The sequence below is a fragment of the Chitinophaga sp. Cy-1792 genome, assembly GCF_011752935.1.
Classification (GTDB): domain Bacteria; phylum Bacteroidota; class Bacteroidia; order Chitinophagales; family Chitinophagaceae; genus Chitinophaga.
Genome location: NZ_VWWO01000001.1, coordinates 2,018,502 through 2,076,172, shown reverse-complemented (window position 1 = coordinate 2,076,172; position 57,671 = coordinate 2,018,502). Strand labels below are relative to the sequence as shown.

Genomic DNA, 57,671 nt, shown 5'->3' with positions numbered 1-57,671 from the left:
GCGCAAAGTACTCACCCTTCCTTCTTTGTGCTAATTTTAGTGTTCTTTTTTTGGGGCTTCTTAGCTGCTTCAAACAGTATATTTATCCCGTTCTGTAAAACACACTTTAACCTTACCCAGCTTGAATCTCAGCTGATCGACTTCTCATTCTACAGTGCCTACTTTATCGGTTCGCTGATCCTGTACCTGGCATCTGCAGCGAGAAAGGTAGACATCCTGAACAAGATCGGATATAAAAAGGGTATTATTTACGGTTTATTAATTTCCGTACTCGGATCAGCTATCATGATCCCCTGTGTCAACAAGGAAAAAATTGTTCCTATCACCGAAACAGTGAAGGATATCAGTAATTTCCAGCCTGAACAGCAATTACAGACCACCGACCGCGAAGTGAAAATCCGCCGCGAAAAAGAAGCGGACACTTACTCGCTCATTATCAGCAACAACGAGGCAGCAGGAAAATATACTTCCAATGCTAACCTCGCCGCTGCGGTTCCCGGTGGATTCCAACCTGCTGAAGAAGGTTTCGTTGGTAAATTCAAAAAGGATAGCCTGGAAAAAGTATTGTCCGTATTAGGTACAGACTTCTCCCAGACCGTTACCTTCGGTTACTTCGCACTGATCCTTATGGCCCTCTTTATTGTGGCATTAGGGTTCTCCTTACAGCAGACAGCTGCCAATCCTTTTGCCATCCTCCTCGGAGATCCTGCGAAAGGTTCGCACCGCCTCAACCTGGCCGGTGGTATCAACTCTTTCGGTACTACGATCGGGCCAATCATCGTGAGCATGCTGCTCTTCGGTGGTACTAAAGGCGAGGGCGCAGGCGGCACTGATATCAGCAAGATCAACGCGCTGTATATCATGCTGATCGTTCTCTTCCTCGTAGCTGCTGCCATTTTCGCATTTGTGAAAATGCCTGAAAACAAAGACGACGGCGAAGTCTTCGAAACATCTCCTAAAGCAACCAAAGCTATCATCGGTATCTCCCTGATGTTCGTACTGATCCTCCTCGGCCTCTGGCTGAAAGTGGAACTGCCACTGTTCATCACCGGTATCGTAGGTATCATCGGTATCCTCTTTGTTGCACAGCTGTCTTCCCAGAAAAATCCTGAAGGATGGGGCGCTATGAAATATCCACAGCTCACGCTGGGTATGCTGGCGATCTTTATCTATGTAGGGGTGGAGGTAACCATCGCTTCCAACCTGGGCGCTCTCCTGAAACATCCCGGCTTCCTGACCGCAAACGGCCTCGCTGAATCTCAGCTCGATCCTTATGTATCGCTCTTCTGGGGTTCTATGATGATCGGCCGCTGGACAGGTGCTATCAGCGTTTTCAACGTATCTAAAAATACCCGCAAGATCCTGTGTGTTGTTGTTCCTTTCGTAGCTTACGGTGTTGTACTGGGCGCTAACGTACTTAAAGGCAACGAAATATCTCAGCTCTATCCATATGCGATCTGTATCCTGATCCAGATTATCGGTTTCTTTGCCGGCCAGGACAAACCTGCCAAAACACTGATGATCTTCGGTTTACTGGGTGTAGGCGCAGTATTGATTGGTCTCTTTACCACCGGTCCATTAGCTACTTTCTCACTGATCAGCGGCGGTCTGTTCTGCTCTGTAATGTGGCCTAGCATCTTCGCACTGTCTATCGGCGGTCTCGGAAAATACACCGGACAAGGTTCTGCGTTCCTGATCATGATGATCCTGGGTGGTTCACTGATTCCTCCTGTACAAGGCGGTCTGGCAGACGTTCCTGCTATCGGCATCCATATGTCATACGTTATTCCGGGTCTGTGCTTCGCATACCTCGCATTCTTCGCATTCAGAGTTAAAAACATATTAAAATCTCAAGGAATTGATTATGAGTCAGCAACTAGCGGTGGGCATTGATATTGGGGGGACTAATACAGTATTTGGCATCGTAGATCGCCGCGGCAACATCCTGAGTGATGGCAAGATGTCAACCAAAAGCCATGATAACGTAGAGGATTTTTTAACAGAACTCCACGGCCACCTGAGCATATTAATTGAACAGGCTGGCGGCATTGAAAATATAAGAGGTATTGGCGTTGGTGCACCTAACGGTAACTACTACACGGGTAATATCGAATATGCGCCAAATCTCAGATGGCGCGGCATCATACCTTTGGCAAACCTGCTGGAACAGCGCTTCGGCCTTCCTACAGTATTGACAAATGATGCTAACGCAGCAGCCATAGGTGAAATGACCTATGGTGCTGCCAGAGGAATGAAAGATTTTATCATGATCACCCTGGGCACCGGCGTAGGCAGCGGTATCGTTGCAAACGGACAGCTGATCTACGGTCATGATGGTTTCGCAGGTGAACTGGGCCACTGTATCGTACAGCCTGGCGGCCGCCTCCATCCAGGTACCGGCATGCGTGGTTCCCTCGAATCATACGCTTCCGCCACCGGCGTTTGCAATACCGCTAAAGAATTCCTGACCACCCGTCCGGATGCCGAAAGCGTACTGCGTCAGTACCCGCTGGAAGAAATCACCTCCAAAGTGATTTATGAAGCTGCCATGAAAAATGATAATCTCGCGAAAGAAGTCTATGAATACACCGGTAAAATCCTCGGTGAAGCACTGGCCAACTTCGTTATGTTCTCCAGCCCGGAAGCCATTATCCTCTTCGGTGGCCTCACCAAAGCCGGAGAAATGCTCATGAAACCTGTGCGCATCCACATGGAAAATAATGTGCTCCCGATATTCCAGAATAAAGTTAAATTGCTGTTCTCGGAATTAAAGGAAAGCGATGCCGCAATCCTGGGTGCCAGCGCCCTGGCATGGGAAATGAAAGATTAAAAATTCATTTAATGAAAGATAGAAGAAATTTCCTGAAAACAGCGGCCCTCAGCGCCGCTGTTTTCTCTTTAGACAGTGTAACAAGTGCAGCAAATGCACAAGCGAAAAAAGGTGCCGTAAAAGGTAAACCTATTGTTGTTTCTACCTGGGACTTTGGCCGTGCCGCCAACAGCGCCGCATGGGAAATCCTTAAAAAAGGCGGCCGCGCCCTCGATGCAGTAGAAGCTGGCGTACGTGTGCCCGAAGCGGATCCCAATAACCACACCGTAGGTTATTCCGGCTACCCCGACAGAGACGGACGTGTTACCCTCGACGCCTGTATCATGGACGAACTGGGCAACTGCGGCTCCGTAGCAGCACTCGAACACATTACACATGCCATCTCTGTAGCACGTATGGTAATGGAAAAAACACCACACGTAATGCTGGTAGGCGATGGCGCTCTCCAGTTTGCACTCGCCAACGGCTTCGAGAAAGAAAACCTCCTCACGCCGGAAGCTGAAAAAGCATGGAAAGAATGGCTGAAAAAATCTGAATACAAACCAGTCATCAACATCGAAAATAAATCGTACAACAGCTCCGGCGCTACCGCATTCAACCCGCTCATGCTGCCAGGAAATGTGTACAATCATGATACCATCGGTATGGTGGCCATGGACGCTGAAGGAAACCTCTCCGGCGCCTGCACTACCAGCGGTATGGCTTTCAAACTGCATGGCCGCGTAGGTGATTCTCCTATCATCGGCGCCGGACTCTATGTAGACAACGAAATCGGCGCTGCTACCAGCACCGGCGTTGGTGAAGAAGTCATCAAAATAGTGGGTAGCCACCTCGTGGTAGAACTCATGCGCCAGGGTTATCCGCCTGAAGCAGCTTGTAAAGAGGCCGTTACTCGTATCGTGAAACGCAGCCCTTCCAAAGCAAAAGAAATTCAGGTTGGCTTCCTCGCCCTCAACAAAAAAGGCGAACATGGTGCTTACTGCCTGCAGCAAGGCTTTAGCTATGCTGCACTCAGCAATAAAGAAGAGAATGTGCTGATCAACGGCAAATCATACTTCAAATAAACCCTCCGGTTTCCGTGTCCGCCTTCGGCGGACACGGAAACCGGCAAAAACAAACAAAAGGAAACTCGTTATGCTTACCCTTGAAATCTGCGCCGGCTCAGTAGCCTCCTGCATCGCAGCAGAACAAGGCGGTGCCCACCGCATTGAACTATGTGACAACCTCCTGGAAGGTGGCACCACCCCAAGTTACGGAACCATCGCTCTCGCACGCGAAAAAGTAAATATAGACATCTACCCTATCATACGCCCACGTGGTGGCGACTTCCTCTACTCCGACCTCGAATTCGAAACCATGAAACGCGATGTTGTCATGGCCAAACAACTCGGCTGCAACGGCGTAGTAATCGGTATCCTCACCGCAGACGGCAGAGTAGATAAACAACGCTGTAAATTACTGGTAGACCTGGCATGGCCCATGGGCGTTACCTTCCACCGCGCATTCGACATGACCGACAACCCATTCGAAGCACTGGAAGATATCATCGCCATCGGTTGCGAACGTATCCTCACCTCCGGCTGCAGAAACACGGCGGTAGAAGGTGCCTCCCTACTCAAAGACCTCGTCATCCGTGCAAACGACAGAATCGCTATCATGGCTGGTTCCGGCGTACGCAGCACCAACATCGCCGACCTGGTTAAAACCACTGACGTCACCGAATTTCATACCTCCGCAAAAGCGTATATCGATAGCAAAATGCAGTTCCGCAACCCTAATGTCAGCATGGGCGGCATACCTGGTGTTCCGGAATATGGCATCTCAGAAACACAGGAAAAAGAAGTTCGATTAATACGCGAAACTGCTGAAAAAGCATTGACAGATAAGCATTAATACTGTATTTTCGCTATTTGCCATTTAGGGCTTGCTAGTATTCAGTTAACTTAAAAGTGAACAACCATGAAAAAACTCATCCTTGCAGCAGCCATGCTGCTGGGCGGACTCTATTCCCACGCCCAGATCAAAGGTGTAAAACACGTTATTCTTATCGGTATGGACGGCTTCGGTGCCTACTCCTTCCCTAAAGCCGATAACCCGAACATGAAACAAATGATGAAAGATGGCGCCTGGACACTCGAAGCCAGAAGTGTGCTGCCTTCTTCCAGTGCAGTGAACTGGGCATCTATGGTCATGGGCGCCGGTCCTGAATTACACGGCTATACCGAATGGGACAGCCGCACACCGGAACTCCCTTCACGTACCCTCGATAAGTATGGTATGTTCCCATCTATCTATACTTTATTAAGAGAACAAAAACCAAAATCCGAAATAGGTGTCATCTACAGCTGGCAAGGCATCGGTTACCTGTTCCCTAAGGCAGCAGTAAACCACCAGGTTCCTACCCACGACAACGATACATTAGCCACCACGGAGGCTGTTAGCTATATTAAAGAAAAGAAACCTGACTTTCTGTTCGTACATTTCGATCAGCCGGATGGCGTTGGACATGGTATCGGCCACAATACACCGGAATACTATGACCAGGTGAAGAAAAACGATGAACTCCTCGGACAGATCCTCCAGGCAGTGAAAGATGCCGGCATGTGGGACAACACCATCATCCTGCTCACCGCAGATCATGGCGGTATCAAGAAAGGCCATGGCGGCAAAACCATGGAAGAAATGCAGATTCCATGGATTATCCGCGGCCCTGGCGTGAAAGCCAATACACAGCTGAAATCCAGCGTAATGACCTACGATACCGCTGCTACCCTCGCCTGGATATTTGGCCTGAAAACACCACAGGTATGGATCGGACGCCCTGTTACTGAAGCATTTAAATAATCGCTGCACATGAAGAAATTAGTACTCCTGGCAGCAGGCGCACTGCTCGCAGCTGCCGCCAATGCCCAACAGCTAAAGGTTTTGACCTACAATACCCACCACTGCGGTAATATGAAGAATGTGGTAGACCTGCAAGGTATCGCCAATGTTATCAAAGCAGAAAACCCGGACTTCGTTGCACTACAGGAATTAGATAGTGTTACCAGCCGCACCGGCAAAGTTTTCCAGCTCAAAGAACTGGCGAAACTCAGTGGTATGCCCTATTACTATTTCGGCAGATCAATGGCATACGATGGCGGCGCCTATGGCACCGGTATCCTCTCCAAACATCCGATAACAGCCAGTGAAACATTACAGATTCCCGTAGCTACGGGTATTGAGCCAAGAGCTACCAGTATCATCACTGCTCAGCTGCCTTCAAAAAAGAAAATCGTTTTCGCCTCCACCCACCTGGATGTAGAAGATGATCCGGCATACAGGATTAAAGAAGCGGAACTCCTTCACAATTATTTTAAACAGACGAAATACCCTGCCATACTGGCCGGCGATTTTAATGCTACTCCGGAAACAAAAGAAATTACTATCTTGAAAACGCTGTTTTCGGATGTTGCCGCCAACGCAGGAGCCACGTTTCCTTCCGATAACCCGGATACTAAACTGGATTATATCTTTCTCAGACCTATCGGTCAGTACAAAGGTATCAGTGCCAACGTGATAGACGAGAAGATCGCATCGGACCACCGACCTGTAAGTGCTGTTATTAAAACAGTGAAGTAGTTTTTGCCAACGAAATCAAACCAAGACCACAATATGATGATTAAAAAATTGACCAATTGGGGCCTTTTACTGGCTGTATTGGGACTGTTCAGCTGCTCCAACAGCGGTAAAACAGGTACTCCAAAAGGCCAGGTGAGTATCATTCCTATGCCGGTGAGTGTAAAAGAAAGACAGGATTCTTTCCTGCTCGATAAACACACCGTAATCTTCGCCCGCAACGAAGAAGGTAAACAAATTGCTGTACTCTTCAATAGCTGGCTGAAAGAGCTCACCGGCTATGAACTTGAGCTTACAGACAAAATTCCTGGTGACAATGGAATTATCATTGAAACAGCGAAGGATACTTTACAGCCAGAAGGGTATATCCTGGGAGTAAGTAATAAAGGAATCATTATTTCCGGTAGCCCTGCAGGTGCATTCTATGGCATGCAGTCGCTGATTCAGTTATTGCCTACAGAAAAAGGCAGCAGCCTGATCATCCCTGGTGTAGATATTCAAGACAATCCACGCTTCGCCTATCGCGGCCAGCACCTGGATGTATGCCGTCACTTCTTCTCTGTCGATTTTCTGAAGAAGTTTCTCGACCTGATGGCGATGCATAAATACAATACCTTCCACTGGCATCTCACAGATGACCAGGGCTGGCGTATTGAAATTAAAAAATATCCACGCCTCCAGGAAGTGGCTTCCAAACGTAAGGAAACCATGGCCGGCCATTACGAGGAACCGGGAAAATACGATGGTAAACCTTACGGTGGCTTCTATACACAGGAACAGGTAAAAGAAATCGTGAAATATGCTGCCGACAGACATATCACCGTTATTCCTGAAATTGAAATGCCAGGCCACGCACTCGCGGCACTGGCGGCATATCCTAACCTGGGCTGCACCGGCGGACCTTACGAAGTAGGTACCCGCTGGGGCGTACTGGATGATGTGTTCTGCGCAGGTAACGATAGCGTATACACGTTCCTGGAAGGCGTACTCGATGAAGTATTACCGCTCTTCCCAAGCAAATACATCCACATCGGTGGCGACGAATGCCCGAAAGTACGCTGGCAGAAATGTCCTAAATGCCAGGCACGTATGAAACAGGAAGGCCTGAAAGATGAACATGCTTTACAGAGCTACTTCATCCAGCGCATGGAAAAATACCTCAACGGCAAAGGACGCCAGATCATCGGATGGGACGAAATCCTCGAAGGTGGCCTCGCTCCTAACGCTACAGTAATGAGCTGGAGAGGTATCGAAGGTGGTATCGCCGCTGCGAAACAACACCACGATGTTATCATGACGCCTGGCGATTTCTGCTACTTCGATAAATATCAGTCTAAAGGTAAAAATGAACCACTGGCAATCGGTGGTTATCTCCCTGTAAGCAAAGTATATGGCTATGAGCCTGTTCCTAAAGAACTTACTGCTGACGAAGCTAAATACATCAAAGGTGCACAGGCAAACCTCTGGACAGAATACATCGGTGATTCCGATTATGCGGAATATATGGAATACCCTCGTGCTGCTGCCCTGGCAGAAGTACTCTGGAGCCAGCCGGCACAACGTAACTACGATAATTTCGTGGAAAGACTGAAAGTACATGTGAAGCGCCTCGACCTGAAAAAGGTGAACTATGCAAAACATGTTTTTGAGGTATCCGGTACACCGGAAGATAATAAGAAAGGCGGCGTTGAAGTAAAACTCGATGCTAAACTGGATGGCGGTAAAATTTTCTATACTACCGACAGTTCTGCTCCTACTCCGCAGTCGCAAGCCTATACCGCACCGGTACAGGTACTGAAAACCGGCGTGGTACGCGCACAGGTTTTCCAGGATGGTAAACCTTTCGGTAATGAATACAACCAGCCTTTCCTGTTCCACAAGGCACTGGGTAAAAAAGTAAGCATTACGCCTGATCCGGAGCCTAATTACAACCCAGGCAGCAGCTTTGCGCTGGTAAACGGCATCCAGGGTATCGGCACTTACAATGATGGCCAGTGGTTTGGATTTAAGAAAGACTTTACCGCTACTGTTGACCTGGACAGCGTACAGGAAGTTAAAATGCTCGGCACCAATGTACTCAGCATCAAAACTAACTGGATCTATGCACCTAAAGTACTGACTTTCAGTGCTTCTGAAGATGGCAAAACCTTTAAGGAAGTATATAAGCAAACTGCCTTTTCACAAAATGGCATCAACCAGGTGAGAACCGTGATTACGCCGGTACGTGCACGTTATATAAAGATGACGGCACAGCACTTCGGTATGATCCCGGCAGGTGCAGAAGGAGCGGGTAATCCTGCGTGGTTGTTTGTAGATGAGATGATTGTAAATTGATTTTAACAGCTTCCAATAGCTGATAAATAAAGAAAACCGTCTCTACCAGGTAGAGGCGGTTTTTTTGTTTGTTGACTCCTACACCAATTTATTATGAAAAAAAAGCATTCCCGGGTAAAAAAGCTGTTGTCAGCTGCAATAACACCGCAGTTAACGGCTGTTATAAGACATTCACCTGTTCTTAAATCACTGCTATTGGCTCATTTAGGGGTAAATCAGTAGGAAGAAGCCGTAATTACTGCCTACTATCGTTGTATCATTCCCGATATACTTCTATCAAAGCTATCTGGTATATTAACGGATAACTATATAAAATGGTTCTAATCTCTTAAAAAGAAATTTCTATTAAATAAGTGCTAAATAACTATACACATTAGCAGTATTTTTTTTAATTTTCCGGCTCGTTTTTAAACCGCATCTAATCAAAAACGCAAACAATGACGATTAATCATCAGGAAATCGAACTGATCGACAGCTTTGAACAAATTGCTGTGGAAATACATTCCTCTGCCAGGGAAGGTTCGAAAGCAATTGCTCAGGAGATCGCAGCTTTAATTCGCGAGCGCCAGGCTGCCAATCAGAAATGTGTATTAGGACTGGCCACAGGCTCCACTCCTAAATACCTCTATGCCGAACTTGTTCGCCTGCACAAGGAAGAAGGGCTGAGCTTCAAGAATGTTATTACGTTTAACCTGGATGAATACTACCCTATTGAGCCGGATGCTCTCCAGAGCTACAACCGCTTTATGAAAGAACATCTGTTTAATCATGTAGACATTGCCGAGGGTAATTATCATGTACCGGATGGAACTATTCCTAAAGACCAAATCAAGAAATACTGCGAGGAATACGATAAGATGATCGAAGCTGCCGGTGGTATTGATATTCAGATCCTGGGTATCGGTAACAACGGTCACATTGGTTTCAATGAGCCAGGTTCTCATATCAATTCCCATACTCGTCTGATCACATTGGATAACAGCACCCGTCTGGCCAATGCCTACGAGTTCCCTAATATGAGCCAGGTGCCACGCCTTGCCATCACCATGGGTATCGGTACTATCATGAAAGCTAAACGCGTGCTCCTCATGGCATGGGGTTCACACAAAGCTAAAATCGTTTGCCGCTCTGTAGAAGGTCAAAGCACTGACTCTGTTCCTGCTTCCCTCCTCCAACAGCATGCTAACTGCAAATTCGTTATCGATGAACAGGCAGCTACCGAACTTACCCGCTTCAAAGAACCATGGCTCACCGGCGACTGCGAATGGACTCCTGGTCTGATCCGCAAAGCTGTTACCGGCCTGGCACTCAAACTGAACAAGCCAATCCTCATGCTCACCGATAAAGACTACAACGAAAATGGTCTCAACGACCTCGTTGTGCAATACGGTTCTGCATATGAGCTGAATATCCTGGAATTCAACGCGATCCGTGATACCATCACCGGATGGCCAGGTGGTAAACCAGGCACCCAGCTGCCTAACCATCCTGAACGCTCCCAGCCTGAGAAAAAACGCGTGCTGATCTTCTCTCCGCACCCTGACGACGATATCATCTCTATGGGTGGTACCTTCATCCGCCTGCACGAGCAAGGTCACGATGTACACGTAGCTTACCAAACTTCCGGTAACATCGCTGTAACCGACGAATTTGTACTGCGCTTCATCGACTTCGCCGTAGGTTTCGAAAATATGTTCGATATCGACGGTAGCAAGAGCTCCGCTATCATGGCTGCTGCAAAAGCATTCATCAACAGCAAGAAACCTAGCCAGAAAGATACACCTGAGATCCGCTCCATCAAAGGACTGATCCGCCGTTGTGAGGCTAAAGCTACCTGCCGTTACGTAGGTATCGCTGAAGGTAATGAACACTTCATGAACCTGCCTTTCTATGAAACCGGCCTGGTAGAAAAGAAACCAATGGGTCCTGAAGATGTGAAACTGACCGTAGACCTCCTGCGCGAAATCAAACCACATCAGATCTATTGCGCTGGTGACCTCGCCGATCCACATGGTACACATAAAGTTTGCCTGGACATCATCTTCGCTGCCCTGGAAGAAGTTAAAAACGAAGACTGGGCGAAAGATTGCTGGGTATGGATGTATAAAGGTGCATGGCAGGAATGGGATATCCATGAAATCGAAATGGCTGTTCCTATGTCCCCTGACCAGGTTTACCAGAAACGTCTGGGTATCTTCATCCACCAGAGCCAGAAGGATGTCGTTCCTTTCCAGGGAACAGACTCCCGTGAGTTCTGGGAACGTGCGGAAGACCGTAACGCCAATACCGCTGGTTTATATGACAAACTGGGTCTGCAACAATACGCAGCCATGGAAGCTTTTGCACGCTACCACTTCATGTAATCAGCATAGAAAATATACAATAAGAAATCCTGCCCGTATAGGCAGGATTTCTTTTATACCTTATACCGCTGGTATAATTTAGCGTTGTTATTCCGATTATTCCGTTAAATTACGTCAGAAAACAGAATGATCATTCATGGAAAATGATATCCTTATTGACTTCAGGTTTACTAAGGCAAAACCCGGCTTCGGCGACCTGTTCCTGATAACAGGTGAAGCACACCCTAAATTCTCGCCTCGTAACACTGCTTTTGAAAAGCTGGCCCCTCTTGGCTTCGAACAACTCGACGACTTTTTTGGTATCCTCAATACTGAAGAAGGCGGAGATGATGTGATCGTATGGCTTTTCCCTATGCAAAACGGCGAGGAAGTATTCCACAACAGCGGCCCTTTCGATGCTATACGCCTGTCTTACAGCGCACTGCGTAATACACCGGAAAGCATCGCCACCCTGGAAGAATGCTTTAATACAATCAATGCTAGTCTGGATACCGAAATATTATTCGACGGTAATACCGTTAAATCTTTCGATGCCATCAAAAAGAAAGCAGATGAAATCGTGGCCCACTGGCGCGAAAACAATGTAGAACCCGGATCTGATGCCAGTCTGCTCATCGATGAAGATGATGAGGATTGGGAAGATGAAGACTGGGAAGATCAGGATTGGGTAGATGAAGATGAAGAAGAGAAAAAATAGTTGTGTTGTTTATAAGAATTAAAAATCAATCCCGTCTCTACTCAGTAGAGACGGGATTGATTTTTTAAGAGATATTCATTATCTTACATTACCTGTACTAATCCTGACGCCAACATCTATGACTAAACGTAATTCCAGAGGCTATGCCGGCCTTGCCTTAGCTGCCGTTTTTATCCTGATACTGATGGTATCCGGTATCCCTGGCTCCCACTCCGCAGCAAAAGAGAAATGCACCCAGCGTTCCGCCGTGGTAGCTGAAGTCAAAAATGGTACTCCCGGAATAGTCATACATCTCGCGCACGATCCCAAAATCTACTTCATCTCCCGTAAAAACGAACGCGGACTCACAGCAGCCATCCTCGAAAAACAACTGGAAGGCCACAACGTAAATATGCTCGTTGCTGATAACTGGTCGCCACTGGACCCATTCTCCAGTATGCTTGAAATAGAAGAAATTAAGATGAACGAAGCCATCATCTATAGCAACAAATAATCCCCTCGTTACAGCCATACAAGGTATTCCTCCGGCAGCATACTGCCGAACCATCCTTTTTTGTATCTTAGTCTCTGTATTTGTGAGACTTATGAAGAAAATCATTCCGTTCATCCTTGTTGTATCCGTGATAGTTGCCTGTACGGATAAACGTAAATCCCCAAAAGGGCAGGCCCAACTTGTCGACAGTATTACCACTCCTGTTACCAAACAGGCTAAACCCATTCTGGGCGAGCGTATCAACGGGTCGGCTACTGTGCGCCAGGCGCCAAACGGACAAACCATTGCTTCGCTCCTCGATTATGTACCCATCCGCTGCGCTGCCATCCGCCAGGGCTGGTACCCTGTTAATATCGATATAGACATTACTGCAACAGAGTACAATAACCCGACCTTTAAGAAAGGCCGGAAAATAGCTGTAGACGGTGTTCCCGCGGGAGAGCTGCTTCGAACAGTCAAACTCCCTGTTTCCACCAACGGCGAAAAAATGTGGGCTACCATCGAAGGGGTGGTGGAACAGAAAAGTATCCGCAACGGCACCATCATTGAAGTGGCGGCAGTTAACTTCCTCAAACAACATAAAGATTATAGTCTTGCCAGCCTCCAACCCTTTATCCACAACTTCAAACTGGATGAAGACAGCGCTATCAAGCCCTATGCACTCTTTTACAATTATGAAAGCGGTATCGACGACCCCAGTCCTATGTACCGCCTTGCTTTAATATGCCAGGGCAAACAGCTGATAGGTATCCTGCACTCACGGCCACTGACCTACGAAGGAACCACTCCACGCCGTCTCCAGAGAGGCTTTGCAGTTAATTTCCTGCCAGGTATTGATAATTATCTCAAAGAAGATTTCTGCAAAAAATTCAATACTTATATTGTAAGCGTTGATTAAGGTCATAACTTTTTGTTATAACCGATTACTATTAACCATTTGACTTCAGCCGCTGCTGTCCTGAACTTTGCATCATTATCAACGTTCAGAATATGCAACAACAGAAGACCATTACCCAGGCCACCAGACAAAAAAAATTACATAAGCCGCTTTTCATAACAGCCGCTGCCATCACCCTGCTTCCCTTTATCAGCACGCCGGTAGCGCTGCTGCTGGGTATAGGACTGGCCCAAACCATCGGCAATCCCTATCAGCAGCTGACCAGGAAACTCACGCACTGGCTGCTTCAGCTCTCCGTAATTGGCCTCGGCTTTGGCATGAATGCCCACAATGCCCTGAAAGCCGGCAGGGAAGGCTTTCTGCTTACCATCGCTTCTATCAGCACCACCCTGCTTTTAGGATGGCTGCTCAGTAAGATATTCCGCATAGATAAACATACTTCCCACCTGATCTCCAGCGGCACCGCCATCTGTGGAGGCAGCGCCATAGCGGCTATTGCGCCGGTAGTAAAAGCCAACGAAAAACAACTCAGCGTAGCCCTGGGAATTATCTTCCTGCTCAACAGCGTAGCCCTGTTCCTCTTCCCTGTTTTAGGGCATATGCTGCACCTCAGCCAGACCCAGTTCGGACTCTGGAGCGCCATCGCCATACACGATACCAGCTCTGTAGTTGGCGCCGCCAGCAAATATGGCGACGAAGCCCTGCAAGTGGCCACCACCGTGAAACTGAGTCGCGCCCTCTGGATCATCCCTGTGGCATTGATCACCTCCCTGCTGTTCAGAACCAAAGGAGCCACCATCAAGATACCATGGTTCATCGGGCTGTTTGTAGTGGCCATGCTTATGAACACCTTCCTTCCCATTCAGCAGATCAGCCCCATACTAACGGGAAGCGCCAAAACGGGATTATCCCTGACACTCTTCCTCATAGGAGCCAACCTCACCAGGGAAATGCTTCGGGGCATCGGCTGGAAGCCATTATTACAAGGGGTGCTGCTCTGGGCCTTCATCAGCATCAGCGCCTTAATGGTGATCCTGCAACTGCATTAATATTGCAGGAAATGTGCCCGCATTTATTTACATTTGATATACTAGGAATAACTGATACTCATCATTATTCATATCGTTCTGAAAAACTATTACTGGCCCTTATAACCATTTCAACTTATGAGCTGGAAATACGGCGGTCGCGCTGCTACGTTCATTGCTTTCTTCAGAGCAATCGAAAGTACTGCACCTGCCACCAGAAGGTTATTACATGATCCATTTGCAGCAGCGTTTCTCCGCCCATGGCAACAAACGGTGGTATCCTGCTGCAATGCCGGATTCTTCAGAAACATGGTAAAAAATCTGCTCCAGCTCCGTTGGGCCGGCGGTTATACCTCTGTGGTAACCCGCACCAGGCGCATCGATGACATCATCAAAGATGCCGTATCCAACAACGGTATCAACCAGATTATCACCCTGAATGCACGCTTCGACACCAGGGCACACCGCCTCCGGACCAGCATACCAGTGAATTATGTAGAAATAGACCATCCTGAAATGCAGCAACTCAAGCAAAGCAAACTCTATGACGTAATAGACATGCCCGTGAGCTTTGTAGATTATATCGCGCTGGATATGGAAAAAGAATCGCTATCGGAAGTACTGGTCAATCATCTGCAAAAAGAACATTATAAAACCCTCTTCCTCTGGGAAGGCATCACCTCTACACTCAACCCCGCTATCATCAATGACTTCTTCAGGTATGTAGCCAGGTACCCCGCAGGCACACAAATCATTTTCTCCTATATCCAGTCATCCGCATTGAAAAATTCGACAGATACAGCCATGCTCAAAGGCTACAACGATGTAGCACGGTTTCTCAAAAATGCCGGCGAAGACTGGAACTTCAGCGCCAATAGCGATACCTGGAAAAATATCTTCCAAAACCGTAATATGTTGATTCACTACGACGGTAATGCCAATGAATTCAGGCACCTCTACTTCAAACGCCAACGCTCCGGCATGAAAGGTTTTGAGTTCTGTCGTATCATCCACGCCGAATTACACTAACTTATCAGAAATTACAAATCATAATATGGAAACTGGGTCGGTTTAAAATATCTTTGCAGCACATCACCATCCCGACAGACCCATATGCATATTCATTACTTTCAGCATGTACCCTTTGAAGGATTAGGTTGTATCGCAGACTGGATAAATACCCACCAGCACCGGCTTACAGCGACCCGGTGGTTCGAACCGGACGCCGATACCAGTGAGGCAGCCAACGCCGATATGATCATCATCATGGGCGGCCCTATGGGCGTATATGAAGTAGCTGCCTACCCATGGCTCACAGAAGAAATAAATATCGTTAAATCAGCTGTAGCCAAAGGAAAGAAAGTATTGGGTATTTGCCTGGGCTCACAGGTACTGGCAGCCGCACTCGATGCTAACGTATACCCACATACGCAGCAGGAAATAGGATGGTTCCCGATAGATTTTACCTTCCAGGACAAGGCAGCCCAGCTGCTGGGTGTACTGCCACAGCATATGATCGTATTTCACTGGCATGGCGATACTTTCGACATTCCTGCCGGCGCCACACGCTTTGCCGCCTCTGCGGCCTGCAGTAACCAGGCTTACATCTTCAACAATGCAATAGGTTTGCAGTTCCACCTGGAACTTACGCCAGACTCACTGCAGGATATGCTGAAGAATGGCATCGGCGAAATTGCCGCCGGTGGCGCTTTCATCCAACATCAGGATACCATCCTGCAACACCAGGAACTCCTCACAGATACGAATAATACACTCATCAGACTGCTGGATTATCTGGCAGCTAAATAAAAATATATTATGGCCGCAGCTTATGACGTTTTGATAATCGGTGGTGGACCAATCGGCATCGCCTGTGCGCTCACCGCGCAGCGGGCAGGACTATCCTACCTGGTCATTGAAAAAGGTTGTCTGACCAACTCCCTTTACAATTACCCATTGTATATGACGTTTTTCAGCACCTCTGAAAGACTGGAAGTAGGTAATATTCCGTTCGTATCCATCAGCCCCAAACCCAACAGGCCGGAGGCTTTGGAATACTACCGCAGGGTTGCTGTCAGCAATCACCTGCACGTAAATCTCTTTGAAGAAGTATCAGAAGTAATACCTAACGGTAAAGAATATACGATACTCACCAATAAGCGCCAGTACCAGGCCCGCCACGTCATTATAGCCACCGGCTTCTATGATATCCCGAACCTGCTGAACATACCGGGAGAGGATCTTCCTAAACTAACACACTATTATAAAGATCCCCACTTCTACGCGACCCGTAATGTCATTGTTATCGGCGCCAACAACTCTGCCGTAGATGCCGCACTGGAAACCTACCGCAAAGGCGCAAACGTAACCATGATCATCCGTGAAAACGAAATAGGTAAACGCGTAAAATACTGGGTGAAACCGGATATAGAAAACCGTATCAAGGAAGGCAGCATTACCGCGCATTTCCATTCCTCGCTGGTGGCGGTAAGAGAAGAAGAAGCAGACATCCGGACACCGGAAGGCATCCTAACCATACCGAACGACTTTGTCATTGCCATGACAGGCTACCAGCCTAACTTTACGCTGTTGCAGAAAGCCGGCATCAAGTTATCTGAAGATAACAAACGTTATCCTGCATATAATCCACTGACGATGGAAACCAATATGGAAGGGATTTATCTGGCGGGTGTTGTTTGTGGAGGTATGGATACGCATGTCTGGTTTATTGAGAACTCAAGGGAACATGCGGATAAAATTATTCACCATATTAAGGCGAAAATGTAGTTTTTTGCTTCTTTTAAGCAGCGCCTATGGCGCTGCTTAAAAGAAGGCCCCTTTTGATTTCCGTGCCGAAGGCGCGGAAATCAAAAGGCTAAATAATATTAACTTCTCTCTCTAATACAACATTAAATTTCTCCTTCACACTCTCAATTACTTTCTGCGACAGCTCATAAATAGCATTCCCGCTGGCATTACCATAATTCACCAGCACCAGCGATTGTTTCGCATGAACCCCGGCATCCCCGTCCCTGTAACCTTTCCAGCCACATTGCTCTATCAGCCAGCCAGCAGCCAGCTTAAAGTTACCATCTGCCAACGGATAAGCCACCAGGTTAGGATAAGTGCCTTTCAAGGCTTCATAATGCACCAGGTCAACAGCAGGATTTTTAAAGAAACTGCCGGCATTACCAATTTCCGCCGGATTAGGCAGCTTACTGGTACGGATATTAATGACCGCCTGGCTAATAGCCTGTATAGATAAATCTTTTACACCCATATGTTCCAGCTCGGCCTCTATAGCGCCATAGCTGGTATTGAAATGGGGCTGCTTACTCAATCGGTAGGTTACGTTCAGGATCGCAAACTGATCTTTATACTGACGCTTGAATACACTCTCCCTGTAACCAAAATCACAGGCGGCATTATCAAACTTTACAACTGTCTTATCATGTAAATGAAATGCTTCCAGCTCCTGGAAAGTATCTTTGATTTCTACGCCATAGGCACCGATGTTCTGCATCGGACTGGCACCTACATTACCAGGTATCAGCGACAGATTTTCCAGTCCGGCCAGGTTATGCTGAATACAGTATTGAACGAACCCATTCCAGTTTTCGCCGGCGCCGGCTTTCACATATACGTAATCGTTATCTTCCCCGATAATCTCAATTCCCTTAATTTCATTTTTCAGCATAGCGCCATCGAAATCCCTGGTAAACAGTACATTACTGCCTCCACCAAGGATCATACGGCGTTCCTGCACCCTGGGATCTTCCAGCAATGCAGCAAGCTCCTGCTGGTTCGAAAAAGTAGAGAAATAGCGTGCAGTGGCAGAAAGGCCGAAAGTATTATATGACTTTAACAGAACATTATCAGATATCAGCATAACTAAGCATTCAAAAACTTAACTTTATAAGAGTATGAAGAAAATCATCAGGTGGTAGCCTGCCGCGTGCAGCCCACTATACAGAAAGAATTGGTGATACCTGTTTGATATTTCTTCTAACTATCAAAGATATAGGTTATCAATGGATTTACTAACAGTACATTCTATCCATGGAAAAAACAGCTATAGTAATTGGAGCAACAGGCCTTACAGGCACGCACCTGGTTTCTGCGCTTTTACATGATGGTTACTACACACATGTGAAGGTGCTGGTCAGGAAACACTGGTTCAACCCAAGACCGGGGCTGGAAAGCATTATCGTCAATTATGAAGATACCGGCAGCCTGCAATCATTACTGAAAGGCGATACCCTGTTCTGTTGCATTGGCACTACCATCAAAAAGGCCGGCAGCAAGGAAAATTTCAGGAAAGTAGATTTTGATATTCCGGTAAGATGTGCCACCATCGCACACCAGAACGGTGTAGAACAGTTCCTGGTAATGTCTTCGATTGGTGCAAACCTCTATTCCCGTAACTTCTACCTACGTACAAAAGGACAGCTGGAAGCTGCCATAGAAGCCATTAAATTCAAAGGCACCTATATCTTCCGCCCTTCTTTCCTGATAGGCCAGCGAAAAGAATTCCGGCTGGGAGAATGGATCAGCAAATACCTTATCCAGTTATTTTATTTTCTACTGCAAGGAAAATGGAAGAAGTACAGGGGGATCAAAGCCGCTACCGTGGCCAACGCCATGCTTAAAGTAGCCAAAAAGAACGAACCCGGTACCTATGTAATCGAATCTGATGCCATCCAGGAAATCGGAGAATCTCCGATCGCTGTTTGAGCAACACTACGTATCTTTAAATTCTTATGCAACGACTTATATTCTTCCTCACATTTTCCTGCCTGCTGACTTTATCCCGACCCGGTAAAGCGCAGGACGGCAGCTTTGCCGAAGGCTGGACGAAAGACGCCAGGAAACATACCGTCCCCACCGGACAAATGTATAACGTCCCATATTTCCTGTTACTCACCAGGGAAATTGTAAATTTTAATATCGATAGCAGGGATAAGGCAGATGGATATTCTTATTACCAGACCTTATACAAAAGCCTCCAGATTCAGCAGGACCTTGACCCGGACAAATTCGACAACCTCGAAATAAAATTAAAATCCTACGAGGAACCCCGTAGCATGCATATCCGCAAAATCAGCGCTGATGGCACCGCTACAGACCTCGAACGATCTGTACGCCTCAACCGTAACAGGGACGGCTCTTCTGAAATAAAAGTCACCGGACTCGCACTACGCAAAGGCGATGAGCTGGAATATGAACTGATCAGCAAAGTTCGTGGCGCCTATGCCGGCATCATGACCATTCAGTCCGATATCCCCTGCGCTGCTGCTGAATTCAGACTGATGACGCCTAAAACCATGGAATTCCTGGTGAAAAGCAATGCTGCCGATGTTTCCCCTACAGAAAGCCTGGAAGGAAACAGCCGCCTGTATGCCGCCACTGTTCATAATATCCCCCCTATCGTGGTGAATGACCTGTACAATGTGCAGTCCTTCCTTACCCGTATAGAATTCGGACTATTCAGCATCACTGAAAACGGCAAAACCAGCAAACTTACCTGGGACGACTTCGGAAAACAAACTTACGTGCCTTACGTAGCGCTCAGCAAAAACGAAGCTAAACAGGTAGAAAAGGAACTGGGCAGCCTGCCTTTCCTGAAAAACAGAATGCCGGTACAACAAACTATCTACATGGTAGAGCAGTATGTGAAGTCAAACTATGAGGTCTACCAATACCCTGGCGAGTTTGACCAGCCCGGCGATCTGGCAGTTGCCATCCGCGCCAAAAGGACCGATAAAGTCGGGATCATCCGCCTGCTGAATGCATTCTACTATTACCTCAACATACCAACACAGCTGCTGTTTACCTCTGCAAGAGATAATGTGCCGCTGAGCAGGGATTACATCAATCCTGACCTCGCTGAAAATACGCTGATCTACTTCCCGAATCAGGGACAGGCGATGGCCCCTACCGACTTCAGTTCCCGCTACCCTTGTTATCCGACACCATGGATTAACCAGCTGGCAGTACGTTGCAGGGATACCCTCGTAGGCCAGGAAAGCCAGGTACTCACCGATATGATGAATACCCCGATACCGCCTTATACATTCTCGAATATCAGTCTCGACGCCACCCTCACCGACTTCAACAACCCTACCTGGGATATTACGCAGTCGCTGGGAGGATATGCCGGCCTGAACGTGAAAAACGTATTCACCCGCACCGCAAAAAATCACGACGATAACGAAAGGAATAAAGTATTGAATGCCATCATTCCAATCTCACCCGAAGAAAGGAAAGTGGTGAAGTTTGAAGCATCCAATGAAGTGTTTACGGCACAACCGATGGACCAGCCTGCCGTGCTGAAATCCACTATCAATACGCCTAAGCTGATCGTTTCACAAAACAATACCAAAGAATTACGCCTTGGTGAAATGCTGGCAGGTGCCATTGTATTAAGTCCAAACCTGCCACCAGCAGGGTTCCCGGTACAACTGGCATTCCCGTTCTATTACGAAAGCCGCATCCACCTGGACTTACCGGCAGGATATAAAATAAAAAACAAAGCCGATTTTAATGTAAACATCAACTCAAAAGATGAGAAACTAGGCCTGAAAATGAGGATAGTACAGGAAGATAGCAAAGTGCATATCTACCTGATAGAATGGTTCAAAGACGTGGACTTCTACAACCAGGATAAAGAAACATTCCAGCAGGTCATCCAGCGGGTAAACATACTCCGCCAGCAGGTACTTACACTGGAAAAGTAATTCAATAGCGTATGACGCAAAAAAGAAATCCCGCAAACCGTATGGTTCGCGGGATTTCTTTTTTTATACAGCTTTATTCATATCGTAAAGGACGGTAGCCCGTTTCCATTTCCTCAATATCCTCTGCCCGACGTTTTAAATATTTTCTGATATACCACGCTGCCACAGCAACCAGGATACAACCCACAACAATAGGCCCCTTAGATGCAGCATCTTTTTCGATATTGTCAATATCAGCTTGCGGATTAAAAGTATGTACAGCAGGATCTGACTTTGAATAATATAACGGCATCGTTACTGTTTGCGGTTCTTCTTTCACCGTCTTCTTCTCATGATAGGTAGCATCTCCTATCTTATAGGAATACGAAATTTCATAGTCGGTAGACTTTACAACACCTTTTTTCTTTAAGATCGTTTGCTTGTACATGGGATCGAGAAGGGCCGTGGTGATGGTCGAATCCTTTATCATTGCCTGATAAACCGGAATTCTCTTTTTATCCAGTTGAAAGGCAACGTATAATGAGAAAAAAAAGATGGCAGCAACAAATAACAATACTATTCTGATGATACTCCCAATGTGCATGGGTGGGCGCTGTGGGTTTGTGTTAACTACAGTCATAGGTTTATAATTATTATTACACCAAGATAATAATTATAAAATATATAATAGTTTATATATACTAGATAAGTTGATTGACAATCATTTACACACAATCCACGTCTGGCACGATCACCACTGATCTGAATCTTTTTTCCGCCAGCAGCTGGATAAAGTATTCTCTCAGCAGGTATTTCGTTTGTGCGATCGCTTTAGCATCTCTGGGTAGTTTGATCAGCATTTCCTGCAGATAGTTATTTCTGACGCGGGCCACAGGAGGTGCGGCAGGTCCTACCATTTGCGGGCCTATATGCGGTTGCAGCCAGCTGGCCAGGATATGGCCGGCTTGTTCCACCGTTTGCTGATTTTTATGCTTTAAGGTGAGTTTCAATAAGCGATAAAACGGCGGATAGTGGAAGAACTGCCGTTCTGCGATTTCCGCCTCGTACATAGCTTTATAATCATGTGCCAGCACATAGTGCAGCACCGGATGCCGGGTATTGCTGGCCTGTACCAGTACTTTTCCCTGTCCATGCTTTCTTCCCGCACGGCCACTCACCTGCTCCATCAGCTGGAAAGCCCTTTCATTCACACGGAAATCGGGGTAACTTAGCAGACTGTCGGCACTGAGGATGCCTACCAGGTTTACATTTTCAAAGTCAAGCCCTTTCACAACCATCTGTGTACCCACCAGGATATCGATATCCCTGTCTTCCAGCAGCTTGATCATCTTGTTATGGCTATCTTTATTTCGTACTGCATCCACGTCCATACGGGCAATTCTTGCCTCCGGAAATATCTGCTGTAAATCGTCTTCTATCTTCTCTGTACCGAAGCTTTTAGGAATGAGCGACTGGCTGCCACAGGCAGCGCAGGTATATACATAGGGATACCTCGTACCACAATAGTGACAGGTTAGTTTATCCTGGTTACGGTGATAGGTCAGGGATACATCACATTGCTTGCAATGCGGTATCCAGCCACAGGTAGTACACATCAGGAAAGGCGCATAACCGCGGCGGTTCTGGAACAGGATTACCTGCTTCTGTGCAGCCAGACTTTCGGTAATGGCCACTTTCAATGCCTGGGAGAAATTGCCGTCCATGGTTTTTTCGGCCATTTCCTTTTTGATGTCCACAATATCGATAGCAGGCATTTCCAGGCCTCCATAGCGCTCGGAAAGCGTTACCAGCCCATATTTGCCCTGTTGGGCATTATAGTAAGATTCGAGTGATGGCGTTGCAGAGCCCAGCAGCACTTTAGCTTTGAACAATGCCGCATAATAAATCGCCGCATCCCTTGCATGGTAACGGGGAGCCGGATCCTGCTGCTTGTAGGAGCCGTCATGTTCTTCATCCAGGATCACCAGGCCAAGGTCGCGGAAAGGCAGCAACAGGCTGGAACGCGCGCCCAGTACAATACGCAGGTCACCGTTCTTTACCTTATTCCAGATTTCCACCCGTTCATTGTTATTGAACTTGGAATGATAGATACCGATCTGTTCACCAAAATGTTTCTGCAAACGGCGGATGATCTGTGCAGTCAGCGCGATTTCCGGGAGCAGGTACAATACCTGTTTTCCCGCTGCCAGCGCTTCTTCCATCAGCTTTACATATACCTGCGTTTTACCGCTGGAAGTAACTCCGTGCAACAGCGTTACCTGTTTGGATTTGAAATGTTCCTGTACGGCAGCAAAGGCCAGTTCCTGTGCAGGACTCAGGTCAAAATCCAGCTGAATATCAGACTTATGGTGTTTGATACGATCAACGGCGCGTTTCTCCAGGAGGAGAATACCCTTATCCGTCAGGCCTTTCAGCTGGGCGGTGGTAGCACCCGACTTCTTCAGCAGCTCGGGTTGTGTCACCTGGCCGGCTGTTTTGATAAGATGCAGATAAGCCAGCAGTAACTCCATCTGTTTGGGTGCACGTCCTAAATCATTGAACAGTGCCGCCAGTTTTTCTTCCTCGTGATAATCAGGATGAAGTAAGACGAAGTTTTCTGTTTTCTCTTTATATACTTCTTTTAATTCTTCATAAACCAGGCATACTTTTTTCTCGATCAGTTTTTTGATAACAGAATAAACTTCTGACTTGTCGAGAATCAGCTGCACCTCGTCAATACGAAGCTCCTTGCGGATTTGCAGGGCTTCGGCAATGAGATATTCATCATCGTCCAGCTGCGTATAGTCGTCGCCGAAAGCATCGTTATGCAGGAGCAACGTTTCGCTGGAGAGTTTAAGATGTGCCGGGAGTGCGGCATTCAGTACTTCGCCCTCACTGCACATGTAATAACTGGCTATCCACGACCAGAAGGTTATCTGTGTCGGGTATACGACCGGTTCCTTGTCCAGCAGGTCCAGTAAGGGTTTGGTTTTATAGTCGGCAGGTGCATTGTCATGTATTGCCTTCACTATACCGGCATACTTTTTCTGTTTACCCAGCTGAACAGCCACACGACTGCCCACCTGGATAGTGCCGAGCATATTGTCCGGAACAGAATAGGTGTAATTTTTTGGTAAGGCGAGTGGTAATATTACATCTGCATACTTCATGCGGTAGCTTGCAATGTTGGGTATTGGCGGCGTTTACGCAGCTCTGCGTCCATTATTTCGTAAACACGCTGTTTAAGGGTGTTGATATCGTCGAGGGTGAGGCCTTCCACCGGAACATTCGGGAGAAATACCACGCGGCATTTTCCTGGATTCAGTCCCATGAGGCCACCAGACGGAAAGCGGTCGCCGGCATCCACATATAATACCGGTTTAAGCGGGATCTGCATTTCAATGGCCATACGGAAAGCACCGTTATGGAAAGCACGCAGTGGCTCCTTTGTATCGTTGGTAGTACCTTCCGGAAACATCAGCACGGAGATACCGGCTTTCAGCATGGTCATCATTTCACGCACACTTTTGGCGCGTGCAGGTGCATTGGAACGGTCTACCGCTACGACAGAATTCTTATAAATGAACCCAAAAAACGGGATTTTAGACATTTCCACCTTTCCCAAAGGACGGAAAGGGAGTCGCATTACCTTTACTGCAATGGCTGCATCGAGGTAGCTGCGGTGGTTTACCACAAAAATACAAGGTTCATCATCCTGCTCACATGTATACTCCCTTGTAACAGGCATGCCTACCAGCGGAAACCAGGTATGTGCCCAGAAACGAAGGAAATAGAAGATGATATTTCCGCCCCGTTGCTTGCCCAGCAAAGACGCCAGGAAAATTGGCGGCAATATCAGAAACATGATTCCCAGAAAAAGGATAGCGGCGTATACTACATAGATAACACGCAACAATTTCATTAATAATTTCATAAACGCCCCTTGAAAGTGGTTTAATTAAGCTGGAAAACTACGACTATTATTACTAATAACGAATTCCGTTTTAGAATAATATACCTATTCACAATGACAGGTCCAATCCTTGTCCAGGTCAATACAGGTAATCACGCGGGCGTTTTCCTCATCGCAGGGAGCAAACACTATCCGGAGGTGCTGTCCGTCATGCGAATACCCCTCCAATGCAAAGGTTGGGCACGGATGATCATTGGGGTTTGATTTTTCCAGGTTGATGTTACCGTCATGAAGAATCTCTTCCACTTCCGCCTCCGTCACATGACGACAATCCATGCGACATTTGGCATGTTTCGTATATTCAAGGTGTGCGCGTCTATTCAGTAATTTTCCGGTATATGCCGCAGAAGGCCTGGGAGGATGAGTAACCACTGCCCCCGGTTTGGCAGCCGTTGGCTCACTTCTCCACCATTTCTGATGCCAGCCGGCCATGAGAAGTAGTGCTAATAACCCGACAGGAAGATATTTTTGTGCAGCTTTCATAAAATCTAATGGGGGCGTAAATTAGTCAAAATTACTGACCTGTCTATGACATAAAAAGTTGCTACCTTTGCCGTCCTTTATGGAACAAGTAAAAACAGTAGCATTTCATACACTAGGCTGCAAGCTGAACTTTTCAGAAACCTCCTCTATCAGCAGGTTACTGGAACAGGATGGCTTTGTAAAAACAGATTTTGACGGTACAGCAGATGTATACGTCATCAACACCTGTTCAGTTACAGATAATGCAGATAAAGAGTGTCGCCAGCTGGTACGTCGTATCCAGCGCCGCGCACCGGAGAGCATGGTTGTTATCACTGGTTGCTACGCCCAGTTAAAACCTGCCGAAATTGCCGCAATTGAAGGCGTAGACCTCGTACTCGGGGCTGCTGAGAAATTCAATATCGCCGAACACCTGAAAACACTCACCAAAGGCGACAGTGCTAAAATCTGTTCCTGTGATATTGAAGACGTAAACTCCTTCCACTCCTCCTATTCCTTACACGACCGTACCCGTACCTTCCTTAAGGTACAGGATGGCTGCGATTATAACTGTACCTTCTGTACCATTCCCATGGCCAGGGGTAAAAGCAGAAGCGATAGTGTTGAAAACGTAGTTAAAAACGCGGAAACACTGGCAGCTAATGGCGTAAAGGAAATCGTACTCACCGGTGTAAACCTGGGCGATTTCGGGAAAGGATTTGAAGGCGGTAAGAAAAGAGAAGAAACTTTCTTCGAACTCATCCAGGAACTGGAAAAAGTAGCTGGCATCGAACGCTACCGTATATCTTCCATCGAACCTAACCTGCTCACCAACGAAATCATCGAATTTGTGGCCAACAGCCGCAAATTCATGCCGCACTTCCATATTCCATTACAGAGTGGCAGCAATGATATCCTGGGCCGCATGCGCCGCAGATACCGCAGAGAACTATACGCTGAAAAAGTAGCGCTCATCAAACAATTCATGCCACATTGTGCCATAGGCGTAGACGTGATCGTAGGATTCCCTTCCGAATCAGAAGAACATTTCCGCGAAACATACGACTTCCTGCACAGTCTGGATGTATCTTACCTGCACGTATTCACCTATTCTGAACGTGCCAACACCATGGCGCTGGATATCCAGCCTGTTGTACCGGTAAACGTACGCCACGAACGCAATAAAATGCTCCGCAACCTCAGCCATAAAAAGCTGCAGTTCTTTACCGAACAGCATATCGGCGAAACCAGGAAAGTCCTCTTTGAATCTCATAACAAAGATGGCATGATGGAAGGTTATACCGATAACTATATCAAGATCACGACGCCTTTCAGAGAAGAATGGGCTAACAATATCATCGACTGGGAAATGAGATAATTGTTTATCCACTGGATAAAATCAATTTTATCATCTTCCTAAGGAAAAAATATAAAAAAAGAGCTGACCAACGCGTCAGCTCTTTTTTTATGCTAAAATCAATATAAGCTTCAGAAAAATAATGGGAAAAACATCTTCATTATTTCTAATTTCATAAAAAATACCGAACCCTTCACCTATGAAAAAATTATGCTTACTGGCAGCTTATGTCTTGTTATCTACCTATTCCAGTGCCCAAAAAGTAATCTCCATCGAATCGTATACCCAACCTGTTCCTGAAGGAAAAAAATGGGTCATTCCGCTAAATAAACAGCTGCTTATTGCTGTAAACCCGGAAGCATTAAATATGGGGAACGCCTGCAGTGCCAGTTTGCTCACTGACAATCCATCCACTGGTGCTATTTATGTATATACTAAAGCCTACATCCCCGATTATGGCTACTATATAATGTTTAAAGGGTTAAGATCATCCGGCTTTACCCCAAACGTACTAGCTATTACTCCCACACAGTTTAAATATTATAATCCCACTGAGGCAGGCAAAGGACTGCAATCCCTGAATGACAACCTGGTATTTTATCCGGGAGAATATGTAGGAGTTGATGAATGCCTGGTTAGTATACAGGCATATGAATACCCATTAAACGCAAAAGAATTGCAGGCGCGTAAAACAGCGCTGAACAAGGAAGCAGCCAGGGAAGCAGCCAATGCTGCCGCACTAAAAGCAAAAAAAGCATCTGAACAGGCGGCAGCAGCCAAAGCAGCAGAAGCCGAACGTCAGGCAACACTCAAAGCAAGAAAAATAAAAGAAGCCGACCTGAAAAAGAAATACGAAACTAAATTACCCTTCGACTACGCAGACGTTGACAACGATCCTATCACTGAGCTTTCCAATAAAGACGCATTCTGCCAGGAGATGGAAGAATTCCTCCACCTGGATAAACCAGGCAATTATGACATCTTCTTCACGGTAGATCTGATCTTTGACACTAACGGTAAAATCATCAGTGCTGTAAATGATCATTCAGACAATGTAAGATTATTAGCCACCCTGCAGAAATACTATACCGTAACGCCAGCCGAAATAAATATTGATGGCGAAAAGAAGTATGTACAACTGAAAGCTAATATGCGATTCAGCAGGCTGAAAACTGTCGTAAAAGATCAGGTATCAGGAAGCATGACGGCTACTGAAAATGCCGATAACACACTTTCAATCAATCTCTATAAAAATGCGGAAAATAAAAAAACACTGAATGAATCCGATACCGCGTTTGTGGGCCTTTTGTATAAGGAGGTGGTGAAACAATATACCCATGCGAAGAAAAAAGAAGTAAATAACAAGACAATTAAGGCAGACAGAACGATCTATAGCTATCTGATTTCTTTTAACCACAAATACCTCGGTACTAACGATATTGAACACACGTCACTGAGCAATTACTCCGTTTCAAAGCAGCACGGCTCAAATGCCTGGATTGGCAAAGCGGCACTCATAGGCGCAGATATTCTGATAAAATAGCAGCAGTAACAAAGGGTCTCGACTAAGTCGAGACCCTTTGTTACTATCAATATCATCTTTTTACTTATCTGTATTTTCAATTAATAGCTGTTGACCTTTCTTCAACATCATCACTGTAATACCATCACTACCTGTTTTAAACGATGATGACGCCATCGCCCCAGCAGCCCACTTTTTAAACGGCAGTTTTATCTTCAACAGACCATCTTTTTCTGCTGTTATTTTTACTGATTGCATTTTACCATTTTCCTTTTTTGCAGAGATAACAAAAGCGCCTTCTGCCCGCAGATCCTGGAATGATACATCTTTCCAGCTATCAGGAACTGCAGGGAATACTTCGATATAACCCATCCTGCTCTGTAACAACAATTCATGTACACCCTGCATAAACGCAAAGTTACCTTCCAGTGTAAATGGCCTGTAGGTAAAATTGGAATACTCTCCGCCTTTCTGATCTCCATTCAGATGAAAACTATTCACAGAACAAAAATTGGTGGCAAAAATATCCAGTTGTTTAACAGCTTTATCTGCCTCATGGGCACGTGCATACAGGCAGGCCATCCAGCTGAAGGAATAACCACACCATTCACGGGTACCATTCTTCTCTATCTGCTGCAGCGATTGGTGTATAATGGCTGCATCCTCCTGTTTATTATCATCCAGTAACGCCAACGGATATACGGCCATGTATGGCGACATATGCCGGTGCGATTCCGTAAGATCCTGTCCGGGCGCCACTGTGAGCCCCGTCTTATTTACATCATATGCGGGCAACTCTGATAAAATCTTTTGCCAGTGCGATGCTTCATTTTTGTTGTTGCCAGCGGCAGCTACTTCTGCGGCTGCAGTAAATAAGAATTTTGCCAATCCTAAATCGAAGTTCGTCCACTGTGGAAACCAGGCATTGATATTATTATCGTTAAACTCAGGACTGGAGCTGAGTGGCAGCACTCTTACCCCATTCTTCACCTGGCTGATATGCTCCAGATAAGTAGCTGCTTCATGGATATAGGTATATGCTTTTGTTTTCAGGAAGTTGTCATCCATGGAATATTTCCATTGCCAGTAGAAATGTTGTGCACACCAGGCCACCACTGTAGGCGACAGCGAATACTGAATCCAGCCACCCATCGGACTTCCATGCAACGTAGCTGTGCCGGGAACGTTCAATCCTTCCACGCCAAAGTATTGCTTTGTGTATTGCTTGTTGGCGGCTCTCATGTTCCAAAGCCAGTTAATATATCCTACAGCAAGATCCAGGTGGTTGCCGGTATAGGTAGGCCAGTAGCTGAGCTGCGTGTTGAGGTCGTTGTGGAAATCTCCTTTCCATGGTGGCAGGTTGCCGTTATCGGCAGTCCACACGGCCTGCAGTGTAATGGCCGGCGTGTTGCTTCTGGCCACAGCACCCAGTTTATACATATCCAGGTAATACTGACGCGCTATAATACTGTCAGGTAGCGAAACGGAAGACTTAGCCCAGAAACCAGTCCACCATTGGATATGCGCCTGCCAGTCGGCAGTGGATTGCAGATTATTATTCAGCACAGGCAGTACTGCTGCCTTATCATTTTCAATCACCCAGCTACCTATAATGCTGTTATCCGGTAACTTTTTCCATTGGATTTTTATTTCAAAATAGTGATGAGCATAGGTAGGTTGTTTATAGCTGATGGTATTTCCATTGCGCGTCACCACACCATTTTTATAGCCCAGCAACTGCACACTTCCCGGCGAAATACCGCCATTAGTGCTGGTTTTCAGGGTATCTGCAAATTTGTGTACGATTAATTCCGGTGATAAAACTTTAACTATCTCATCATCTTTTAATACCGGTAAATGACTGAAGGAGAAGTAACCAACATTTTGTGTTGCGGCTATGTAAGACGCAAAAGTAGCACCAGAGGAGAACTTCACGGTATTTAATGCGGTCTGGATATCCAGTACATTGGATACTACTGTGCCTAAACGTTCTATTTGAAATTCCATGGCCGCTACCGGCAATTTGGTAGGGTAAGGTGCATGGTAGGGATCATCGCCGAGGCGGTGTGCGGAATCATATTTTTTTTGCGCTACCCAGCGTTGTACATCTTTAAAATTAAATTTAGAGAGATCCAGTGCCTGTCTCTCATCCCAGAGGTCGGCCCGGTCGAGCGAAAGCCGGAGCCTGCCCTGTTTTTCCCATATCAGTGCCCCCAACATACCATTACCTAATGGCATGGCCTCATCCCAACGTTGGGCCAGGTGAGCTGATTCCAGGTTATATGCCGGCTTTACCTGCGCATTTGCGGTGGAAAAGGCTCCCGGAAGGCATAGGAAAATAAATACTATTGCTGCTTTTTTCATTGTTGATATTTTGTTCACTCCCTCTATTTTAGAAAATAAAGGATTTAATATCCAACTAAGATATCCAGGAAGATGATGTTACCCGTAAATTATTTTAGCAAATGCTGGCGTTATTTTAGCCGGATGATAGCATAAAAAAGGCGGAATCAGGAATTACCCTATCCGCCGGAAAATGTAATGATGGAAATGCGATTATTTCGGAAACCCTGTAGAAGCTTTCACTTCATCCATTTGCTTGTTGTGACGGGCCGTATGAGCAGCGTCCAGTAACAGCATCTGATAGGCATCAATGGTACCTAAAGGTGTTTTATCGGTTACATGGTTACGCAGGTCATCATTTGTGTTGGTAACATATGCGATGAGCGCATTACGTTGCGTCACAAAATTATTGATCACCTGTTGAGGTGTCTGGCCTTCTTTAGGCACAAATGGCTCCGGGGCTTTTGCTTTGTGGCTGCGGTCTTCCACCATGTTGAGGAGTTGGTCATCCGTCACTTTGATGTTTGCACGCAGCGCAGGATTGGCAGGCTGTTTAACCAGCTGCTGTTCTCCGTCGGACATGGCTTTCTCCACCAGCGTAATATGTTCTACGCAGTCGATAACAGACCATCTGTCGGGCGCGGGTTTGTATTTTAATTGTTCGTCCGTAAGGCCTTGTACGGTTTTCAGGACATTGTCCCTGGTTTGTGTTAATTGTGTAATGAGCAGGGTTTTGTCGTCCTGAGCAGCAATCCGGGGTTGATTGGGGAAGATAAAACCTGCACACATCACAACAACCAGCGCTAAGAATGAATTTTTCATCGTGGGGGTGTTTGGTGGTAAATTTCTAAACGGAAAGTTCGTGAAGTTACTAAACTTTATAGAGACGTAGTAGCTCAAGAAATTTAATTCTTGGTATCGAAACAGCCCCTAGCGAGGCCAGGTGATCCGTTTCTACCTGGCAGTCGATTAAAGCCAGGTCATGGTTTTTCGTATACTCCTGTACAAACGTAATGAATGCCGCCTTGCTGGCATTACTTACTTTGGCAAACATCGACTCACCAAAGAAAACCTGCTTGATACGGATGCCATACAAGCCACCTACCAGCTCCTCATCTTGCCAGGCTTCTACCGACATGGCATGACCTTCATGATGCAAACGTACATAGGCTTTTTTCATATCGTTCGTAATCCAGGTGCCCTGCTGGCCGGCTCTGGGCATACGGCTGCAATTATCAATTACCTGCTCAAAGGCCTGATTGAAGGTTATCCGGAAAGTTTGTTTTTTCAGTACCTGCTTCATGCTGGCAGATACCTTCAACGCGTGGGGATATAAAATAAACCTGGGATCGGGACTCCACCATAGTATAGGCAGGTCGTTGAACCAGGGAAAAATACCGCTACGATAGGCCAGCAGCAAGCGGTCTGAGCTCAGGTCTCCTCCTACCGCCAGCAGTCCGTCGGATTCCGACATCCGCGGATCAGGAAATATCAGTTCTCTCGTTAATCGGAAGATCATGCAAAAAAACGCAGACTATTGGTTGACGGCTTCTTCGATGGTGGCACTCAAACCTCTTTCCAGCAAGGCTTCGCACTGTGGACGCAATTTGAGGTATTCTCCTTCCTTCACCGCATATTTTCCATTTAAATGGATGATCAGTGCGCATTGCTGTGCCTGTTCATTGGTATGACCACAAACCTCTACCAACGACGCTATCACCCAGTCAAAAGTATTAACATCATCATTCCATACCACCAGCTGAAAGGGATATTGCTCATCTTCCGCCACCAGGATATCCTCCTGCTCTTCTGTAAATCCTTCTGTTTTAGTGAGTTCGATCATTGTTAAAGAAAGCTTTATGCAAAATTACGCGGAATATTCGTTAATTTATCCACATTTGAGTAATGTTAATATTGATGCAGGCAGATATTTATAGCTTTTCCTATTGATATTTAATGCGATAACAGCAGAAAAAGAGCAAATATCTCCATCATCAGTCTAAAAATTGGTACCATGAAGTATAGCCTGGTTTTATTGATGAAAATATCCTTACCCCTGAAAGATCCTGTACCCATCTTTTCGTTGGTGCTGTTCATTATCCTGCTGGCGCCGATCATTCTGCGCAAATTCAGGATACCCAGTATCATCGGACTGATCATTGCCGGCATGTTGATTGGTGATCATGGATTTCAGCTGGTCGAAAAAGACAGCATCAAATTGTTTGGAAATGCGGGGCTGTTATACATCATGTTCCTGGCAGGCCTGGAGCTGGATATGAATGATTTCCGAAAAAACCGCTACCGGAGTATGGTGTTCGGAGGATTCACCTTCTTTATCCCATTGATCATGGGATTCCTCGTATGTACTTACCTGTTACAATTCAATTTTATGGCTACCCTGCTGGTCTCCAGCATGTTTGCCACCCATACACTCGTAGCTTATCCATTGGCCAGCCGGCTGGGCATCACCAAAAATGAAGCCGTCACCGTGGCGGTGGGGGGCACCATCATTACGGATACTGCTGTGCTGTTGATTCTCGCTGTTATCACCGGGGCACAGGCAGGTAACCTGAACACAGAATTCTGGGTAAGACTCAGCGTTTCCCTCCTCATCTTTGCCGTCATCATACTTTGGGTATTCCCTATGCTGGGAAGATGGTTTTTTAAGAAAATCAAAGACGATAAAACTTCTCACTTCATATTTGTGCTGGCACTGGTATTTGCCGCTGCATTCCTGGCCGAACTGGCAGGCGTGGAAGGTATTATCGGCGCATTCCTGGCCGGTCTGGCACTGAACCAGCTCATCCCCCATACCTCCCCATTGATGAACAGAATTGAATTTGTGGGTAATGCCATCTTCATTCCCTTCTTCCTGATCAGTGTAGGTATGCTGGTAGATTTGCGCGTATTGCTGAAAGGCCCTGAAGCCCTGATTATTGCTGGTGCGCTTACAGGTATGGCCCTCAGCAGCAAATGGCTCGCCGCCTGGTTTACACAGCTGGTATTCGGTTACAGCAACACACAACGCAATGTAATATTCGGGTTGAGTAGTGCCCATGCGGCCGCCACCATCGCGGTAATACTCATCGGTTTCAACATGCACATTGTTGATGAAAACGTGTTGAACGGAACAGTCATACTGATTCTGTGTACCTGCCTGGTAGGCTCTTTCGTAACAGAAAACGCCGGCCGTAAACTGGCTATCCAGGAAGCATCAGAGAAACCCGAATTGCCGGACCAACCTGAACGTATACTGATCCCCGTAGCCAATCCGGAACGTATAGAATCCCTGCTCGACTTCGCCGTGATGATTAAAGATCCGCACGCCGCCACGCCTATTTACCCGCTGGCCATCGTGCAGGACAACCCGGCCGCAAAGGAAAGTATACATGCCAGCAATAAGATGATGGAAAAAGCGGTTATTCATGCGGCTGCCACCGAAAGTCAGTTGCAGGTAGTCACCCGTATCGACCTGAATATCTCTGATGGCATCTCCAGGGCCGCCAAAGAGCTGATGGTAAGTGATGTCATCCTTGGCTGGACAGATAAAACCAGCGCCACAGACCGTTTCCTGGGATCTTTCTTTGGTAGCACACTGGACAACGTATTGCAAAGCGTATGGGAAACGATTTATGTATGCAGCTTCCAGTACCCGCTGAATACCACCAAAAAAATGGTGCTGGCGCTGCCTAAAAATGCGGAATATGAAATCGGATTCCTTCATTATCTGCAGAAAATGCTGATGCTGGCAAAACAATCCGGCGCCAAGCTGGTCGTGTTCTGCGCCGAATCTACCCAGTCTGTTATCGATGGGTTTATTGTAAAAACAAAAGTGAGTATCGATATCACCTACAAATCCAATGAAGGCATCGAAAATTCACAGGCACTCACGAAAGAGGTAACCAAAAACGATCTCATTGTGATTGTAACAGCCCGAAAAGGCTCTCTTTCCTACAATGCATCCATGGAATCCATTCCAGGTAAGATAAGCCGCCATTTCAAGGATAATAACGCAATTTTGCTATATCCTGAACAAACTGCCATCGATTATGTAGAAGCGGGTATACAACCGGAAGATCTTACCCTGGCACCGATACAGGAACAGCTGGCTAACCTGAGCAAATTGGGTAAGGCAGTGAAACGTATTTTCAAACCGAAAAAATAGATAACACAACAAAGATATAAACAGGAAAAGGGGTCTCTACTGAGTAGAGACCTCTTTTTATAATTTTCAGGGCAGATGATTATCCCCGCCTATCTGCCAGATAGACGATATAAGCGATGTAAAGCAGGAAACCTGCTATCCCGACAATTATCATCCATTTCCCATTGTTGCGGGATGCCTGCGTAAATGCGTACTGCCGGGTGCCGTCCGGCAAAGTCCTTCTGGTCATCCATGCAGAACCACCAATAATGAAGCCCAGAAAGCCCAATACAGTACTGAAAGGCATAAACGTAAACCAGAACAAAGGAGCTAAAAATCCTAATAGCAGTAAGCCAGCAGGCAGCTGTTTGGGTTGGGATAATTCTTCTTTTCTGACAGCACTTACTTCCTTGATTTGTTCAGGTGTATAGGTGATACCCTTTTTTTCCAGCAGCTGCTTTGCCAATACGTAATCGTATTCACCCCATTCATCTTTTTTCTCAATGATCTCCTTTAGTTCATCTACAGAAAAAGAAAGCAGGTAATAATCCGGATCAACATCATCAAGCGACACCTGTATCAGGTCTGTTATAAGTTTATTGGCAGCAGTAAAATCTTCTGCAGGAATTTTCACCAGGTGGCGGCGGTCAAAGTTCTGGCCCAGATAAATGGAATCCATCAACAACACTTCTTCTTCATATGCTACCGGGATATTATGCGACTGAAGAATTTCTACGATTTCCGCAGCTTCCTGTGCCGTGTTAAAACGTCTGAAAGTGAGTAATGCTGACATAGGGAAAGATGATAGGTTAAGGATATCTGAAAGTAATAAAAAGAGCGGAAGAAGTAAAGCACAATCATCTACCTAAACCCAAAAACCGACCTTACAAACAACAAAACACAGGCCTTTGCTGCTTTGCCCCTTTGCGAGAAAGAAAATCCACCGAAGGTGGTAAAATAAAAAAAGCCCTACGAAACCGCAGGACTTTTAAGAAGTGGGAGTTGACGGATTCGAACCATCGACCCTCTGCTTGTAAGGCAGATGCTCTGAACCAGCTGAGCTAAACTCCCTCGAAAGATCTTTACTAATTTGTTGATGTGGTGGGAGTTGACGGATTCGAACCATCGACCCTCTGCTTGTAAGGCAGATGCTCTGAACCAGCTGAGCTAAACTCCCTGAAAAGATCTTTTCTAATTTGTTTAAAGTAGTGGGAGTTGACGGATTCGAACCATCGACCCTCTGCTTGTAAGGCAGATGCTCTGAACCAGCTGAGCTAAACTCCCTCGAAAGATCTTTTGCTAATTTGTTTGAAGTAGTGGGAGTTGACGGATTCGAACCATCGACCCTCTGCTTGTAAGGCAGATGCTCTGAACCAGCTGAGCTAAACTCCCGTTTTTTCTTCGACCCTCAAGCCTTTCGTTTGAAGGGATTGCAAAGGTATAATCTTATTTGATTCTACCAAATTTATTTTCTGAAAATGGTAAAAATATTTCAACACATATTTATCTACATGAAGTTCAAACACTTATCCAGTAAGACTTTGCAATGATATAAAAAAAATCAGGACTAACCATAGATCAGTCCTGATTGTTGTCAATTTTTATACAACTTGTGCAATTACTTTTTCTTTTTCTTCTCAGTTTTCTTCTCTGCCTTCTTCGCAAAATTACCTTCGAAGAAACACTTGATACCACGGTAAGCACCGCATCCTCCGATCTCATGAATGCTTACACGGCCAGTGGAAAACTGGAAGGAAATACCACAGGAAGAACCTTTGTCTTTGTACTCTCCCCTGTTACCTGCCAGGTATTGTCCCACACCGGAAACCTCCCCTTTACAATTACCGTTGTCTTTCGTGAAGGTGATAAAGAACTGGAATGTTTTACCATCTTCACCATCGCGGATAGAGACCAGGCTCATATCCCCGGACATATAATCGCCGCTGAATTTATGCTTGCGTGGCAGCGTATCCAGTGGGTTATAAATCTCTCCGGGCTTGCTTGGACTGGTGCTATTGGTCATGATCAGCGTAGTAGTACCGTCAGCACCTACACCATAGAAATCTTCGCGCTGTACATCTCTCGTATCACCGTGTGGTACTTCTGTTGTCAGCTTGATCACATTCTTATTGTCAATATTAACGGAGGTAAATGTACCGTTACTACCGTTATCGGCTACACGAATCCTTTTCAGGAAATGACCTTTTTTCTTATCCATAAAGCACAGATAAGCCACTGTTCCTGATTTACCCGCAGCGCGTACCACCAGGTAATCGACCACATTTCCCTTTATACGTTGCAAAGGCCAGAAACGTACTTTCTCATTTTTTCCGAAATCACCTTTGGTAAGTGTGTCAGTAAGGAATTGATGAATATCTGCGGTGTCGAGGGCCAGCGAATCCGGCTGCTTCCGCATCAGGGAGTCTGATTGTAATTTATATGGTAGCTCAGTAGCAGTAAACAGATCACGAAAATCCTCCAGGGTCATAGGCTCTACCCTGCCGTTTCCGGTGCTCTTCTTTGATTTACAGGCCGCTAATACACCTATTGCCAATAATAATAACAGATAACGCTTCATTAATAGATAAATTCTGGGCGAAAAGTTAAATATAATTTTGATATGTGCGCGACTAAAAACAAAAAACATACCGGATATATAAAAGTTCGTTTTTATTATTTAGATTTGTCTAAACTTTAATTTAGGTCGTATGAATTTATCAGTTGCGGAAGAGAATTATATTAAAGCCATTTTTAAGTTACAGGAAGGCGACGCAGCGGTTACCACCAACGCCATTGCCTATGAACTGGACACCAAACCGGCCTCTGTAACCGACATGGCCAAAAAGCTCAAGGAGAAAAAACTGATAGACTACGAAAAATACCAGGGCATCACCCTGACCGCCGATGGCCGCAAAGCTGCGTTGCAGATCGTTCGCAGGCACCGCCTGTGGGAATGCTTCCTGGTAGACAAGCTCTCCTTTAGCTGGGATGAAGTACATGAACTGGCGGAAGAGCTGGAACATGTACGCAGCGAGAAACTCATCAACCGCCTCAGCGAATTCCTCGGCAACCCGGTCATCGATCCTCATGGCGACCCCATCCCGGACGCCAACGGTAAAATGATCAAATCCAGGCCGCAAACCTCGCTGGACCAGGCCAATGCCAAAAGGCTGGTAGTAACCGCCGTAAGCGATCAGTCCTCTGCCCTGCTGGCCTTTCTCAACGCTAAAGGCATCAAACTGGGCACCCAGCTGGAAATTATTGCACACTATGAGTTCGATAACTCACTCGAAATAAAAGTTAAAAATCAACCCGCTATCACCATCAGTGAACAGGTAGCGAAAAATATCATGGTCAGACCGCTATAACATTCTATTCAAATGGGACCGTCATTAAGTGAAGTACATGAAAGTATTGACACCGGCAGTAAGTCGAAATGGAAAAAGATCTTTGCATTCTTCGGACCAGCCTACCTCGTAAGCGTAGGCTATATGGACCCGGGCAACTGGGCCACCGACCTCGCCGGAGGTAGTAAATATGGTTATACGTTACTCTGGGTACTGCTCATGAGTAACCTCATGGCCCTGCTCCTGCAGAGCCTCAGCGCCCGCCTTGGCATCGTCCGCGGCCGCGACCTTGCCCAGGCAAACAGGGAAACCTATCCGCCCTTCATTAATTTTGTTCTTTATATCCTGGCTGAAATAGCCATCGCTGCCACAGACCTCGCCGAAGTGCTCGGTATGGCCATCGGGATACAACTCCTTACCGGCCTGCCACTCATATGGGGCGTTAGTCTGACCGTACTGGATACTTTCCTCCTACTCGTACTCCAGCGATTCGGCATGCGTAAAATGGAGGCATTCATCGTAGCCCTGGTAGCCATCGTAGGCACCTCCTTCCTCATAGAACTGATCCTGGCCAAACCACACATGAATGAAGTGGTCAAAGGCTTTATCCCTTCTATCCCCGACAATACTGCCCTCTATATCGCCATCGGTATCATCGGCGCCACCGTCATGCCACACAACCTCTACCTGCACTCCGCACTGGTACAGACACGCAAAATAAAACGGGACGACAAAGGTATCCGCCAGGCAATAAAACTTAACTTTATAGACAGTACGATCGCGCTCAACCTGGCATTTCTTGTCAATGCTGCCATCCTTATCCTGGCAGCAGCCGTATTCTACACGGCCGGACACACACAAATCGCGGAAATACAGGACGCACACGAACTGCTGGAAAAATTACTAGGCACCAAACTGGCCCCCATACTGTTTGCAGTAGCGCTGATCGCCGCCGGACAAAGTTCCACCGTTACCGGAACACTGGCCGGACAAATAGTAATGGAAGGCTACCTTCACCTGCGTATCAATCCATGGCTGCGCCGGCTCATCACCCGGTTGCTGGCCATCATCCCGGCATTACTGGTTATCCTCATTGCCGGCGACAAGGAAGTAGGTGCCCTGCTGGTATTCAGCCAGGTACTCCTGAGCATGCAACTCGGATTTGCCATCATACCACTGATACATTTCGTCAGCGACAGGCAAACCATGGGCGACTATGTTATCGGTACCCCGCTGAAAATTCTCAGCTGGATCATTGCAGCAATATTGGTTTATCTAAATATCCGTATGGTATACGAAGAAGCCAGAGACTATATTACAGGCGGCCACTCCCCTGCTGTTGATGCCCTCATCATCATACTGGGCCTGGCTTTTCTCGCCCTGCTGGTATACACTGTCGTTTACCCGCTGTTTACAAGGTATCGCAAAACCCCTACCAGCACCAATATCCACCCTGCACAGGTAACGCTCGGTGAACTGGAACACCCCACCTATTACCGTATCGCCATCGCACTGGAATTCGGTAAACAGGACGAAAAAGTTATTCGTAGCGCTATCGCTAACGGCAACGAACATACGGAGTATGTGCTGATCCATATCGTGGAAAGCGCCTCTGCCAAATATTTCGGGAAAGATAGCGATGACCTCGAAACCCGTAAAGACCAGGAACAGCTGGACACCTATCTTGCCCTGCTCAAAAGCAGGAATATCAAAGCCAAAGGGGTACTAGGTTTCAGACGCAGGTCCAATGAAATTGCCAGGATTGTGCGGGAAGAAAAAGCAGACTTCCTGGTACTGGGAGGCCACGGCCACAAAGGATTAAAAGATATTATTTACGGAGAAACAGCCAATCAGGTAAGGCATAAAGTAAACATTCCTGTACTGGTAGTACAATAAATCATATGCAACAGCTCTTCCAACCCGGCGATACCAAAACCTTTGAACGTATAGTCAGTGCAGCTGATACCGCCGCCTTCGACAGTGGCCAGGTACATCCCGTATATGCCACCTTCGCACTGGCACGTGATGCAGAATGGTGCTGCCGCCTCTTTGTACTGGACATGAAAGATGAAGATGAAGAAGGGATCGGCACCGCGCTTACTGTGGTTCATCATGCGCCGGCGTTAATCAATAGTACCGTTACATTTACCGCTACCATCACCGGCATTCAGCACCATGAAATCAGCTGTAGTTATGAAGCATATGAAGGTACCCGGCTGATTGCCAGCGGTACACAGGTACAGAAAATTCTGAAAAAGGAAAAGCTGGAAAGACTCTTCTCCCGCATCAATCAATAATATTTATTCCAAAGCAAAAGGCCCTTCCCGACTGATTCGGGAAGGGCCTTTTGCTTTCAATTGCTGCATTTTCAAGAAAATGCAATCAGAAATTATTTTTTAGCAGCTTTAACGCTGAAACCAATTTCTACATCTTTGCTGATCATCCAGTTTTCAGGGCTACCTTCTGTTTTGTAGCTGATACCCCATGCAGATCTGTCGATAACGAATTTAGCGTTAGCAGTAACTTCAGTTGCAGAAACAGTGATTTGTGCAGGGAAAGTGATGTTCAGGGTGCTGTCTTTCAGGGTAAGGTTACCGCTGATCAGGTTAGTAGCACCTGCGAGCAGACTTTTCTGTTTAGTGCTGTCGAAAGGAGCAACACCGGTGATAACGAATTTAGCACCTGGATGCTTAGCGGTATCAAAGAAATCAGGGCTTTTCAGGTGACCAGCCAGATCTTCAGGCTTTTTACCTGGTTCGGTAACAGAAGCAGGATCAACAGTCAGGCTGTTCATGTCAATGTCGAAGGTACCTGCAGTTACAGCACCATTATCAACAGTCAGATCGCCGCCAGTAACTTTGATAATACCAAAGCGTGGAGCCATACCACCTTTGTGGGTACCGCGCCAGGTAACATCAGTTGCTGCAGTGTCAATAGTGTAGGTAGTTCCAGCTGCTACAGCTGCTTCTTTTTTTTCTTCCGTCTTCGCCTGATCAGACGAAGCGCCACCGCCACAAGCTGCCAGTGTCAGCAGCAGCGCGAGAGTAGGTACCGTTTGCTTCATAAATTAATAATATTGAAGATTATGTATAAACGGGCACGAAAATAATTGATTCTATTATATCACAGGACAGATATATCGAAAAATGTCAATTTTTTAACAATTCTTTTGTTACCCGAAACGGAAAACGCCCTGCAGGCGCCGAAGGCATCTGCAGGGCGTTATTGAAAGCTTATCGATAATGCTTTTAAGGCATTCTTTTACCTCCGGCTGAGTGAAGGTAAAAGAACTATAACCCTAAAGCCGCTTTCAGTCGGGGATACCCCGTTTTACTTACCAATACTTTAGCGCCGCTTTTCAGGATAGCCAGATGATTTTCCTTTTCATACGGATCTATTCTTACCACCTGGTTCACATTGAGTATATAGGACCGATGTACCCTTGTAAACTGCTGTGGGTCCAGTGTTTGCTCAAAGAAAGCCATCGTCTTGTTTTTAAGGAAATTCCCTTCCGGCGTCACAATTTTCACATAATCATCTGCTGCTTCCAGGTAATGGATGTCATGTACCGGGATGATCTTGATCTTTCCATTGATCTTGATGACCACCCGGTTACTTTGCACCGGTGAAGCGCCCGCAGCTTCCAGCAGTGCATTGGTTTCCGGTACTGCCACGGGTGCCGGCGCCGTATACTTGCCTAACCATTTCTGTAATGCTTTATCAAAGCGGTCTTTTGAAAAAGGTTTCAGCAGATAATCCACCGCATTCACCTCAAAAGCCCTGATGGCGTGTTCTTCAAAGGCAGTCGTAAAAATAACTGCGGGCATGTTTTCTACCAGTTCCAGCATCTCGAAGCCAGTAATTTTAGGCATTTGTATATCCAGGAAGATGATATCCGGCTGGTGTTGCTGGATGGCTTTGAGTCCTTCAAATCCATCGTTGCATTCCTGTAATACCTGCACCTGTGGATAGTCCATCAGATACTCCAGTACTACAGCTCTCGCCAGCGGTTCATCATCAATTATTACTGCTTTTATCATGTGTTTGTGGTACTTTAATCAACGTTGTATAAATATTATCGACTGTGGAGGTTTCCAGCAGGTCGTGCCTCGCAAAGAGGAGGTACAACCTGCGTCTAATGGATGCAAGGCCAAAGCCGGTGCCTTTATGAACGGGCTGCATGGCTGTATCGAAAGGATTCTGTACTTCCAGATAGAGCATACTGTCCACGCCCCAGGCTTTTATATTGATGGCGATCTCGCCAGTAGTGTCGTATAACCCGAATTTGATGGCATTTTCTACCACCGGTTGCAGCAACATAGGCGGCATATACATTTTCTCCGCTGATTCATCGTATATAACGTTGGTGGTTAAACGATGTCCGAATCTTACTTTTTCTATATCCAGGTAAAGTCCCAGGTACTGTAATTCATCTATCAGCGATATCCACTGGTCATCTTCTCTCTTCAGCGACCCACGAAGGAAATCCGAGAGCTTGAGCACCATTTCCCTTGCCTGGTGCGGCCTTAGCATTATCAACGCATTGATGGAATTGAGACTGTTGAAAAGAAAATGCGGTTGTAACTGTTGGCGTAATTTGAAAAGCTCTGCCTCACGCACGATCTTTTCGGTATCTTCTTTTCGTTTCGACTGCTCCCGCTGTTCTTCCAAATCGTACATCATAATACTGCGGAAGCCAATCCCTGTAATGATCATCCAGCCCACGATACAGTATACGGGAATAGCCTTGTTCAACCATATCAGGTAGTAGGCATCGCCGGAAAAAGTTTTAAACAGTATCCACTGTGAAGCCGCCACCCATAAGAATGTCATGGCCATACTCACTACCGTCACATACATGAATTGAATCATTCCGTCGCCGGGCCGGTAGTATGCCAGATTGGAACTGATCAGCAGACAAACCGCAGCTAACAGGCAGGTATGTACAGAGCCATCTGTAATCGACTGCCAGAATGGAAAATCAAACCATTGCCATAACAGTAAAGTATAAACAACGAAGGCGATACTGAATGTTGCCGTAAATACTTTACCCGCGTTGCCGCTATAGATCGTCTTTGCCAAACAGGTGTAGTTTAATGAATTTCTACTAAAGGTTGATCCTGCAGTTGTGCAGACTTCGTCTGCAACCATGCTAAATATGACTTGGGATCTCCCGGTTCTTCTATTCTGGAATATACTTCCATGCCATCTGTCAGCTGATTGATATCATATACCTCCGGTACATTGATAAATTTCCACTGTACCAGTTCTTCCTGCAGGTTCTTAAATGCATATTGTTCCTGGATGCCGATCTGATGGGCCTTTTCTAATGCGTCTTTTTTAGTCACCGCGCTAATCAGGCGGATTTGTTCATCAAATTGCGGTGTGTGGTTTCCATTACCGCTTATAATCTGGTAAACGACTTTTGCAACAAACCAATGCATATTCGAAGTTTTTAGGATTATAAAGAATATAGTAAAGGGGTTAACAGGATGTTATTTCAATTTATATGTAACTCTTGATTTCAATACCGCCGAAGATACAGCTACCCTTGATCAGCAGTGTTTTATCTGCTGCCGCTACCCGCATCAGTTCTGGCGAACGTTTATCTTCAATACCACCCATAACGGTTGTTACGTCTGTTTTCACGACCCAGTTGGAAGGTACTACGATCTCACATCCTCCGAAGATGGCGGAAACGTCGAGTACAGCTGTGCCCTGGATATCAGCCTGGGTAAGGTTCAGGTCCATGCCACCGAAAATACTGGACACATAGCCACCCTTAAAATTTTTGGAAAGTACCAGTTTATTGACACCGCTGAAGATGGCGGAAGAATTGATTACATCATCCGAAAAGTTCTCGCCTGAATGTTCAGGTGCCACATAGCCGCTATAGTCTGCTTTTCCATATTGTTCCTTGTAATAATTTTTCCAGTATCTTTTCTCATGACGGTGGTGCCACCAGTTGTCATCATTTCGCTTGAGAATCGTGACCATACCAATTATTATCAATACCACCGGCCAGATGAACCGGGCTGTGTTATAAGGCCATGCCAATATTTCGCCGGCAAGGAATACGCCTCCGATGAGAATAAGAATCAACCATCCACCGCCTCTGAAATTATGCTTGATACCTACCAGCAAGCCTATCACGATCAATAGCATCTGCCAGGAAAACAGCCAGTAAGGTAAGTCCAGCGCAAACTGACGTAACAGTAAGGCTGCACCTATGAGAATGAAAATAATTCCACCCAATCCATTCCTCCTCCGGGGCTTGTCTGCTTTTTTTATCTCTGTTTCTGAATTAGTCATTGTTATAAGTTTACGATACAAAAATAAAACAGCCAACCACGGCTATCAACAGTGCTTAGGTCAAGGAAATGCCTTTACCGGTAAAACGCAGGATTTCACCGGTAAAAATGCAAAGGCTTCATTGTCGGCTTTTTAGCCGGTTAAATTTCAACGGTAACCAGCGAATCACTGCCGGTAAGATCGGTAAGTATCTCTTTCAGTCCCTGTACCATCGGATCAGGGCCACAGATGTAGAATTGCTGGGTAAAATCTTTTATTTTTCTGCGGAGATAATCCGCATCTATGCGATGGTGATCGTAGGCGGAATGGTGTTCTTCGGTAAGGGTATTGATAAACCTGTCGCCCAGCATTTTAGTAAACTCCTCTTTCATAATGATGTCGGCAGCGGTTTTATTGGAGCAGATAAGGGTATTTTTCCCGAGTTTGCCATCGTGCTGCAGTTGCCTGAATATGGCGATAAATGGCGTTACGCCTGCCCCGCCGGCCAGAAATACGCCTTCGCCTTTATAATGTATAGCCCCCCAGACGTCGTGCAGGATCAGTTCGTCGCCAGCCTGCACCAGCCCCAGCTGGTCGGTTACGCTGTGTCGGTCTTCGTAAATTTTTATGGTAAATTCCAGGAAGTCCCATTCGTTGAGACTGGTAAAGGTAAAGGGTCTGCGCTCGTCTTCCCATCCAGGCTTGTTAACAGCTACTTCCGTGGCCTGGCCGGGAACAAAAGTATACCCTTCCGGTTTTGTAACACGGAAGTGTTTTACATTATGTGTAACAGGTATTACTGCGAGCACTTTTACGATATGGCTTTCCATGTTGAGGTTTTCAGTGGTAAATAATTGAAAATAATAAAAATAGCTTGCTTTTTCAGCAATTATATTAAATATTTTAAGATATGATTAGATGGTTTTCCAGGTAGATATCAGGGTAGGATTTTCTCCACCATTGTTGCCAGCGAACGTGCCCAACGCCCATAATCCAGGCCGGAAGGATGCAGGCCGTCTTCAGCTACCAGCTGAAGATTGGTGGTGGCTTCGCGGGTGAAAGGCGTGATATCGAGGTAATGCACTTTAAAATCTGCTGCGATGGCCTTATTAACGGCATTAAAATCATCAATTTCCCTTGCGATGGCCTGTCTGTCGCGATCGGCAGCAAATGGCGTAACGCCCCAGTCCGGAATAGATAGCACTATCACATGTGCATGGCCGCCTTTACTGAACGCGATGGCCTGCTGTAGCAGGCTGGTAAACTGCTGGCGGTATTCTTCCAGCGACCCGCCCCGGTATTGGTTATTGACACCGATCAGCAACGTAACCAGGTCATAGGTAATGTTATGAATAGAAGCGGCTTCAATTCCTTGCTGCAGTTCGTCAGTAGTCCAACCCGTAACTGCAATTATTTTTGGATTTTCGAAGGAAAATCCTGCATTTCCTAGCAATTGACAGGTTTGTGAAGGAAAGTTCTGGTCTAACGGCACCGCTTCGCCGATGGTATAGCTATCACCCAGTGCAAGGTACGTATACGGCATATGGAAGGTTGATTTGTTGTGGCTAGTAAAATAGCATTATTCTTAACATAAGCAAAAAGTTATATAAGGTATAATAAAAGCCATAAAACTATCAAAAAACCACAGCAGAATAGGGGTAAAATGTCGTACCTTCGCGCTCGATTACAACAATTACGTAACGCATAAAGAAACCGTTTTATGCCGGCAGAAAAAATATCGATGAACAATGGATCGCTACAGGTCCCTACTCACCCCATCATTCCATTTATCATAGGCGACGGAATTGGTCCAGACATCTGGAAGGCCAGTGTACGTGTATTCGACGCTGCCATTGAGAAAGCTTATGGAAGTGATAGGAAAATTGAATGGAAAGAAGTACTGGCAGGAGAGAAAGCCTTCCAGGAAACCGGCGAATGGCTGCCGAAAGCAACACTGGATGCACTGAAAGAGTACCTGGTGTCTATCAAAGGTCCTTTATCTACCCCTGTAGGTGGTGGTATCCGTTCCCTGAACGTGGCTATGCGTCAGGAACTCGACCTCTACGCCTGTGTACGTCCTGTACGCTGGTTCAACAAAGTTCCTTCTCCTGTTAAGCATCCTGAGAAAGTTGACATGGTCATCTTCCGTGAAAACACTGAAGACATCTATGCCGGCATCGAATACATGACAGGTACGCCTGAATGTGAGAAATTACTGAACTTCCTCCAGAACGAAATGGGCGTGAAGAAAATCCGCTTCCCGGAAACTTCTTCACTGGGTATCAAACCTGTTTCCATTGAAGGTACTGAAAGACTGGTTCGCGCTGCTATCCTGTATGCACTGGAACACAAACGTCCTTCTGTAACCATCGTTCACAAAGGTAATATCATGAAATTCACCGAAGGTGGCTTCAAAAACTGGGGCTATGCACTCGCTGAACGCGAATTCGGTGATAAAGTTTACACCTGGGAAACCTGGGAGAAAATCAAAAAAGAAGAAGGCGAAGACGCTGCTAACAAATCTCTGAAAGTAGCTACCGCTGAAGGTAAACTGCTGATCAAAGATGTTATCGCTGATAACTTCCTCCAGCAGATCCTCCTGGCTCCGCAAGACTACTCTGTAGTAGCTACCCTCAACCTGAACGGTGACTATATCTCCGATGCGCTGGCAGCAGCTGTTGGTGGTATCGGTATCGCTCCAGGCGGTAACATCAACTACAAAACCGGTCACGCAGTGTTCGAAGCAACGCACGGTACTGCACCACGCTTTGCCAACACCAACACCATGAACCCATCATCTGTAATCCTCTCCGGTGTGATGATGCTCGAGTACATGGGCTGGAAAGAAGCTGCCACCATCATCACAGAAGGCCTGGCTACCGCCATCGCACGTAAACGCGTAACCATCGATTTCTACAACCTGATGGACGATGCTACACTCGTGAAAACTTCTGAGTTTGCAGATGAAGTGATTAAGCAAATGCTGAATCACCACTAATCAGCTTTTCCTCTTATTACATATTAGTTTTTGAAATAGCCCCAGACCTTCGGTCTGGGGCTATTTCGTTTTTCAAACGAATGTTTCCAGCGCCTGCGGCACCGGGGATTTTGTGTTGAAGGGGAAGCTCAGGCGCCTCGCGCCTGAACTTCCCCCCTATCCCCCTGAATGAAAATCAATACAATTTTACCAGCAAAATCGCTGCTAAAACAATTTATGTACATCTTACACAAAAAAAATTTTGCAGGAAATAAATAAATCGTATTTTTCGGGATTATCCCTAAAAGGGACTTTGCTTGAATAGTAGTTGTGAATAGATTTTTAATCTAATTTTTTTAAAAAAACCCGAAATGGCAGAAAAAATTAAAGTTGCTAATCCGGTAGTTGAGCTGGATGGAGATGAGATGACACGAATCATCTGGAAATTCATTAAGGACAAACTGATACTTCCATACCTGGACGTAGAAATCAAATATTTTGATCTGGGAATGGAGCATCGTGATGCTACCAACGACCAGGTTACCATTGATGCAGCAAACGCTATCAAAGAAGTAGGTGTTGGTATCAAATGTGCTACCATCACTCCGGATGAAGCACGCGTAAAAGAATTCAACCTGAAACAGATGTGGAAGTCTCCAAACGGAACTATCCGTAACATCCTGGATGGTACTGTATTCCGCGAGCCAATCGTAATGAGTAACGTTCCACGTCTGGTTCCTAACTGGACCGCTCCAATCTGTATCGGTCGTCACGCTTTTGGTGACCAATACCGCGCTACTGACTTCGTAACTAAAGGTAAAGGTAAACTGACCATCAAATTCGAAGGCGAAAATGGTGAAACACAGGAATTTGAAGTGTACAACTTCAAAGGCGATGGCGTTGCACTGGCAATGTACAATACCGACGAGTCTATCAAAGGTTTTGCACGCTCCTGCTTCAACCAGGCCCTGATGAAAAAATGGCCGCTGTACCTCAGCACCAAAAACACCATCCTGAAAAAATACGATGGCCGCTTCAAAGATATCTTCGAAGACATCTATCAAAACGAATTCAAAGCTGAATTCGATAAACACGGTCTGGTGTACGAACATCGCCTGATCGATGACATGGTTGCTTCTGCACTGAAATGGCATGGTAACTTCGTATGGGCTTGTAAAAACTACGATGGCGACGTTCAGTCCGACACCGTTGCACAAGGTTTTGGTTCCCTCGGTCTGATGACTTCCACCCTGGTTACGCCTGATGGTAAAACCATGGAAGCTGAAGCTGCTCACGGTACCGTAACCCGCCACTACCGCGATCACCAGGCTGGTAAACCAACCTCTACCAACCCAATCGCTTCCATCTTCGCATGGACACGCGGTCTGGAATTCCGTGGTAAACTCGATAACAACCAGGACCTGATCAACTTCTGCCAGGCACTGGAACAAGTTTGTATCGAGGTTGTTGAAAGTGGTAAAATGACCAAAGATCTGGCCGTTTGTATCCATGGCAACAAAGTTGAACACGGTAAAGATTACCTCTATACCGAAGAATTCCTGGAAGCACTGGACAGCGCACTGAAAGTGAAACTGGGTAAATAATCAGCATAAGCCCGCCCCTAAAGGCGTCTTAAAATATAAGCCCCGGCAGTTAATTACTGACCGGGGCTATTTTTTTTATAGCTTATATAGCTGCCTGAAAAAGCAAAAGCCCTGGTTTGCCTGCATGGATGAAGCAGTTCAAACCAGGGCTAAGTATGCTTAGCGATTCTATTTTATGATTAGTTAGTTATATTTCATTTCTCTGCGTAATACTTTGTCTTCTCCATAAATATCATCGAAGAAAACAAGTTTGCCATCCTTACCTTCTGCCGTAAAATAACGCAGGTAAATAGGTACATGCTGACGCAGATCTATTTGTTTCTTTTCACCTCTGCTGATCCATGCATTGATACTATCGCCGGTATGACGGGCAGTATCGCCACGTACGAGGTATTGTGCCAGACTATCCCACTGCTGTACACGTACGCATCCATGGCTCATAGCACGCATCGAGTTTTTAAACAGTCCGCGGTTATTGGTATCGTGAAGATATACACTGAATTTATTTCTGAAATTAAATTTCATAATACCCAGTGAGTTATCAATACCATCCATCTGGCGTAATACATAAGGGAAATGGTCTTTGGTAATTTTGCTCCAGTCGATGGTATGTGGGTCAATGGCTTCGCCATTTTTATCAATTACTTCCAGATTTTTAGAAGCGAGATAACCAACATTTTTCTTAATGGCAGGCAACATTTCCTTGAATACGATGCTGTATGGAACGCGCCAGTAAGGGAACAGCATGAAGTTGCTCATATAGGAATTCAGCATCGGTGTACGTGTGCGTGGTGCGCCTACGATCACCCTGGATTCCAGTTTCACTTCTCCTGAATCAAATACGCGCATGGTATATCCCGGTACATTTACAAGGATATACTGCGTTGGCATGGTATCGGCCAGTTTACGCCAGCGGTCCATGTTTACGGCAGCCTGCATGATCCAGTCGTGCGGTGTTCTGTTCAGCGCTATCACTGTACGTTTGCCGGCAACGCCATCAGGGTAGATGTTAAATTCGTTCTGGAAAGCTTTCACACCTTTTTTGATGGCAACAGTATCTACTGCGCCCTCAGTACCGGTAGTGTCCATATAGCCGCCCTGTACGAGTCTGTAAGTGAGCAGCTGACGGAATCCCAGCGTATCGGTGTAGTTAAGCGGCAAAGTATCCCATTTCATATGGTCATACTTTTCCTTAAAAGTGCGGATACCTTCTTTGAGTGCCACATAGCCTGGATGTACCGGTTGCAGACTATCGTAGAAAGCACTGATGTTGTTTTCGCTCAATGCCTGCTGTAGCCTGGAAACCAGGAAGCTGGTGGCATAGAGAGAATCTTTCTGAAGGGTGATACTGTCGCGCGGGCCTGCTCCGAAGTGCAGGTCTGAAGACATTTTCATGAATGCATCTGTAAGCAGCACATCCATTTTAGCCCATAGGGCAGCGTCTTTGCGGGCGTTGGCATCATTGTGTAACTGATCGAAGGTCTGGGATAATGCATTGGCATGGTATTGTGCCGGCAACAATCCTACTTCTTCGGCGTGTTGGATCCATTCCATCATGGAATCCGCTACAGGATGGATTTTTCCATGGTCAGACCATTCGGCCTGATGTGCATGTACCTGGTAAAAATCCTGGAGTGCCTGGGAACGAAAGGCGCGGATACTATCCTCTAAAAGGCCATCGTTATCCGAGAGTAAGGAAAGACGTTCTGAAATACTTTCTTTCACTACTTCGTCCAGTTCCCTGACGTTGACAACTATTTGTTTTTGTTTTGGGGCAGTGTACTTTTTCTTATTATTTCCACAGGCTAACAGTACAAATACTCCAGATCCTAATAGAAAGCTGATAATTAATTTCTTGTTCTTCATCTGCAGTTAATCGCTAAGTAAAGATAGCAATTTGCGAATACTGTGCCGGAAATTTTCTGTTATTAAATATTACCTGCAACAATCCTTCTTCACAAAAAGTGATTGCAGGAATTTCAAAAAACCGGTTAAAACCTTTTTCATACCTCACAATTTTAAAAAAGAGGCTGCCACGATTAGCAGCCTCTTAAAAACTAAAACTAAAACAACTATCGTCTACCGTTAACGGTTATATTATTTTTAAATTTCGTCCAGCGAAATACGTCCTCCTTCCGGTTGCTGCCGGAACTGACTCGGCGTCATTCCGGTAACTTTTTTGAACTGGGCAGACAAATGCGCCACACTACTGTAGCCCAATTGGTAACTTATTTCACTCAGACTCAATTCATTATATCGCAACAATTCCTTCACTCTTTCAATTTTCTGCTGGATGATATACTGTTCAATGGTAGTGCCTTCCAGTTCAGAGAACAAGCTGCTGAGCAGATGATAATCTTTCTGTAAACGCGTTGATAACAGCGTAGAAAAATTCTCTTTTAACTCATCCAGATCAGAGTAATGGACGGTGTCAACAATGATACTCTTAATGGCTGCAACCAATTGTTGTTTCTTATCATCAATCAGTAAAAATCCTTCGTGTTGCAATGCCGGAATCAGCTCATTCAGCTGGTCTGCATTTATTTTTCCTGCAATGGTCGCCTTTCCAAGCTCCATTTTTTTCACTGTCAGGCCCTTGTCTTCAAGTATGGAGGTTACCACCTTGATACAACGCGGGCAGACCATATTTTTAACGAAAAGTTCGGTAGTCGCCTCGTTTTTCGACATGGTGGTTATTTCTTTAAAACATTAAAGATATTATGTTCTAATCTTACTAAAAACGAATTATAGACATTTCTGTCCATACTTCCTGCCAGCTGCGTCCTGTACGAAAAATCCAGTCGCGTGACACTATTGAAGATGAACTGTACAGCCGGCGCTACATCAATGTAACTACCTTTTGCCAATGCGGTGTTGGTCAGGTTGGTTTTCCCCAGCAACTCCACATAGAGGTTCAGATTCGTTTGTTTATAGCTTTTGTATTTCACCGGTAATACCAGGTAACCCGCACTCAGCGTATAATTGACTGCGTCCGTGGCAAACATGTCGGGAGGTATATTATCCCTGGTATTGTTCAAATACCGGGTATAACCTGCCGTTCCTGACAGCGCCAGTTTATGCAGCAGCTGAGTGGCAATAATCCCGCCAGTTATACCGCTGTTGCTGCCATCCAGGTCAAAGTCCGCATTGCGGTAGGGTTTGGACGACATATCCGGTGCAGGCATTATCGGATTGTTTATCAAAGAACCTTTTACGTAGGCTGCCATTCGGAAATGGGCATGTTGCTCATCGTGCGACAGGAACCTGTATTTAGCGTAGATACTCCCTCCTTCAAAACGGAAGTTGGATTGCATCATATCTGAACCGTAGGCGGCCAGGTGTACCATCAGCTTTTTGGTGATACCAAACATGACCTCCGGTTCTACTCTGAGCGCCGTACGACCTGTCTGGTCCATCGTCATGCCTTTTCCGGTGAGCCTGAACCCCATCGAGTTAGCCGGCATATTGCTGGCAGGTTCACTGTTAACATATAATTCCTGTGCGGTAGCCATACCAGTGATGGCCAGTAAGGCCACCACTGTGAATATTAATCTCTTCATATATCTTCCTATAAATAAAACAGCATCAGATAGTTACGTGATAAACTCTGTTAGAGGCCTTATTACCGCTGTGGCAGCAATCGCCCATCATGCCTGTTTTGTAGCATGCCATACTGGTTTCAGTTGCATACTTTTTATATTGTTTGGTAGATACGAAGTCTTTATCAATTACAGTCAGATTCTGATCCCCTTTAAGTACCTGGTCTTTCACATGCATAAAGTGAAGGGTGCTGCCGGCAAAAGGCACATGGGTATCATTTTTCACTTCTGTCTGATCAAAATTTGCCGTTATTACCAGTTTTCCAACAGAAAATCCGGCATCTTCCACTTTATTTTTAATGGCATCGATATCCACGGCCGCTCCTGGTTTAAAATACAGGATGAAGGTGGTATTTTCCAGGTCAGTGTCAATCTTATCAACAAAGGATAATGTTTCCAATGATTTCAAAGTGGCATTGGAACACATGGCGCAGGTAAGGCCGGTAGCCTGAACAGCTGCTTTTTTATATTGGGCACTGGCACCAAAGGTGATACCTAAAGCGAGAACAATCAGTGTTAGGAATTTCATGATCTGATGATTTTTTATTATCTGTTAAGATTTATTTTTCAGCAATTAACATATTTACTCCTATTGGAGCATTTGGGGGAAGATTGCTGAAATCAGATCAGAAAAGTGCAGTTTTGAAGGAATATGGGGACTTTCCGGATATCCGGGGGACCATGCGGGCGTATTTCCTGGCGTTCAGTAATAGCCATTACTGCTGGTTCAGGAAGGACCTTTACCGGCAACTGAAGCGCAGCAGCAATACTGAAATCCTGCTGTATGGCAGGTGCTGCATGATGGCTTTCGGTTACTTTACAGAATTTGAAAAGGTCCTGGCAACAATCCATGTTTTTTGCCGGCTTCTTACATTTATTGCAGATTTCGGCAACATCCGACTGCAAATCAACAGAAGCCAGTTTGCCCATGCAGTAATGCAGGTTCAATGCAACCCCGCTGGTAAGCGTGATATACACTGCGGCAAATAATATGGCAAAAAATTTCTTCATGTTACGCCACAAAAATAAGGCTTTTTACCATAAAAAAAGCCCCCATCGCTGTCGATGAGGGCCAGTTTTATATAAGCGGTAAACGTAATTAGTTAATAAACCACCAACGTATACCTAACCTGAAATCGAAGTTGTTGTACGGATACAACGGCGCCGCCATATTACTGTTGGCAAACAGGGTATTGAGGTTTTCCGCACGTACGAAAGCCGAGAAGGATTTAATACGGAAATGCGCAAACGCAGCAATATCCGGTGCTACATAGCTTACTTTGGTCTTATTCTGGTAAACCCACTGACCATTCAGCGGAGAATAATCATCGCCATAATAATCTGTATTATACTTAAACTCAAGACCAGTTACCAGATTGAGGTTGGTATAGAGTTTTTTCTCGAAGGCAAGCCTGTTGCGCGTCCACAGGGTAGGCACGTTCATAGGCCCGTTGCCATGTACCTGCTGGAAGGCCACGTCGATATACCATGCAAACGGATGGAACGTGAATTTCTTGCTGAACACCACCTGCAACAGGTTAAACAGTGAGCCATATTGCGCACTGTGGTAATAATCCTTCATGTAGGTATAGTTGGTAAACATGAAATAATTTACCGCAAGATTATATTTCAGCTTCGGGTTCTCGGTCGCAAACTGTAACTGTGTGATATTTTCCTTTGCCAGCGTTTCGTTGTACCAGATCGTCCTGTTACTGTTGAAATACTTGTAAACATAAGATGGTTCTCTGTTTACGTTATTAACAGACAACTTCATATCTCCCAGTACATCATTCAGATGGCGCCTCAGCATACCACTGACATTATAATCACCGATATTTTGTCCTGCGAGATAAAACTCTCCTTTGGCAGAGAAATCCCAAAGGTTGTTTTTGGTCTTGTTACGATATTCTCCATGTAACACCATGTTACTGAAGCTGATATCGGCATCCAGGAAGGTTCCCTGCAGGCTCTCGAACCTGGTACCCACACTAATAAAGTGGTTCAGGTTGCCACGTACGGGAAACGATAGCAGTGATAAGTCGTTGGATAACAATCGCCATTGGTGTTTGGCCAGCATGGCGGAGTCGTTCAGCGCTACCTGTATCCCATAACGGCTAGGGTAATACGCAGTATCCGGGTTGTTATCCATGAACTGATAGTTATCGCTCTGGAGATTGAAGGTATACTGCACCCTGAAGTAAGGGTCATACTTGTAATAGTCGGTACTGTCGTTGATATGGATGGTGACACCGTTGCCCCAGTCGTACTGTTGCTGGATCATCAACCCTAACTGCTGGTACTGCGACTTTACAGGAATGCTGGTACTGAAGAAGTTATACGTAGTACTGTTTTCGTTCCCGAGGTTAACGGGAATGGTTCTACGGTTATTATAACTGGAGATATGCAGGAAGGAGTCATTTCTGATACCGCCGTTTTCTCCGCCTTTCAGGTTGTTATAATAAAAGTCGAGATAGGTATTTGCCCTTTTATTTTTAGTCTGGTAGCGTGCCGTCAGGCGATACGTATCATGGCTGGTAGTCTGGGATTTATAGTATCCCGGTGCATTTACCTTGCGGTAATCAAACATGAAGTTGAACCTTTCTGTACGGTTTTGCGTGGTGGTTACCCCGATGATCTGTTCCTGTTTACTACCTACCAGGTAGTTCATTTCTGTATACGGCTTGGTAGTGTGGTAAAACCTGGCAGTTTCGTGGGTATTGGCGTAGACGTCATATGCGTGAAAACCGGCGTCGAATCCGGCTTTCATCAAAGGGGAAACGATCAGGTTTCTGGCTGCGCCACCGCTGTTGCCCGTAGTCATGTAACTGGCGGGCACTTTCAGGAACTGCGCGCTGAAATCATTCACCAGCGAGTCGATGGTGTATTGATAAGGCGCATTCAGGTAACGATAGCTTAATGTAAGCGTATCCAGTTCCTCTTTATGGTGTGCGGTATCGCGTTGCATTTTGCCGCCGCCACCGCCGCCACCACCGCCCATGCTGTTGAGGCGGTTGGTATTAAATTGTGCCATCAGCTGTGATCCTCCCAGGAGGAACAGGCACGTGAATATCAGAAATCTCATCCGAAAAGGAAGATGCATTTACAGTTGTCGGATTAATTCACTAAAAATAAGGGTAAGTTTTGGTTCTGCAGCTTTTGCAGCTTCCAGTACTTCTTCGTGGGTAATCACATTTTCCTCTTCACGGATACCGATATCGGTGATTACACTCATGGCAAATACGCGCAGACCGGCGTGGGCAGCCACAATTACTTCTGGCACGGTGCTCATACCTACGGCGTCGCCACCGATGATATGCATATATTTATATTCTGCCCTTGTTTCGAAGGTTGGGCCCTGAACGCCTACGTAAACGCCTGAATGCAGGTCGATCTGATTCATGGCTGCAATTTCTACTGCGCGGTAAATCAGTTCTTTATTATAAGGCTCGCTCATATCCGGGAAACGTGGGCCGAGGGTACTTTCGTTAGGTCCACGCAGCGGATGTTCCGGCTGAAGATTGATATGATCGCGGATGATCATCAGGTCACCTACGCTGAAATCAGGGTTCATACCGCCGGCAGCGTTGGAAATGAAGAGGGTATGGATACCCAGCTCCTTCATTACTCTAACCGGGAAAGTCACCTGTTTCATAGAGAAGCCTTCATAATAATGGAAGCGGCCTGCCATGGCAACGATAGGTCTGTCGCCCATGAAACCCAGGATCAGCTTACCGGAATGGCCTTCTACGGTCGATACCGGAAAATGCGGGATGTCTTTATAAGGAATTTCGATTGGATCTTCAATATCTTCCACCAGGTCGCCCAGGCCAGAACCCAGGATAACGCCCGCCAGTGGCTTTTCATTCCAGAATTTACTGATATAATCACTCGCTGCTTTAATCTGATCGGTGAGTTCGCTCATATTTACTTTTTCGTTAATTCGTTTAATTTCAATGAAAGACGGACGATAATTTACTGCAATATCGGATTACCGGCTAACCGGCGCAAAGTTATTTTTTAATTCACAAATGACTGAGTTTTATATTTAAATCATAATGACCTATTTTAGCGGCAAATTTTATTCCGATGAACTTACACGAGTACCAGGCTAAAGAACTGTTGAAAAAATATAACGTACCGGTACAGGAAGGTATTCCGGTAGATACTCCTGAAGCGGCCGCCGAGGCTTACAAACAATTGAAAGTTACTTACGGTAATGAATTTGCTGTTGTAAAAGCACAGATTCATGCTGGTGGACGCGGTAAGGGTAAAATCCGTGGTACAGAACAGAGAGGTGTGGCCGTAGGAAAAAATGCGGAAGATGTTAAAACCATTGCTGGCAACATTCTGGGTGGCACCCTGGTGACCATTCAGACTGGTGAAGCTGGTAAACTGGTAAATAAAGTACTGGTAGCTCAGGATGTTTACTATCCTGGTCCTAACCCGGTAAAAGAATTCTACCTGTCTGTCCTGCTGGATCGTGCTAAAAGCATGAACGTTATCATGTACTCCACTGAAGGTGGTATGGATATCGAAGAAGTTGCTCACAGCACACCAGAAAAAATATTCAAAGAGTGGGTTCGTCCTAACATGACCCTGCAGCCATTCCAGGCACGTAACATCGCTTTCAACCTCGGTCTGAGCGGTGAGGCATTCAAAAACATGGTTAAATTCGTAACTAACCTGTACAATGCTTACGTAGGACTGGATGCCAGCATGCTGGAAATCAACCCGCTGTTCAAAACCAGCGACGAAAAAATCATCGCTGTTGATGCTAAATTAAACCTGGACGATAACGCTTTAATGCGTCATGCAGACCTGGAAGCTATGCGCGACATCACCGAAGAAGATCCAACCGAAGTAGAAGCAGGTAAATTCAACCTGAACTTCGTAAAACTCGACGGTAACGTAGGTTGTATGGTAAACGGCGCCGGTCTGGCAATGGCTACCATGGATATGATCAAACTGTCTGGCGGTGAGCCTGCTAACTTCCTGGACGTAGGAGGTACTGCAAACGCTCAGACCGTTGAAGCAGGTTTCCGTATCATCCTGAAAGATCCTAAAGTAAAAGCGAT

General features: G+C 46.0%; 51 protein-coding genes and 4 tRNA genes (2 of these 55 cut by a window edge). 26 read left to right on the top strand and 29 right to left on the bottom strand.

Annotation, left to right across the window (positions count from 1 at the left end):
- From F3J22_RS08535 to F3J22_RS08465, 15 genes are all read left to right on the top strand, one after another.
- Positions 1–1,893, top strand: partial view of an MFS transporter gene (locus tag F3J22_RS08535; protein ID WP_205195165.1) — the 3' portion only. The gene continues 24 nt to the left of window position 1, outside the view; only the last 1,893 of its 1,917 coding nucleotides appear in the window; its start codon lies beyond the left edge, outside the window; the stop codon is at positions 1,891–1,893.
- A complete protein-coding gene (locus F3J22_RS08530) occupies positions 1,865–2,830 on the top strand; it encodes an ROK family protein (protein WP_167016153.1) in 966 nt (321 codons plus the stop codon). The genes F3J22_RS08535 and F3J22_RS08530 overlap by 29 nt, the downstream gene beginning before the upstream one ends.
- A gap of 11 nt (positions 2,831–2,841) precedes the next feature.
- Positions 2,842–3,894 carry a N(4)-(beta-N-acetylglucosaminyl)-L-asparaginase gene (locus F3J22_RS08525; protein WP_167016151.1) on the top strand — a complete coding sequence of 351 codons (1,053 nt, stop codon included), beginning with the start codon at positions 2,842–2,844 and terminating at the stop codon, positions 3,892–3,894.
- Positions 3,895–3,964: 70 nt separating this feature from the next.
- Entirely contained in the window at positions 3,965–4,723 is a 759-nt protein-coding gene (locus F3J22_RS08520) for a copper homeostasis protein CutC (protein WP_167016149.1), read from the top strand.
- Positions 4,724–4,789: 66 nt separating this feature from the next.
- Positions 4,790–5,674 (top strand): alkaline phosphatase, encoded by an 885-nt coding sequence (locus F3J22_RS08515; protein ID WP_167016147.1) that lies wholly within the window; start codon positions 4,790–4,792, stop codon positions 5,672–5,674.
- A gap of 9 nt (positions 5,675–5,683) precedes the next feature.
- Positions 5,684–6,451 (top strand): endonuclease/exonuclease/phosphatase family protein, encoded by a 768-nt coding sequence (locus tag F3J22_RS08510; RefSeq protein ID WP_167016145.1) that lies wholly within the window; start codon positions 5,684–5,686, stop codon positions 6,449–6,451.
- 33 nt (positions 6,452–6,484) lie between these two features.
- A complete protein-coding gene (locus F3J22_RS08505; protein ID WP_205195164.1) occupies positions 6,485–8,782 on the top strand; it encodes a family 20 glycosylhydrolase in 2,298 nt (765 codons plus the stop codon).
- Positions 8,783–9,219: 437 nt separating this feature from the next.
- Positions 9,220–11,145, top strand: coding sequence for a glucosamine-6-phosphate deaminase (gene nagB / locus F3J22_RS08500; protein ID WP_167016143.1), 1,926 nt, complete (start codon positions 9,220–9,222; stop codon positions 11,143–11,145).
- 136 nt (positions 11,146–11,281) lie between these two features.
- A complete protein-coding gene (locus F3J22_RS08495) occupies positions 11,282–11,842 on the top strand; it encodes a hypothetical protein (RefSeq protein WP_167016141.1) in 561 nt (186 codons plus the stop codon).
- A gap of 118 nt (positions 11,843–11,960) precedes the next feature.
- Positions 11,961–12,335, top strand: coding sequence for a hypothetical protein (locus F3J22_RS08490; protein WP_167016139.1), 375 nt, complete (start codon positions 11,961–11,963; stop codon positions 12,333–12,335).
- Between the two features lie 91 nt (positions 12,336–12,426).
- The gene (locus tag F3J22_RS08485; RefSeq protein WP_167016137.1) at positions 12,427–13,233 is read left to right on the top strand and encodes a hypothetical protein; all 807 of its coding nucleotides are present in this window, start codon (positions 12,427–12,429) and stop codon (positions 13,231–13,233) included.
- 92 nt (positions 13,234–13,325) lie between these two features.
- Positions 13,326–14,282, top strand: a complete 957-nt coding sequence (locus tag F3J22_RS08480; protein WP_167016135.1) for a YeiH family protein — start codon at positions 13,326–13,328, stop codon at positions 14,280–14,282.
- 117 nt (positions 14,283–14,399) lie between these two features.
- Positions 14,400–15,290 (top strand): class I SAM-dependent methyltransferase, encoded by an 891-nt coding sequence (locus tag F3J22_RS08475; RefSeq protein WP_167016133.1) that lies wholly within the window; start codon positions 14,400–14,402, stop codon positions 15,288–15,290.
- 84 nt (positions 15,291–15,374) lie between these two features.
- On the top strand, positions 15,375–16,070 hold the full coding sequence (locus F3J22_RS08470) for a gamma-glutamyl-gamma-aminobutyrate hydrolase family protein (protein ID WP_167016131.1): 696 nt from the start codon (positions 15,375–15,377) through the stop codon (positions 16,068–16,070).
- A 9-nt stretch (positions 16,071–16,079) separates the two neighbouring features.
- Positions 16,080–17,048, top strand: a complete 969-nt coding sequence (locus F3J22_RS08465) for a YpdA family putative bacillithiol disulfide reductase (RefSeq protein WP_167016129.1) — start codon at positions 16,080–16,082, stop codon at positions 17,046–17,048.
- 88 nt (positions 17,049–17,136) lie between these two features.
- On the opposite strand, the gene murB is transcribed toward F3J22_RS08465, so the two are convergent.
- Positions 17,137–18,150 carry a UDP-N-acetylmuramate dehydrogenase gene (murB, locus tag F3J22_RS08460; protein ID WP_167016127.1) on the bottom strand — a complete coding sequence of 338 codons (1,014 nt, stop codon included), beginning with the start codon at positions 18,148–18,150 and terminating at the stop codon, positions 17,137–17,139.
- 170 nt (positions 18,151–18,320) lie between these two features.
- On the opposite strand from murB, the gene F3J22_RS08455 reads away from it, so the two are divergent.
- Both F3J22_RS08455 and F3J22_RS08450 read left to right on the top strand, forming a co-directional pair.
- Positions 18,321–18,995 (top strand): NAD(P)H-binding protein, encoded by a 675-nt coding sequence (locus tag F3J22_RS08455; protein ID WP_167016125.1) that lies wholly within the window; start codon positions 18,321–18,323, stop codon positions 18,993–18,995.
- 26 nt (positions 18,996–19,021) lie between these two features.
- Positions 19,022–20,998: a DUF3857 domain-containing protein gene (locus F3J22_RS08450; RefSeq protein WP_167016123.1), complete on the top strand. Its 1,977-nt coding sequence runs from the start codon at positions 19,022–19,024 to the stop codon at positions 20,996–20,998.
- A 73-nt stretch (positions 20,999–21,071) separates the two neighbouring features.
- Here the strand turns inward: F3J22_RS08450 and F3J22_RS08445 are convergent, their stop codons facing one another.
- The 4 genes from F3J22_RS08445 to F3J22_RS08430 all read right to left on the bottom strand — a co-directional run bounded on the left by F3J22_RS08445 (position 21,072) and on the right by F3J22_RS08430 (position 25,433).
- Positions 21,072–21,617, bottom strand: a complete 546-nt coding sequence (locus F3J22_RS08445; RefSeq protein ID WP_167016121.1) for a hypothetical protein — start codon at positions 21,615–21,617, stop codon at positions 21,072–21,074.
- An 85-nt stretch (positions 21,618–21,702) separates the two neighbouring features.
- Entirely contained in the window at positions 21,703–24,147 is a 2,445-nt protein-coding gene (priA, locus tag F3J22_RS08440) for a primosomal protein N' (RefSeq protein WP_167016119.1), read from the bottom strand.
- Positions 24,144–24,911 (bottom strand): 1-acyl-sn-glycerol-3-phosphate acyltransferase, encoded by a 768-nt coding sequence (locus F3J22_RS08435; protein ID WP_167016117.1) that lies wholly within the window; start codon positions 24,909–24,911, stop codon positions 24,144–24,146. The genes priA and F3J22_RS08435 overlap by 4 nt, the downstream gene beginning before the upstream one ends.
- 84 nt (positions 24,912–24,995) lie before the next feature.
- Positions 24,996–25,433: a DUF4258 domain-containing protein gene (locus tag F3J22_RS08430; RefSeq protein ID WP_167016115.1), complete on the bottom strand. Its 438-nt coding sequence runs from the start codon at positions 25,431–25,433 to the stop codon at positions 24,996–24,998.
- 79 nt (positions 25,434–25,512) lie between these two features.
- On the opposite strand from F3J22_RS08430, the gene mtaB reads away from it, so the two are divergent.
- Positions 25,513–26,790, top strand: a complete 1,278-nt coding sequence (gene mtaB / locus F3J22_RS08425) for a tRNA (N(6)-L-threonylcarbamoyladenosine(37)-C(2))-methylthiotransferase MtaB (RefSeq protein WP_167016113.1) — start codon at positions 25,513–25,515, stop codon at positions 26,788–26,790.
- A gap of 178 nt (positions 26,791–26,968) precedes the next feature.
- Positions 26,969–28,312, top strand: coding sequence for a hypothetical protein (locus F3J22_RS08420; RefSeq protein WP_167016111.1), 1,344 nt, complete (start codon positions 26,969–26,971; stop codon positions 28,310–28,312).
- A gap of 60 nt (positions 28,313–28,372) precedes the next feature.
- On the opposite strand, the gene F3J22_RS08415 is transcribed toward F3J22_RS08420, so the two are convergent.
- The 4 genes from F3J22_RS08415 to F3J22_RS08400 form a co-directional block, all read right to left on the bottom strand.
- Entirely contained in the window at positions 28,373–30,655 is a 2,283-nt protein-coding gene (locus F3J22_RS08415) for a glycoside hydrolase family 95-like protein (RefSeq protein ID WP_167016109.1), read from the bottom strand.
- Between the two features lie 192 nt (positions 30,656–30,847).
- Positions 30,848–31,456: a DinB family protein gene (locus tag F3J22_RS08410; RefSeq protein WP_167016107.1), complete on the bottom strand. Its 609-nt coding sequence runs from the start codon at positions 31,454–31,456 to the stop codon at positions 30,848–30,850.
- 49 nt (positions 31,457–31,505) lie between these two features.
- Entirely contained in the window at positions 31,506–32,153 is a 648-nt protein-coding gene (aat, locus tag F3J22_RS08405; protein ID WP_167016105.1) for a leucyl/phenylalanyl-tRNA--protein transferase, read from the bottom strand.
- Positions 32,154–32,168: 15 nt separating this feature from the next.
- Positions 32,169–32,477: an ATP-dependent Clp protease adaptor ClpS gene (locus F3J22_RS08400; protein ID WP_167016103.1), complete on the bottom strand. Its 309-nt coding sequence runs from the start codon at positions 32,475–32,477 to the stop codon at positions 32,169–32,171.
- 171 nt (positions 32,478–32,648) lie between these two features.
- On the opposite strand from F3J22_RS08400, the gene F3J22_RS08395 reads away from it, so the two are divergent.
- On the top strand, positions 32,649–34,799 hold the full coding sequence (locus F3J22_RS08395) for a cation:proton antiporter (protein WP_167016102.1): 2,151 nt from the start codon (positions 32,649–32,651) through the stop codon (positions 34,797–34,799).
- Between the two features lie 79 nt (positions 34,800–34,878).
- On the opposite strand, the gene F3J22_RS08390 is transcribed toward F3J22_RS08395, so the two are convergent.
- The 6 genes from F3J22_RS08390 to F3J22_RS08365 form a co-directional block, all read right to left on the bottom strand.
- Entirely contained in the window at positions 34,879–35,571 is a 693-nt protein-coding gene (locus F3J22_RS08390) for a hypothetical protein (protein WP_167016101.1), read from the bottom strand.
- A gap of 203 nt (positions 35,572–35,774) precedes the next feature.
- Positions 35,775–35,849: transfer RNA gene (locus F3J22_RS08385), tRNA-Val, on the bottom strand.
- Positions 35,850–35,877: 28 nt separating this feature from the next.
- Positions 35,878–35,955: transfer RNA gene (locus F3J22_RS08380), tRNA-Val, on the bottom strand.
- A gap of 32 nt (positions 35,956–35,987) precedes the next feature.
- Positions 35,988–36,062 (bottom strand) — tRNA-Val (locus tag F3J22_RS08375).
- Between the two features lie 33 nt (positions 36,063–36,095).
- Positions 36,096–36,170: transfer RNA gene (locus tag F3J22_RS08370), tRNA-Val, on the bottom strand.
- Between the two features lie 226 nt (positions 36,171–36,396).
- The gene (locus F3J22_RS08365) at positions 36,397–37,356 is read right to left on the bottom strand and encodes a hypothetical protein (protein ID WP_167016100.1); all 960 of its coding nucleotides are present in this window, start codon (positions 37,354–37,356) and stop codon (positions 36,397–36,399) included.
- A 130-nt stretch (positions 37,357–37,486) separates the two neighbouring features.
- On the opposite strand from F3J22_RS08365, the gene F3J22_RS08360 reads away from it, so the two are divergent.
- Genes F3J22_RS08360 through F3J22_RS08350 form a run of 3 tightly spaced genes read left to right on the top strand, consistent with a single transcriptional unit; the run spans position 37,487 to position 40,422 of the window.
- The gene (locus F3J22_RS08360) at positions 37,487–38,146 is read left to right on the top strand and encodes a metal-dependent transcriptional regulator (RefSeq protein ID WP_167016099.1); all 660 of its coding nucleotides are present in this window, start codon (positions 37,487–37,489) and stop codon (positions 38,144–38,146) included.
- Positions 38,147–38,158: 12 nt separating this feature from the next.
- Entirely contained in the window at positions 38,159–40,021 is a 1,863-nt protein-coding gene (locus F3J22_RS08355) for an Nramp family divalent metal transporter (RefSeq protein ID WP_167016098.1), read from the top strand.
- A gap of 5 nt (positions 40,022–40,026) precedes the next feature.
- On the top strand, positions 40,027–40,422 hold the full coding sequence (locus F3J22_RS08350; protein WP_167016097.1) for a thioesterase family protein: 396 nt from the start codon (positions 40,027–40,029) through the stop codon (positions 40,420–40,422).
- Between the two features lie 92 nt (positions 40,423–40,514).
- Here the strand turns inward: F3J22_RS08350 and F3J22_RS08345 are convergent, their stop codons facing one another.
- The 7 genes from F3J22_RS08345 to F3J22_RS08315 form a co-directional block, all read right to left on the bottom strand.
- Positions 40,515–41,189: a YceI family protein gene (locus F3J22_RS08345; RefSeq protein ID WP_167016096.1), complete on the bottom strand. Its 675-nt coding sequence runs from the start codon at positions 41,187–41,189 to the stop codon at positions 40,515–40,517.
- Between the two features lie 226 nt (positions 41,190–41,415).
- On the bottom strand, positions 41,416–42,165 hold the full coding sequence (locus tag F3J22_RS08340) for a LytTR family DNA-binding domain-containing protein (protein ID WP_167016095.1): 750 nt from the start codon (positions 42,163–42,165) through the stop codon (positions 41,416–41,418).
- Positions 42,143–43,207: a sensor histidine kinase gene (locus F3J22_RS08335; RefSeq protein ID WP_205195163.1), complete on the bottom strand. Its 1,065-nt coding sequence runs from the start codon at positions 43,205–43,207 to the stop codon at positions 42,143–42,145. Before F3J22_RS08335 ends, F3J22_RS08340 begins: the two co-directional genes overlap by 23 nt.
- A gap of 11 nt (positions 43,208–43,218) precedes the next feature.
- Positions 43,219–43,569 carry a DUF4288 domain-containing protein gene (locus tag F3J22_RS08330; RefSeq protein ID WP_167016093.1) on the bottom strand — a complete coding sequence of 117 codons (351 nt, stop codon included), beginning with the start codon at positions 43,567–43,569 and terminating at the stop codon, positions 43,219–43,221.
- Between the two features lie 61 nt (positions 43,570–43,630).
- Positions 43,631–44,437 (bottom strand): LiaF domain-containing protein, encoded by an 807-nt coding sequence (locus tag F3J22_RS08325; protein WP_167016091.1) that lies wholly within the window; start codon positions 44,435–44,437, stop codon positions 43,631–43,633.
- 140 nt (positions 44,438–44,577) lie between these two features.
- Positions 44,578–45,246 carry a flavodoxin reductase gene (locus tag F3J22_RS08320; RefSeq protein ID WP_167016088.1) on the bottom strand — a complete coding sequence of 223 codons (669 nt, stop codon included), beginning with the start codon at positions 45,244–45,246 and terminating at the stop codon, positions 44,578–44,580.
- A gap of 107 nt (positions 45,247–45,353) precedes the next feature.
- A complete protein-coding gene (locus tag F3J22_RS08315; RefSeq protein ID WP_167016086.1) occupies positions 45,354–45,959 on the bottom strand; it encodes an SGNH/GDSL hydrolase family protein in 606 nt (201 codons plus the stop codon).
- Positions 45,960–46,136: 177 nt separating this feature from the next.
- On the opposite strand from F3J22_RS08315, the gene icd reads away from it, so the two are divergent.
- Positions 46,137–47,414, top strand: coding sequence for an NADP-dependent isocitrate dehydrogenase (gene icd / locus F3J22_RS08310; RefSeq protein ID WP_167016084.1), 1,278 nt, complete (start codon positions 46,137–46,139; stop codon positions 47,412–47,414).
- Between the two features lie 350 nt (positions 47,415–47,764).
- Positions 47,765–48,997: an NADP-dependent isocitrate dehydrogenase gene (locus F3J22_RS08305; RefSeq protein WP_167016082.1), complete on the top strand. Its 1,233-nt coding sequence runs from the start codon at positions 47,765–47,767 to the stop codon at positions 48,995–48,997.
- Between the two features lie 183 nt (positions 48,998–49,180).
- Here the strand turns inward: F3J22_RS08305 and F3J22_RS08300 are convergent, their stop codons facing one another.
- The 7 genes from F3J22_RS08300 to F3J22_RS08270 form a co-directional block, all read right to left on the bottom strand.
- Positions 49,181–50,863, bottom strand: coding sequence for a murein L,D-transpeptidase (locus F3J22_RS08300; protein WP_167016080.1), 1,683 nt, complete (start codon positions 50,861–50,863; stop codon positions 49,181–49,183).
- A gap of 237 nt (positions 50,864–51,100) precedes the next feature.
- Positions 51,101–51,685: an AraC family transcriptional regulator gene (locus F3J22_RS08295; protein WP_167016078.1), complete on the bottom strand. Its 585-nt coding sequence runs from the start codon at positions 51,683–51,685 to the stop codon at positions 51,101–51,103.
- A gap of 5 nt (positions 51,686–51,690) precedes the next feature.
- Positions 51,691–52,557, bottom strand: coding sequence for a hypothetical protein (locus F3J22_RS08290; RefSeq protein ID WP_167016076.1), 867 nt, complete (start codon positions 52,555–52,557; stop codon positions 51,691–51,693).
- 25 nt (positions 52,558–52,582) lie between these two features.
- Positions 52,583–53,125 carry a heavy-metal-associated domain-containing protein gene (locus tag F3J22_RS08285; RefSeq protein ID WP_167016074.1) on the bottom strand — a complete coding sequence of 181 codons (543 nt, stop codon included), beginning with the start codon at positions 53,123–53,125 and terminating at the stop codon, positions 52,583–52,585.
- Positions 53,126–53,217: 92 nt separating this feature from the next.
- Positions 53,218–53,607 carry a hypothetical protein gene (locus F3J22_RS08280; protein ID WP_167016072.1) on the bottom strand — a complete coding sequence of 130 codons (390 nt, stop codon included), beginning with the start codon at positions 53,605–53,607 and terminating at the stop codon, positions 53,218–53,220.
- A gap of 88 nt (positions 53,608–53,695) precedes the next feature.
- The gene (locus F3J22_RS08275; RefSeq protein WP_167016070.1) at positions 53,696–55,678 is read right to left on the bottom strand and encodes a putative porin; all 1,983 of its coding nucleotides are present in this window, start codon (positions 55,676–55,678) and stop codon (positions 53,696–53,698) included.
- Positions 55,679–55,696: 18 nt separating this feature from the next.
- On the bottom strand, positions 55,697–56,518 hold the full coding sequence (locus F3J22_RS08270) for a purine-nucleoside phosphorylase (RefSeq protein WP_167016068.1): 822 nt from the start codon (positions 56,516–56,518) through the stop codon (positions 55,697–55,699).
- Between the two features lie 164 nt (positions 56,519–56,682).
- Between F3J22_RS08270 and sucC the strand changes: the two genes are divergently transcribed.
- Positions 56,683–57,671, top strand: partial view of an ADP-forming succinate--CoA ligase subunit beta gene (gene sucC, locus F3J22_RS08265; protein WP_167016066.1) — the 5' portion only. Its footprint extends 226 nt past the window's final position; the window shows 989 of its 1,215 coding nt (coding positions 1–989); it begins with the start codon at positions 56,683–56,685; its stop codon lies beyond the right edge, outside the window.

Bases quoted from the DNA above. Each gene is read 5' to 3' on its own strand.
- F3J22_RS08315 (WP_167016086.1), bottom strand. From the start codon at position 45,959: ATGCCGTATACGTACCTTGCACTGGGTGATAGCTATACCATCGGCGAA.
- F3J22_RS08365 (WP_167016100.1), bottom strand. From the start codon at position 37,356: ATGAAGCGTTATCTGTTATTATTATTGGCAATAGGTGTATTAGCGGCC.
- F3J22_RS08485 (WP_167016137.1), top strand. From the start codon at position 12,427: ATGAAGAAAATCATTCCGTTCATCCTTGTTGTATCCGTGATAGTTGCC.
- F3J22_RS08400 (WP_167016103.1), bottom strand. From the start codon at position 32,477: ATGATCGAACTCACTAAAACAGAAGGATTTACAGAAGAGCAGGAGGAT.
- F3J22_RS08325 (WP_167016091.1), bottom strand. From the start codon at position 44,437: ATGACTAATTCAGAAACAGAGATAAAAAAAGCAGACAAGCCCCGGAGG.
- F3J22_RS08300 (WP_167016080.1), bottom strand. From the start codon at position 50,863: ATGAAGAACAAGAAATTAATTATCAGCTTTCTATTAGGATCTGGAGTA.
- F3J22_RS08445 (WP_167016121.1), bottom strand. From the start codon at position 21,617: ATGACTGTAGTTAACACAAACCCACAGCGCCCACCCATGCACATTGGG.
- F3J22_RS08505 (WP_205195164.1), top strand. From the start codon at position 6,485: ATGATGATTAAAAAATTGACCAATTGGGGCCTTTTACTGGCTGTATTG.
- priA (WP_167016119.1), bottom strand. From the start codon at position 24,147: ATGAAGTATGCAGATGTAATATTACCACTCGCCTTACCAAAAAATTAC.
- F3J22_RS08340 (WP_167016095.1), bottom strand. From the start codon at position 42,165: ATGATAAAAGCAGTAATAATTGATGATGAACCGCTGGCGAGAGCTGTA.
- F3J22_RS08345 (WP_167016096.1), bottom strand. From the start codon at position 41,189: ATGAAGCAAACGGTACCTACTCTCGCGCTGCTGCTGACACTGGCAGCT.
- F3J22_RS08415 (WP_167016109.1), bottom strand. From the start codon at position 30,655: ATGAAAAAAGCAGCAATAGTATTTATTTTCCTATGCCTTCCGGGAGCC.
- F3J22_RS08410 (WP_167016107.1), bottom strand. From the start codon at position 31,456: ATGAAAAATTCATTCTTAGCGCTGGTTGTTGTGATGTGTGCAGGTTTT.
- F3J22_RS08305 (WP_167016082.1), top strand. From the start codon at position 47,765: ATGGCAGAAAAAATTAAAGTTGCTAATCCGGTAGTTGAGCTGGATGGA.
- nagB (WP_167016143.1), top strand. From the start codon at position 9,220: ATGACGATTAATCATCAGGAAATCGAACTGATCGACAGCTTTGAACAA.
- F3J22_RS08275 (WP_167016070.1), bottom strand. From the start codon at position 55,678: ATGAGATTTCTGATATTCACGTGCCTGTTCCTCCTGGGAGGATCACAG.
- icd (WP_167016084.1), top strand. From the start codon at position 46,137: ATGCCGGCAGAAAAAATATCGATGAACAATGGATCGCTACAGGTCCCT.
- F3J22_RS08420 (WP_167016111.1), top strand. From the start codon at position 26,969: ATGAAAAAATTATGCTTACTGGCAGCTTATGTCTTGTTATCTACCTAT.
- murB (WP_167016127.1), bottom strand. From the start codon at position 18,150: ATGCTGATATCTGATAATGTTCTGTTAAAGTCATATAATACTTTCGGC.
- mtaB (WP_167016113.1), top strand. From the start codon at position 25,513: ATGGAACAAGTAAAAACAGTAGCATTTCATACACTAGGCTGCAAGCTG.
- F3J22_RS08350 (WP_167016097.1), top strand. From the start codon at position 40,027: ATGCAACAGCTCTTCCAACCCGGCGATACCAAAACCTTTGAACGTATA.
- F3J22_RS08395 (WP_167016102.1), top strand. From the start codon at position 32,649: ATGAAGTATAGCCTGGTTTTATTGATGAAAATATCCTTACCCCTGAAA.
- F3J22_RS08290 (WP_167016076.1), bottom strand. From the start codon at position 52,557: ATGAAGAGATTAATATTCACAGTGGTGGCCTTACTGGCCATCACTGGT.
- F3J22_RS08280 (WP_167016072.1), bottom strand. From the start codon at position 53,607: ATGAAGAAATTTTTTGCCATATTATTTGCCGCAGTGTATATCACGCTT.
- F3J22_RS08480 (WP_167016135.1), top strand. From the start codon at position 13,326: ATGCAACAACAGAAGACCATTACCCAGGCCACCAGACAAAAAAAATTA.
- F3J22_RS08295 (WP_167016078.1), bottom strand. From the start codon at position 51,685: ATGTCGAAAAACGAGGCGACTACCGAACTTTTCGTTAAAAATATGGTC.
- F3J22_RS08285 (WP_167016074.1), bottom strand. From the start codon at position 53,125: ATGAAATTCCTAACACTGATTGTTCTCGCTTTAGGTATCACCTTTGGT.
- aat (WP_167016105.1), bottom strand. From the start codon at position 32,153: ATGATCTTCCGATTAACGAGAGAACTGATATTTCCTGATCCGCGGATG.
- F3J22_RS08510 (WP_167016145.1), top strand. From the start codon at position 5,684: ATGAAGAAATTAGTACTCCTGGCAGCAGGCGCACTGCTCGCAGCTGCC.
- F3J22_RS08450 (WP_167016123.1), top strand. From the start codon at position 19,022: ATGCAACGACTTATATTCTTCCTCACATTTTCCTGCCTGCTGACTTTA.
- F3J22_RS08495 (WP_167016141.1), top strand. From the start codon at position 11,282: ATGGAAAATGATATCCTTATTGACTTCAGGTTTACTAAGGCAAAACCC.
- F3J22_RS08530 (WP_167016153.1), top strand. From the start codon at position 1,865: ATGAGTCAGCAACTAGCGGTGGGCATTGATATTGGGGGGACTAATACA.
- F3J22_RS08355 (WP_167016098.1), top strand. From the start codon at position 38,159: ATGGGACCGTCATTAAGTGAAGTACATGAAAGTATTGACACCGGCAGT.
- F3J22_RS08360 (WP_167016099.1), top strand. From the start codon at position 37,487: ATGAATTTATCAGTTGCGGAAGAGAATTATATTAAAGCCATTTTTAAG.
- F3J22_RS08455 (WP_167016125.1), top strand. From the start codon at position 18,321: ATGGAAAAAACAGCTATAGTAATTGGAGCAACAGGCCTTACAGGCACG.
- F3J22_RS08435 (WP_167016117.1), bottom strand. From the start codon at position 24,911: ATGAAATTATTAATGAAATTGTTGCGTGTTATCTATGTAGTATACGCC.
- F3J22_RS08390 (WP_167016101.1), bottom strand. From the start codon at position 35,571: ATGTCAGCATTACTCACTTTCAGACGTTTTAACACGGCACAGGAAGCT.
- F3J22_RS08475 (WP_167016133.1), top strand. From the start codon at position 14,400: ATGAGCTGGAAATACGGCGGTCGCGCTGCTACGTTCATTGCTTTCTTC.
- F3J22_RS08470 (WP_167016131.1), top strand. From the start codon at position 15,375: ATGCATATTCATTACTTTCAGCATGTACCCTTTGAAGGATTAGGTTGT.
- F3J22_RS08270 (WP_167016068.1), bottom strand. From the start codon at position 56,518: ATGAGCGAACTCACCGATCAGATTAAAGCAGCGAGTGATTATATCAGT.
- F3J22_RS08525 (WP_167016151.1), top strand. From the start codon at position 2,842: ATGAAAGATAGAAGAAATTTCCTGAAAACAGCGGCCCTCAGCGCCGCT.
- F3J22_RS08515 (WP_167016147.1), top strand. From the start codon at position 4,790: ATGAAAAAACTCATCCTTGCAGCAGCCATGCTGCTGGGCGGACTCTAT.
- F3J22_RS08320 (WP_167016088.1), bottom strand. From the start codon at position 45,246: ATGGAAAGCCATATCGTAAAAGTGCTCGCAGTAATACCTGTTACACAT.
- F3J22_RS08520 (WP_167016149.1), top strand. From the start codon at position 3,965: ATGCTTACCCTTGAAATCTGCGCCGGCTCAGTAGCCTCCTGCATCGCA.
- F3J22_RS08430 (WP_167016115.1), bottom strand. From the start codon at position 25,433: ATGAAAGCTGCACAAAAATATCTTCCTGTCGGGTTATTAGCACTACTT.
- F3J22_RS08465 (WP_167016129.1), top strand. From the start codon at position 16,080: ATGGCCGCAGCTTATGACGTTTTGATAATCGGTGGTGGACCAATCGGC.
- F3J22_RS08490 (WP_167016139.1), top strand. From the start codon at position 11,961: ATGACTAAACGTAATTCCAGAGGCTATGCCGGCCTTGCCTTAGCTGCC.
- F3J22_RS08330 (WP_167016093.1), bottom strand. From the start codon at position 43,569: ATGCATTGGTTTGTTGCAAAAGTCGTTTACCAGATTATAAGCGGTAAT.